50 protein-coding genes (2 of these 50 only partly in view) are annotated in these 57,671 nt (G+C 34.9%); 23 read left to right on the top strand and 27 right to left on the bottom strand.

Annotated elements, in window-relative coordinates:
• Positions 1–181, top strand: the 3' portion of a protein-coding gene (locus UH7x_RS18785; RefSeq protein ID WP_482361466.1) for a hypothetical protein. The gene continues 518 nt to the left of window position 1, outside the view; the window shows 181 of its 699 coding nt (coding positions 519–699); its start codon lies off the left edge, out of view; it ends in the stop codon at positions 179–181.
• A gap of 96 nt (positions 182–277) precedes the next feature.
• Here UH7x_RS18785 and UH7x_RS18780 read toward each other — a convergent pair whose 3' ends face one another.
• The 6 genes from UH7x_RS18780 to UH7x_RS18755 all read right to left on the bottom strand — a co-directional run bounded on the left by UH7x_RS18780 (position 278) and on the right by UH7x_RS18755 (position 6,205).
• Entirely contained in the window at positions 278–1,795 is a 1,518-nt protein-coding gene (locus tag UH7x_RS18780; protein WP_482361465.1) for an FG-GAP repeat domain-containing protein, read from the bottom strand.
• Between the two features lie 413 nt (positions 1,796–2,208).
• The gene (locus UH7x_RS18775) at positions 2,209–2,604 is read right to left on the bottom strand and encodes an RDD family protein (protein ID WP_482361464.1); all 396 of its coding nucleotides are present in this window, start codon (positions 2,602–2,604) and stop codon (positions 2,209–2,211) included.
• Positions 2,605–2,669: 65 nt separating this feature from the next.
• Positions 2,670–3,788 carry a serine hydrolase domain-containing protein gene (locus UH7x_RS18770; protein ID WP_482361463.1) on the bottom strand — a complete coding sequence of 373 codons (1,119 nt, stop codon included), beginning with the start codon at positions 3,786–3,788 and terminating at the stop codon, positions 2,670–2,672.
• A gap of 62 nt (positions 3,789–3,850) precedes the next feature.
• Positions 3,851–4,684, bottom strand: a complete 834-nt coding sequence (locus UH7x_RS18765; RefSeq protein ID WP_482361462.1) for a VOC family protein — start codon at positions 4,682–4,684, stop codon at positions 3,851–3,853.
• 42 nt (positions 4,685–4,726) lie between these two features.
• A complete protein-coding gene (locus UH7x_RS18760; RefSeq protein WP_482361461.1) occupies positions 4,727–5,416 on the bottom strand; it encodes a hypothetical protein in 690 nt (229 codons plus the stop codon).
• A 291-nt stretch (positions 5,417–5,707) separates the two neighbouring features.
• Positions 5,708–6,205, bottom strand: coding sequence for a cupin domain-containing protein (locus UH7x_RS18755; RefSeq protein ID WP_482361460.1), 498 nt, complete (start codon positions 6,203–6,205; stop codon positions 5,708–5,710).
• 163 nt (positions 6,206–6,368) lie between these two features.
• Here UH7x_RS18755 and UH7x_RS18750 point away from each other — a divergent pair, with 163 nt between their 5' ends.
• On the top strand, positions 6,369–7,424 hold the full coding sequence (locus UH7x_RS18750) for an IS110 family RNA-guided transposase (RefSeq protein ID WP_482361459.1): 1,056 nt from the start codon (positions 6,369–6,371) through the stop codon (positions 7,422–7,424).
• A gap of 274 nt (positions 7,425–7,698) precedes the next feature.
• On the opposite strand, the gene UH7x_RS18745 is transcribed toward UH7x_RS18750, so the two are convergent.
• The 9 genes from UH7x_RS18745 to UH7x_RS18705 all read right to left on the bottom strand — a co-directional run bounded on the left by UH7x_RS18745 (position 7,699) and on the right by UH7x_RS18705 (position 15,067).
• Positions 7,699–8,526 carry a hypothetical protein gene (locus UH7x_RS18745; protein ID WP_482361458.1) on the bottom strand — a complete coding sequence of 276 codons (828 nt, stop codon included), beginning with the start codon at positions 8,524–8,526 and terminating at the stop codon, positions 7,699–7,701.
• Between the two features lie 211 nt (positions 8,527–8,737).
• Positions 8,738–10,048, bottom strand: a complete 1,311-nt coding sequence (locus UH7x_RS18740; protein ID WP_482361457.1) for a tyrosine-type recombinase/integrase — start codon at positions 10,046–10,048, stop codon at positions 8,738–8,740.
• 232 nt (positions 10,049–10,280) lie between these two features.
• Positions 10,281–10,571, bottom strand: a complete 291-nt coding sequence (locus UH7x_RS18735) for a helix-turn-helix domain-containing protein (protein WP_215939940.1) — start codon at positions 10,569–10,571, stop codon at positions 10,281–10,283.
• Position 10,572: 1 nt separating this feature from the next.
• Complete coding sequence (locus UH7x_RS18730) at positions 10,573–10,917, bottom strand: type II toxin-antitoxin system RelE/ParE family toxin (protein ID WP_482361456.1); 345 nt, start codon at positions 10,915–10,917, stop codon at positions 10,573–10,575.
• A gap of 259 nt (positions 10,918–11,176) precedes the next feature.
• Entirely contained in the window at positions 11,177–11,743 is a 567-nt protein-coding gene (locus UH7x_RS18725) for a hypothetical protein (RefSeq protein WP_482361455.1), read from the bottom strand.
• A gap of 382 nt (positions 11,744–12,125) precedes the next feature.
• Positions 12,126–12,293: a hypothetical protein gene (locus tag UH7x_RS18720; protein ID WP_482361454.1), complete on the bottom strand. Its 168-nt coding sequence runs from the start codon at positions 12,291–12,293 to the stop codon at positions 12,126–12,128.
• 281 nt (positions 12,294–12,574) lie between these two features.
• Positions 12,575–12,943, bottom strand: coding sequence for a hypothetical protein (locus UH7x_RS18715; protein ID WP_482361453.1), 369 nt, complete (start codon positions 12,941–12,943; stop codon positions 12,575–12,577).
• Positions 12,944–13,108: 165 nt separating this feature from the next.
• On the bottom strand, positions 13,109–13,600 hold the full coding sequence (locus tag UH7x_RS18710; protein WP_482361452.1) for a DUF3592 domain-containing protein: 492 nt from the start codon (positions 13,598–13,600) through the stop codon (positions 13,109–13,111).
• A 282-nt stretch (positions 13,601–13,882) separates the two neighbouring features.
• Positions 13,883–15,067 carry an acyltransferase family protein gene (locus tag UH7x_RS18705; protein WP_482361451.1) on the bottom strand — a complete coding sequence of 395 codons (1,185 nt, stop codon included), beginning with the start codon at positions 15,065–15,067 and terminating at the stop codon, positions 13,883–13,885.
• 160 nt (positions 15,068–15,227) lie between these two features.
• Here UH7x_RS18705 and UH7x_RS18700 point away from each other — a divergent pair, with 160 nt between their 5' ends.
• The 5 genes from UH7x_RS18700 (at position 15,228) to UH7x_RS18680 (ending at position 23,084) form a co-directional block, all read left to right on the top strand.
• Complete coding sequence (locus UH7x_RS18700; RefSeq protein ID WP_482361450.1) at positions 15,228–15,761, top strand: NADPH-dependent FMN reductase; 534 nt, start codon at positions 15,228–15,230, stop codon at positions 15,759–15,761.
• 38 nt (positions 15,762–15,799) lie between these two features.
• The gene (gene tilS / locus UH7x_RS18695) at positions 15,800–17,107 is read left to right on the top strand and encodes a tRNA lysidine(34) synthetase TilS (RefSeq protein ID WP_482361449.1); all 1,308 of its coding nucleotides are present in this window, start codon (positions 15,800–15,802) and stop codon (positions 17,105–17,107) included.
• Positions 17,107–19,077 carry a protein-disulfide reductase DsbD family protein gene (locus tag UH7x_RS18690; protein WP_482361448.1) on the top strand — a complete coding sequence of 657 codons (1,971 nt, stop codon included), beginning with the start codon at positions 17,107–17,109 and terminating at the stop codon, positions 19,075–19,077. Before tilS ends, UH7x_RS18690 begins: the two co-directional genes overlap by 1 nt.
• A gap of 69 nt (positions 19,078–19,146) precedes the next feature.
• Positions 19,147–21,540 (top strand): penicillin acylase family protein, encoded by a 2,394-nt coding sequence (locus UH7x_RS18685; RefSeq protein WP_482361447.1) that lies wholly within the window; start codon positions 19,147–19,149, stop codon positions 21,538–21,540.
• A gap of 8 nt (positions 21,541–21,548) precedes the next feature.
• Positions 21,549–23,084, top strand: a complete 1,536-nt coding sequence (locus UH7x_RS18680) for a YifB family Mg chelatase-like AAA ATPase (protein WP_482361446.1) — start codon at positions 21,549–21,551, stop codon at positions 23,082–23,084.
• 1 nt (position 23,085) lies between these two features.
• Here UH7x_RS18680 and UH7x_RS18675 read toward each other — a convergent pair whose 3' ends face one another.
• Positions 23,086–24,054 carry a nucleoside hydrolase gene (locus UH7x_RS18675; protein ID WP_482361445.1) on the bottom strand — a complete coding sequence of 323 codons (969 nt, stop codon included), beginning with the start codon at positions 24,052–24,054 and terminating at the stop codon, positions 23,086–23,088.
• A gap of 192 nt (positions 24,055–24,246) precedes the next feature.
• On the opposite strand from UH7x_RS18675, the gene UH7x_RS18670 reads away from it, so the two are divergent.
• Both UH7x_RS18670 and UH7x_RS18665 read left to right on the top strand, forming a co-directional pair.
• A complete protein-coding gene (locus tag UH7x_RS18670) occupies positions 24,247–26,106 on the top strand; it encodes a TIR domain-containing protein (protein ID WP_482361444.1) in 1,860 nt (619 codons plus the stop codon).
• A 50-nt stretch (positions 26,107–26,156) separates the two neighbouring features.
• Entirely contained in the window at positions 26,157–27,302 is a 1,146-nt protein-coding gene (locus tag UH7x_RS18665; protein WP_482361443.1) for a lactonase family protein, read from the top strand.
• Between the two features lie 160 nt (positions 27,303–27,462).
• Here UH7x_RS18665 and UH7x_RS18660 read toward each other — a convergent pair whose 3' ends face one another.
• The 6 genes from UH7x_RS18660 to UH7x_RS18635 form a co-directional block, all read right to left on the bottom strand.
• Positions 27,463–29,043 (bottom strand): thrombospondin type 3 repeat-containing protein, encoded by a 1,581-nt coding sequence (locus tag UH7x_RS18660; RefSeq protein ID WP_482361442.1) that lies wholly within the window; start codon positions 29,041–29,043, stop codon positions 27,463–27,465.
• A gap of 194 nt (positions 29,044–29,237) precedes the next feature.
• The gene (gene araD1, locus UH7x_RS18655; protein ID WP_482361441.1) at positions 29,238–30,242 is read right to left on the bottom strand and encodes an AraD1 family protein; all 1,005 of its coding nucleotides are present in this window, start codon (positions 30,240–30,242) and stop codon (positions 29,238–29,240) included.
• A 15-nt stretch (positions 30,243–30,257) separates the two neighbouring features.
• On the bottom strand, positions 30,258–31,346 hold the full coding sequence (locus tag UH7x_RS18650; RefSeq protein ID WP_482361440.1) for a Gfo/Idh/MocA family protein: 1,089 nt from the start codon (positions 31,344–31,346) through the stop codon (positions 30,258–30,260).
• 86 nt (positions 31,347–31,432) lie between these two features.
• Entirely contained in the window at positions 31,433–32,257 is an 825-nt protein-coding gene (locus UH7x_RS18645) for a hypothetical protein (protein WP_482361439.1), read from the bottom strand.
• A 923-nt stretch (positions 32,258–33,180) separates the two neighbouring features.
• On the bottom strand, positions 33,181–33,744 hold the full coding sequence (locus UH7x_RS18640; protein ID WP_482361438.1) for a hypothetical protein: 564 nt from the start codon (positions 33,742–33,744) through the stop codon (positions 33,181–33,183).
• Positions 33,745–33,755: 11 nt separating this feature from the next.
• Complete coding sequence (locus UH7x_RS18635) at positions 33,756–34,100, bottom strand: hypothetical protein (protein ID WP_482361437.1); 345 nt, start codon at positions 34,098–34,100, stop codon at positions 33,756–33,758.
• 473 nt (positions 34,101–34,573) lie between these two features.
• On the opposite strand from UH7x_RS18635, the gene pxpA reads away from it, so the two are divergent.
• From pxpA to UH7x_RS18580, 11 genes are all read left to right on the top strand, one after another.
• Positions 34,574–35,320 (top strand): 5-oxoprolinase subunit PxpA, encoded by a 747-nt coding sequence (gene pxpA / locus UH7x_RS18630; RefSeq protein WP_482361436.1) that lies wholly within the window; start codon positions 34,574–34,576, stop codon positions 35,318–35,320.
• Positions 35,320–36,057: a 5-oxoprolinase subunit PxpB gene (gene pxpB, locus UH7x_RS18625; protein ID WP_482361435.1), complete on the top strand. Its 738-nt coding sequence runs from the start codon at positions 35,320–35,322 to the stop codon at positions 36,055–36,057. Before pxpA ends, pxpB begins: the two co-directional genes overlap by 1 nt.
• The gene (locus tag UH7x_RS18620) at positions 36,050–36,889 is read left to right on the top strand and encodes a 5-oxoprolinase subunit C family protein (RefSeq protein WP_482361434.1); all 840 of its coding nucleotides are present in this window, start codon (positions 36,050–36,052) and stop codon (positions 36,887–36,889) included. Before pxpB ends, UH7x_RS18620 begins: the two co-directional genes overlap by 8 nt.
• Before the next feature lie 355 nt (positions 36,890–37,244).
• Positions 37,245–38,921 (top strand): dihydroxy-acid dehydratase, encoded by a 1,677-nt coding sequence (gene ilvD / locus UH7x_RS18615; protein WP_482361433.1) that lies wholly within the window; start codon positions 37,245–37,247, stop codon positions 38,919–38,921.
• Positions 38,922–39,002: 81 nt separating this feature from the next.
• Complete coding sequence (ilvB, locus tag UH7x_RS18610) at positions 39,003–40,736, top strand: biosynthetic-type acetolactate synthase large subunit (protein WP_482361432.1); 1,734 nt, start codon at positions 39,003–39,005, stop codon at positions 40,734–40,736.
• Positions 40,737–40,744: 8 nt separating this feature from the next.
• Positions 40,745–41,323: an O-methyltransferase gene (locus UH7x_RS18605; protein ID WP_482361431.1), complete on the top strand. Its 579-nt coding sequence runs from the start codon at positions 40,745–40,747 to the stop codon at positions 41,321–41,323.
• Between the two features lie 21 nt (positions 41,324–41,344).
• Positions 41,345–41,878, top strand: a complete 534-nt coding sequence (ilvN, locus tag UH7x_RS18600; RefSeq protein WP_482361430.1) for an acetolactate synthase small subunit — start codon at positions 41,345–41,347, stop codon at positions 41,876–41,878.
• 56 nt (positions 41,879–41,934) lie between these two features.
• Positions 41,935–43,410, top strand: coding sequence for a ketol-acid reductoisomerase (ilvC, locus tag UH7x_RS18595; protein ID WP_482361429.1), 1,476 nt, complete (start codon positions 41,935–41,937; stop codon positions 43,408–43,410).
• 42 nt (positions 43,411–43,452) lie between these two features.
• The gene (gene ilvA, locus UH7x_RS18590; RefSeq protein ID WP_482361428.1) at positions 43,453–44,703 is read left to right on the top strand and encodes a threonine ammonia-lyase IlvA; all 1,251 of its coding nucleotides are present in this window, start codon (positions 43,453–43,455) and stop codon (positions 44,701–44,703) included.
• Positions 44,704–44,757: 54 nt separating this feature from the next.
• A complete protein-coding gene (locus UH7x_RS18585; RefSeq protein ID WP_482361427.1) occupies positions 44,758–46,341 on the top strand; it encodes an NADP-dependent glyceraldehyde-3-phosphate dehydrogenase in 1,584 nt (527 codons plus the stop codon).
• A 361-nt stretch (positions 46,342–46,702) separates the two neighbouring features.
• A complete protein-coding gene (locus tag UH7x_RS18580) occupies positions 46,703–47,905 on the top strand; it encodes an MFS transporter (RefSeq protein WP_482361426.1) in 1,203 nt (400 codons plus the stop codon).
• 84 nt (positions 47,906–47,989) lie between these two features.
• Here the strand turns inward: UH7x_RS18580 and leuB are convergent, their stop codons facing one another.
• From leuB to leuC, 4 genes are all read right to left on the bottom strand, one after another.
• The gene (gene leuB, locus UH7x_RS18575) at positions 47,990–49,045 is read right to left on the bottom strand and encodes a 3-isopropylmalate dehydrogenase (RefSeq protein WP_482361425.1); all 1,056 of its coding nucleotides are present in this window, start codon (positions 49,043–49,045) and stop codon (positions 47,990–47,992) included.
• Between the two features lie 149 nt (positions 49,046–49,194).
• Positions 49,195–50,709: an alpha-isopropylmalate synthase regulatory domain-containing protein gene (locus tag UH7x_RS18570; protein ID WP_482361424.1), complete on the bottom strand. Its 1,515-nt coding sequence runs from the start codon at positions 50,707–50,709 to the stop codon at positions 49,195–49,197.
• A 53-nt stretch (positions 50,710–50,762) separates the two neighbouring features.
• Positions 50,763–51,359, bottom strand: a complete 597-nt coding sequence (gene leuD / locus UH7x_RS18565) for a 3-isopropylmalate dehydratase small subunit (protein WP_482361423.1) — start codon at positions 51,357–51,359, stop codon at positions 50,763–50,765.
• 81 nt (positions 51,360–51,440) lie between these two features.
• On the bottom strand, positions 51,441–52,859 hold the full coding sequence (gene leuC, locus UH7x_RS18560; protein WP_482361422.1) for a 3-isopropylmalate dehydratase large subunit: 1,419 nt from the start codon (positions 52,857–52,859) through the stop codon (positions 51,441–51,443).
• 244 nt (positions 52,860–53,103) lie between these two features.
• Between leuC and ppk2 (UH7x_RS18555) the strand changes: the two genes are divergently transcribed.
• Together ppk2 (UH7x_RS18555) and ppk2 (UH7x_RS18550) are read left to right on the top strand one after the other, a co-directional pair.
• Positions 53,104–53,952: a polyphosphate kinase 2 gene (gene ppk2, locus UH7x_RS18555; protein ID WP_482361421.1), complete on the top strand. Its 849-nt coding sequence runs from the start codon at positions 53,104–53,106 to the stop codon at positions 53,950–53,952.
• 8 nt (positions 53,953–53,960) lie between these two features.
• Complete coding sequence (gene ppk2, locus UH7x_RS18550) at positions 53,961–54,743, top strand: polyphosphate kinase 2 (protein WP_482361420.1); 783 nt, start codon at positions 53,961–53,963, stop codon at positions 54,741–54,743.
• 39 nt (positions 54,744–54,782) lie between these two features.
• On the opposite strand, the gene recG is transcribed toward ppk2 (UH7x_RS18550), so the two are convergent.
• On the bottom strand, positions 54,783–56,885 hold the full coding sequence (gene recG / locus UH7x_RS18545; protein ID WP_482361419.1) for an ATP-dependent DNA helicase RecG: 2,103 nt from the start codon (positions 56,883–56,885) through the stop codon (positions 54,783–54,785).
• Positions 56,886–56,964: 79 nt separating this feature from the next.
• Here recG and UH7x_RS18540 point away from each other — a divergent pair, with 79 nt between their 5' ends.
• A protein-coding gene (locus UH7x_RS18540; RefSeq protein ID WP_482361418.1) for a M1 family metallopeptidase crosses the window boundary here: on the top strand, positions 56,965–57,671 show its start. 1,363 nt of this gene lie beyond the right edge of the window; 707 of the gene's 2,070 nt are visible here — the first part of the coding sequence; it begins with the start codon at positions 56,965–56,967; its stop codon lies beyond the right edge, outside the window.

Below are 57,671 nucleotides of genomic sequence, written 5' to 3'. Positions count from 1 at the left end.
TGGTACTTTTGCACTTTTAGGTAAAGCAAGTGTAAAATCTTTAGAAGCCATTCTTAAAGAAGCTGGTCCTCGTTATACAATGCACAAACCAGGTTCTTGGCCAAAACAAGCGAAGCTTGCCAATGCTGGAAAATGGGATGAATTAAAAAAGTTACAAGAAAAATTAGATGGTGGAAAGTAATTCCTTCAAATAATTAGTGTAGAAAAAGCCCTAAGAATTTATGCTTAGGGCTTTTTTGTGTTTTGTAATAGATGTGCAGGTTTGCAGAAAGATATTTTAATTAAAATTCCCAGTACCATCTCCAAACCATTTTAGATTATTTAAATGATCATTTTCGAGATATATGTCTGAATTTCCATCATTATTTAAATCTTGAATATGTACCCAGATAAACCAATTTTCTCCTGAATTATTAGAAATTGACGTACTAGTAATGTCTAAAAAAGTACTATTTTCTTCATTCTCAACAATCTGTAAATAAAAATTTTGATAAAAGTTATTCGAATCAACTCTGTTTAGTATTAAATCTTTGTCACCATCATTATCAAAGTCTATAGCATCGATATCTACAACAATATTATAGCCACTTACTGCCGGTATAGCACTGCTTAAATCTTTATAATACTTACCAGAACTATTGCCCCACAAAATTAATGAACTTGATCCTTGGTGTTCGTGTCCAGCCAATACCAAGTCAATAAAACCATCTGAATTAATATCGATGAATTCCGATGTATAATAATTCGTATTGTGATGAAATTCTTCAGCAATGAATTCAGTTGTTGGTGTAAAATTTCCCAAACCATCATTAATCAAAAACAACGATTCTTCTGTACTTGGAACACCGATTATAAAAATATCCAAATCACCATCATTATCAAAATCAGCAGAAGAACCACCATGATAGAAACCAGAAATGGTATTAAGTTTTTGATAGTTAAAACCATTCCCATTATTTAAAAGTAGTATCTGTGATTCCCCCAGATACGGAACAGCATCATAACCATGTCCTATTATAAATGCATCTATAAGGTTATCCCCGTTATAATCTCCCGTTAGAATTTTTCTTGGATGTTGTAATCCTTCATAACCGTTAGGTAGTGCGTTTAACATTTCTGTAAAACTAGCACATGAAAATCCAGCACAAGCACCACCACATTCGCAATAATTAGTATTAACTCCTGTTCCGTCGCCGAGGAATAATTTTATTGGAGAAAATTCGAAACTTTGGAATAGACCGCTCGAAACAAGTACATCTGTATTTCCGTCAGTATTAAAATCTGCGTATGCTTTTATATGAAACCTATCGAAATCTTGAGTTAACTGTGCCCCATCAACATATACATCTGAACTTTGTAAACTATATGAACTTCCATTTTCGATATTTTCATTTAGACTTATATTTAATCCTTTATCCTTAATAAGTTCTAAAGAATAATTATTAGTGCTTCCATCTTCAGCAGTAACAATAATATTGAAAGGACTATTGGCCAGCTCAAAGATTTGATTTATGGATAAATTAATTGTTGAATTTTGCGAAACCTGAATAGATTTAACTGATACATGTTCTGTTGGAAATGGCAATGCTGTACTATTGACAATAGTTGTACTGTTTATATTTGTATCATAATCTACATTTTTATATGCTAAAACTAGTGTTAGTAATTCTTTTTCATCTGATTGTGTTTTTTCTATTTCCTTCTTTTCTACGTCAATGGGAGCGTCACTTTCACTACACGAAAAAATGATTAGTAACAATGTCAAAAAAATAAAAAATAGTTTTTGATATTTCATAACGTTCTATTTAAGTACGCATTCTCTCAATTTTAGCTGCTGTTATTAGCGGTAAGCCTCCCATATAAAGATAGCTTTTTGTGCTGAATTTATTTTAGTAACGCTGCAAGCAATGCATTTTAGGGGATATTAACTGCTAGTTTTTCTGAAATTTGGGCTGTAAATTTCCTGTTTAAAAGCGGTAGTGTTCAGATCGAATTGTAAGAATACATTGCATAAACTAGGTTCTTTACAAAAACAAGTAAAGCTTGCAAATAGGATGAATTAAAAAAGTTACAAGAAAAATTAGATGGTGGAAAGTAATTCCTTCAAATAATTAGTGTAGAAAAAGCCCTAAGAATTTATGCTTAGGGCTTTTTTGTGTTTTGTAATTTGCTGGCAACGCTTTTTACTTTTTCGAAGTCTGCTTTTCTTTATTTCTCGTTTAGAACAACAGAGTTAGCAACAAAATCATGAATAGCTTTTCTCTTAGTATTAGCCGTTGTAGTCAACAATGAAATCCAGCCTAAGAATACTTTGAATATGAAACGTACGATGGCTGCTGGTAGACTAATAAAACTATCCCTGTCGTTATCTTTTCGAACTGTAATTTTACTATACGAATGTCCGATTGTGCCGCCGTATTGACTCGTGAAAAAAGGGTCGTAGAGTAGAAATATAATTACCGCTAGTATAATTCGTACGTAGTTCGGAACATTCTCAAAAAGATTTAAAATTTCGGATACAGCGTACATTGCAGCAATTAGAATAATACTATCAATTACTGCTGCTTTTATTCTGCTTGGTAAAATTGCATATTCTCTTTTCATATTAAAAAGTATTAATCCTGTCTATGTTTTTCAAATCGTTTTGCCAGCCGTATTTTGTTTTATTCTTAATTTAAGAATCCGTCTAAAAATGCCATCGCAAACTTTGAATTTAAAACATTCCCTTTGCCTAAATTAAAAGGGTTACTTAGGTTTTGGCTGTTTGCTAAAATCACGAATGTCAAATCCTTTTCAAGCACTTTAAGGTATAGCCCCGAATAAGCGTTAGGTTGTAAGCCATAGTGCCAAACTAAAGTATGCCCTTTGTATTTCTGAATAAACCATCCATAACCGTACGGTGAAAGACTTTTATCTGACAATTGATATGGTTTTAAAACCTTCGCTTTACTTTCTTTTGAAATTACGATATTATTGTTAAAAGCCTTATCAAATAGTAATAAGTCTTTAGCGGAAAAAACTAGTCCAGCGCCAGCGTTTAATGGAAGACGCGGAAATTCACTTCTTTTAAAATAACCTCCAGCATCTGTTGTGTAGGGCAAAGCAATTTTTTCTAAAACTAATTTTTTTGATTTGTCTAATTGTGAGGAAGCTGAATTTTTTAAGTTCAGCTTTTTAATAACCAAACTATCTACCAATTCATCAAATGTCAGGTGGGTTACATGTTCCACAACACCAGATAGCATTCCAAAGAGAAAGCCATTGTATTTATAACCGGTACCCGGAATATTTTCAGCGGTATGCGAAAGATGATGTTTTAATACGATGTCATCGCGTTCCGGATTATAGTTGTCCAAGAGAAACGAATATTCCGGCATTTCATCATTAAAATAGGCTAATGTTCGTTTGCAGGTTCGAATATAGTCGGGGTAATAGTTCTTAATTTTCCAGTCTAAATCAATCATTTTTTCTGCTACTAATTGCATCAAGATTGTTGAAAAAATAGGTTTGGTTAAAGAAGCTATTCGCAAAGGTGTATCGCCTGTCATTGGAATTTCCTCAGCTCTGTCCGCCAATCCAAAACCTCTACTAAGGTGTATGGAATCTTTCTTAGATACACCGATACTAATACCTGGAATTTTATATGCTTTTCGTAAAGAATCTATTTGTTGCTCAAAAACAGAATTCGGGGGTTGCTCCGATTGCGTAATTTTAACGGTAGTACTTTTGTACTTCGTTTCACACGAAGCAAAAATAATAACACAAAGTAGCACTATTAATTTGTTCATGGTTTCTCTAGATTTAGTATGTAGCTTGTTTATTAAATAGTTACGATACGTTTTCTCTCTCGTTACAGATAAATTAGTAATGGTAATTCTGGTCTTAAATCGAATGATTTTCCTTGACTATTATTATCAAAATAGAGCTCCATTAAATGTGCTTTTCCATTTTTTATTGTGGTGTTTTCAATTTGGTTCACCGCTTTTATTGTTTCGGATTTTAAGTCTACATCGGTTGCCGTAATAACTAGCTTGGTTACCTTTTGTGCTCCGTTGGGATGTTTAAAAAATTCGCGCCATAATGCATATTCCTCGGGAATGTTTTTTAAGTCTGCTATTGTTTCAAAGGTATCGGCTTCAATTTCTGGATACACCACAAAAATAGACGGTTCGTTCAGATGTATTTTGGAGTTTTTAGCGGAATATATGTTGGTATTTTCTTCCATCCATTCTTGGTGGTACTTGACTTTTTCAAACGGAATTTTTTCTACTTCATAATCTTTTATTTTGAGTGCAATACTAAAAGGGGAGGCTCCATTTTTTTCGAAGTTTGCTCTTTCGGTAAAATCTAAATCTTTGTTGAGTTCGTTATTTTCCTCCAACTCGTTTTGGTCATAAACAAAAATCAATTCGAGATAACCATTTAAAAAATTGAAATACCTGCCAGCTGTTCCTTGTCCGGTATGGACTTGTGATAGTGAATCGGGTACTGCATTAAATCCAATAGCTTGCAATTTTTCTTTTGCCTTGGTTGGGTTTGCTACCCAAATATTAAAATGATCCACTTGTAAGTCTGTGGTAATAGGTGTAGCCGTTTTATCCGTGCTTTTTTCGCTTTTTACATTTTTGCAAGTCGATAAGCCAAAGAGTAAAACTAAAATTATAAAATACTTATGTTGGTTCATTTTAAATGGGTGATTTCTTTTGGAACACTGCTAACGCAAATTTTAATTTGCAAAAGTTATCGACCCACTTGGCACAAACTTATCCTTCTGGGAATCTAAACCTTCTAACTTATAATAAAGATCTTGCCCTTCTAAAAAAAGACCTGTTCGCGTCACGCCTTTATCGGTTGGCGCTAAGTGACTCAGTAAAACAACATAGAACATAGCGTATTCATTCGGTTTAATAGTTCGTTGGAAATAACTCGGTTTATAGAAGTTTTCGGCTACGAAATCTTCAATGTAATCTAGTCCAAATCCAAATGTAGTTAGTTTGTCGGGCGTCATTTTATCGGTTGGAACCAATAATTTAAAGTACGTATGAGTCGCTGAATCAATTACAATAGAATCAGCAGGAAAATTTAGGTTTAACGCTATTGTTAAATCGCTTTTGTTTATAACACGCGACCAGAATACCGCATGGCCATATTTTCCATCGGGCGTATTAATAGGTCCACCTCTTGGATAGCTGTTTTGAATAATAATTCCTTTTCCAGTTGTATCCAAATAACATGCTTCGGTATGTAGATAGCTGGCTCTGCTAAACCCATGCGTTTTAATTTCACTTTTATATTTCGTTTTACTAGCTAGCGTTTCTGGTGCACTAACGGCTGAATCGGTTGTTGTTTTATGATTTTGCCCAGAGGCATAAAATGAGAGGGTAGTTAACAGCAGTAGAAGTATGTTTTTTCTCATTTTATGTTTGATTAATATGGTCAAGGTGAAAAATTAAGCGACATTATAAATATACGCAGACCTTAGTGTTTAAAAGCCTAATCACATATTGTTTATAGGTTGATTAGTAAACTGGATTTTTTCATTCTCCTTTACCTAAAGGTAAACAGTATTTTACAACCATTTTGTCTATACCTTACTTTTTCCACGTACTACAACTAATTTATCTTACGTATACTTATTCAATATTTTCCACTTTAATCTGCGAATTTTTTATTTTGGAAGATAGCCTGAAATGTGTTTATTGGAAAGTTATTTAGAGTTGTAGACTTCATCTGTTACAGGCTCCATCCATTCTACAATTCCTTTTTCCGTATTAGGAATAATATAAAGTTGTTGTAAACCTACGTCGGGGCTTGCCCCATGCCAATGTTTTACATTCGGCGGACATTTTGCTACATCTCCTTTTTTTAAGACTTCAATTTCTTGTCCTTCAATCTGGTGATAGCCAATTCCATCTGTAATAATCAATATCTGTCCAGAGGGGTGGGAATGCCAGTGGCTTCTTGCTTTTGGTTCAAAATAAACATTACCGACAAGTGTTGAGTGTATAGAATCTGCTTTTACCAAGCTAATATAGTAAGCGTCTCCAGTAAACCACTCTTCCGTACCTTTTTCACCATTAGGGAAAATGGCATTCAATTCGTTTTTGTCTGATTCCGTATTTTGCTGTTTTGTTTCTGTCTTTGTATTGCACGACAGAAATATCAATAGTAAAAGGGAAACTCTAAGTGTTGTTATTGTTCTCATTTTATTTTTTTTTATTGTCTCCTGAGGCTTAGGGCCAAAAGATTTAGCGAACTTGACAAATATGCTCAAGCCTTTAAACATAGGACTTTTTGCCCTATTTGTTATAGCATCGATGAAAAAGCAGTAAGTCGAGTATCTTTAAAATGAACTAAAGATTAAAGATATGATTACTCAAATTACTGCTGTACCGAAGTTATACATTGGCATTGACATTCACAAGAGAAGTTGGAAAGTACATTGTGCTACAGATTTGTTTTCAGGCAAGTCTTTTTCAATGAATCCGAACCCGGAACAACTTAAAGATTATGTTGATAAACATTTCGCTAATTATGAAGTATCGACCGCATACGAGGCGGGTTGCTGTGGATATTCAGCGCATCGTTGTTTCGAATCTTATGGTTGGTTTTCGTTAGTAGTTAATCCTGCTGATATTCATAGAAAGGGTAAGGAGAAACATACCAAGACCGATAAGATAGATGCCCAGCTTATATCCAGAGAACTTAAAGATGGTAGATTAGAAGGTATTCATATTCCTGATGTTGACCGTGAAGAACTTCGAAGTCTTTTTCGTCGTCGCAATGATTTGGTAAAGGATTTTCGGAGGATAAAGAGTTATATAAAAATGCAGCTTTTATATTTCGGTATTAAAGAGCCAGAAGAATTTGACAACGACCATTGGAGTCATAAGTATAGGAAATGGTTAGATGATATTGTGTTTAAAAACCCAACAGCAAAAGCAACTTTAGAGAGCCGTATGCGTTTCTTTCGTTTTGTAGACCAAGAGCTTCGAGATGTTTCTACTCAGCTTCGTAGGTATTGCAAAACGTACCATAAGAAGGATTATATGTTGCTTCGCAGCATACCTGGCATTGGAGGAATTGTTGCTTGTGGTATTTTATGTGAATTGGGAGATTTACGACGTTTTAATAGTGTCAAACATTTGGCTGGTTATGTTGGTCTGGCACCTGGAGTTCACCAAAGTGGAAGTAACTATAAAACCCTTGGTATAACTCCACGTGCACATCGTTTAATACGGAGTTATTTTGTAGAGGCATCTTGGCAGGCGATACGAGCTGATCCAGTGATGCAAGCATACTATCGTAAGCACCAAGGTAGAAATGTAAAGAGTATCATTATCAAAGTAGCGAGAAAACTACTTAGTAGAACATTAGCTGTTATTAAAACAGAGACTCCTTATTGCATAGGAGTACTAGAATAAAAAAATAACCATAACAAAGCTCACAAAATAGTAGTGAAACTCGTACCACAAAACAACGTGGGTGATCCAAGAAATTGGAATCACATCTTTATAGCAAGTGGCCGAGTTTATTATAATTTATAATCATACAGATGCTGGTGAACCCTGAAAATAGGTGTATCACAAATAGGATGCGGAGCAAGTTATATTAAAAGAAAAAAAGGTGGTTTAAAGCAAAAAGAAAATATTAATTAACTTTAGAGAACTGGACTAGGGCTTTTCATAGGACACGTTGTTAGCTACCGTTTATTTCTTCGTTTAATGTTTTGTATTTATGTTTATTTACTCTTTTTATATTCTCAAGAATTTTATTTCGTTTTTCTTTCGGAACTTTTTTTAACCTATCCACGAATGTTGGATAAATTATTTTTTTTGCATACATCCAAAGTGGATTAGTCATATTATCTATTTGTCTCCAATGTTTACCGTGATTTAGGGATAACATTTCTATTAAAAAATCTAAATCCTCAAACCACTGTTTTTTGCCACCTTTCCAAAGTATTTCACTAATACAAAATTCTCCTCCTTTTTCTCTCCCTTTTTGAAGCTTAATTTTCCAATTTTCGTTCCATTCTTCTGGTATTGGGTCTTCTTTACTTTTGGTGATTGGTTTACCTAATTTTTCTAAAATAGGTTCCCAGTCCTCAGCATCAATAATCCATTTTTTAATTGCAGATATAGCTGTTCCTTTTTCAGAAGTTGTCCATTGATTAGCTCCTTTAATAAATGAATTTAATGCATTGTTATTGTTTGGAATAGGGAGATAAAACCTGAAGACTTGGTCGTGTTTCCCCATACGTTTTTGGAATTCAGGTAGTTTTTTTGCTAAAACTTGTCCGACTATATTTTTGGGAAACATCCAAATCGCATTATATAAACTTTCGTAAAGCCCAAAATCATCTTTTAATTTAACTGCATCAACTAACTTTTCAAGATATTTTACATCTTCATTTCCTTTCAAAGAATAAGTTAGTTCACTAAATTTTTTACAATCAGAATCTGTTTTTAAATCCCAAACTTTCTCAAATTCTAAAGACCAATTGTCAAAGTTTGTTTTACTCATTTATGTCGGGTTCTTAATGGTAGCTAACGGTTTGTGTATGAAACGTAGCGTGTAAAAAGACGCTGACTTTTCGGATTAACACAGAGCCGAATTTTTATGTTTTGTTTTTAATTTTTCTATTTTAAAAGCCAAATTTAAAAATTTGGCGATCTAAGTAAATAAGTACAAATCTTTTGGTTTAGCACTTATTAGCTATGTTTTATACACCGTGTTAGGCAATGTTTTTTTTATACACTAGATTTAAAACGTCTTCCACAAAAGCCTTTACCTTTTGTATTTCCGGCTTATAATTAGAAGGATGTCCACATTTATTCCTTAACCCAAGACAACTGTTAATTAGTTCATTTTTTTCAAATTTATCATAAAGTCCTACTTTTTGACTCAAGTGAAGAGTTGTCTCGTCTTTTATAAATTCAAAACTATTTACATCTTTTATTTTTTTTGCTTTTGGCTCAATAATTTGAAGTTCTTTGTTTATTTCTATCAGTTTAGTTGAGTCTATTATCTTTTGTCTAATATTTTTTATTGAGGCAGACCATATGAAAATTACTCCTGCTCGAAGTGCTCCGCACCTGAAGCAATCTAATCCCTCCATTAAGTAGTCAATTTCGTTCTTGTCTTCTAACTCAAATACCAAGTGTTCTAGGTCTTTGAAATCCTCAACTTCTGTATCTTCATTTAAGCGTTTATCTAGTGGTGAAAAGTAGATTTCGTCTGTACCGTGAATTAATTTAGAATATTTCAGATGAGTGTCGTAAGATTCTAAGGAAAGACTACCCAATATTTTTATTAAAGGAACTCCTAGTTCATTCAGGTGTTTTATATATGAGTGCCTAATTGATTTGGATTTAAGTAATGGATTTAGATTTAGTTCGCTAATGGAAGTGTCAATCATTTTTCTCACGCTTGTTGGTGAGTACTGTTTCTTTTTATCATTTTGACTGTAGAATAGCCAATCAGTTGGTTCAAATGCAAAATAATATTCTCTTAATGTTGGAAGAACTCTTTTAGATAAAAAAGCCTTTCTTTTAATTTTTCCATTATTGTCGTAAACCTGAATATTCGGTCTTTTTTCTTTTGACCTTATATTTTCCACTTTTAAATTCAATAATTCGCCAATCTCTAGACCACAAGAGTACATTAATAGAATAATTGATTTGTGTTTAAGATTTTTCTTGTTTTCAATAATTTCTAAAATCTCACTTTGAGTGAAAAACTCGGTCTTTTTTGGTTTTTCAGGCGGTAATTTAAACTTATAAATACCGTGTTTTTTATTGTTTAATTCGTCAAAAAAGAAGTTGCAAGCGTAAATCAATGTCTTTACTGTAGACCTTGATTTTTTTTGGTTGATTAGAGATTGAGCATATTTTGAGACTTGTTTGTTTGTTAATTCCAATGGTGGAATTGAAGGGTAATAATCGAATAATTGGAATAACTGACTTGAGTAACTTTTAACAGTTGTTTCTTGATAATTCCGACTTTTTAAATCCGATAATATTTTCTCCCTCAAGTCTTCGTTCATTTTTTTTAAATATTGCCTAACGTTTGAGCTATGAACAGTACGAGAGCAAACTAGCGTTTGCTGTCCGTCACGCACATAGCGAAATCTTTTGGTTTTGTTTTATTTTTTTCTTGTCTAAAGCGCCCCGAAGCTTCGGGGCCAAAGATTTCGCGACCTCATAAAAATACGCAAAGCTTTCGGTCATACCCGAAGCCCGTATTGTTTATAGGTTGTGTTGTAAAACGTACTTTTTTCACACGTCGATTGAGATGGTAACTTTTCCGCCAAGTCCTTTTTCCACAATTTCGTACAACGTTTTTAAGGTAAGATTACTCCCATTGTTTTCAACCCTTGAGATGTAAGTCCGTTTTTTGTCCACCAATTCTCCAAGCTGTTCTTGTGTCAAGTTTTTTTCTTCCCGAGCGTTGCGCAGAAGCAAACCGATTTTAAAGGACTCAAAATCCCTTTCTAGTCCATCTCTCCGTTCCGTTCCTTTTTTTCCATAAACGGTGTCCTTTATGTCTTTCCAACTTTTAGTGTCCAACTTATCTTTTTTTGTCTTCATAGTATGAATTCATTAGTCCGACTGCTTTGTCGATTTCTTTTTTCGGAGTCTTTTGCGTTTTCTTGGCAAATCCATTCAACAGGATAACTAATTTGCCTTTGTCAAAAAAACAGAACACTCTCCAAATGTTCGAGCCCAATTTTATGCGAGCTTCGTAAAGTCCTTTTGTTCCAACAATTGCTTTTAAATAGTTCGAGGGAACTCTTTCATACGTTTCGATTATTTCGATAACCTTGAATATCTTATTCTGAACCTTTTTCGGTTGTTTGAGCAAGAATTCTTCGAAATAGTTTTTGTATTGGATTACCTCCCTAACTTTATCCATTACTCAAAGGTAACTTAAAAGTTACTATTCTCAAAAGAATAACGTTGAATGTAGATGAAATGTTGTAATTGAGCAGTATGTTTTACAACGGTTTAGCTATGAACAGTACGGGAGCAAACTGGCGTTTACTTTCCGCCACGCACATAGCGAAATCTTTTGGTTTTGTTTTTTCTTTTTTTGTCCAAAGCGAAATCCCAAAGATTTCGCGACATCATAAAAATACACAGAACTTGGCGTTTAATACCTAAGCCCGTATTGTTTATAGGTTGTGTTGTAAAACGTTTTTTTTCTCCACTTCTTTTTTTATTCTTCCATCTGAGAAGTAATAAGTCCATAAACCTGCTTTTTTTCCGTTTTGATACCTACCTTTTTTATATAAGTATCTTTTACCTTCTTTTTTTGAAACTTTATATTCCCTTAGTTCCAAAATAAAGGTTTTGTAATCTTCTTCTCTTAATAATTCCCTTAGATTTTTTGCATTACTGTCCAAAAGTATTGTTTCATGCTCTGTTGTTAATACACCATTTTTATTATAAAATTGATGCATTACTACGTTTCCAAACATGTCGTAAGTTGCAACTTGCTTACAACCGTCCTTGAAGTAACTTATATGTTGTCCAGTCAGAAAGGCGTATTCTTTATTGTCAAACTTATAATATGTAGTAGTTCCGCAATATTTAGGTTTTCCATTTTTAAACGTCGTTGAAGTCGTCTTACAATCAATTTTCTCTAAACCCTTATGTAAATCCAAATACCTATCCGGAAATTGTCCGTTAGCAAGAATAGGTACCAAAATGATTATTAATAGAGTTTTTAGAAGGTTCATGTAAATGTTTTACAACGGCTCGGCTATGGCAAGTAGGGCAGGCAAGGAAACTTTTCGTTTCCGTCTGGTCTGCTAGCCAGAGCTTTTTGTTTTGTAATTATTTTTCTTTTTTAATTGCCAAATCCAAAAGATTTGGCGGACTTAGCAAATACGCCCAAGCCTTTAAATATAATACTTTATGCCCTATTTGCTATAGGTATTGTTACCAACTGTTTTTTTACGTTTGAGTGAGTTTTTCCATTCTATTTTTCAGTTCCGCCCGAGTGAAAAGTCCATCAACACAACAGTTGCGTCTGAGTAAGGTCCATCTGCGTAAACTTGTTAAATTCCAGTTCGATTCCAATTGCGTTTGATTCGTTGAGCTAATGTTCAATTCTATTTATTACTTCTTTCTTAGAATCATCGCTTGACAATATTCGCGACCACCCATGCCTACTCCGTCCATGCATATTCCTCCTTGTAACTCCCAACCATCATTTAGTCTTTCTTGAACTTCATTTACCATATCGTCTCTTTTGGCAGCTTTTACTATTGTGTATGTTAAACTCATGATTTTTATTTTATTAGTTAATTTTTATTTTTTTCAAAATAGTTGGTAACGGTTTAGCTATGAACAGAATGGGAGCAAACTAGCGTTTGCTTTCCGCCACGCACATAGCGAAATCTTTTGGTTTTGTTTTTTCTTTTTTTGTGTCAAAGCGACCCCGAAGCGTCGGGGCCAAAGATTTCGCTACTTTATAAATATACACAGACTTTGGCGTTTAAGCCCGAAACCCGTATTTTTTATAGGTTTTGTTGTAGAACGTATTTTTTTAGATACTCAAAAAAGTTTTATTTTTTATCCGAAATCATACATGCCTTCCAATGATTATCTTTTAAAGTAATAATAATAAAACCAAAATCATCGGACATACAGGAGCCTCCGCTGCCCGAACCCGAAAGTGTTTTAATATTTCCTGATTCATCCCTTGAATACTCTATTTTAATGTCTTTATCAAAACTGTGTAAAACACCAATTCGAGATTTTAATTCTTCATCATTCATGTCCCTGTTTATTCGAATAACTAAATCGAATTCCGAATTAGCTATGGCTTGGAATACATTTGTTTCCGGAATTTGTGTCTTATTGTTTTGTCCGAATAAGTTTTGAAAACTGATTAATAAAATAACCAGAGTTATAATTTTTGTCATTTGTTTCATTGCTTCTGATTTAGATATGTTCTACAACGTTTATGTATAAGAATAGTTGCGGGTTTGTATGCGAGGATTTTCCGAAGGAAAATCAGACGTTACAAACACGCAACGACCTTTGTTTTAGCACTAAACCGTAATTATTTTTATACGGTGTTGTAGGTAGTTTTTTATTCAGATTTTATTTGTCAACCATATAATTCCGATTCCAGAAAATAAAAATCCACCGATTAGTAAAATCATTGGTAGGTTCTTTTCCCACCAATCATTGTCTTTTATAATTTCATACTTATTTTGTTTTTTCAGGTAAATAATGTCAATCAGTTCATTAATCCGTTTCGGGTTTTCACTAGAGTCCAACTTTTGAGTCGTTTCAACTCCATTTCGATCAGTAAAACTTACTATCGGAAAATGATATTCGTAAGAATCTCCGTCAGCCTCTTTATTTCGTTCTTTTTTAAAGTCAACTATTTTCGCTTTAGTTTTAATTCCGTTGGCTCTTATTCTGCTATTTGTATTCCGAATATAGAATCCTGCGTATAAAAATCCACAACCAACAACTAGAAAAACCAGTCCTCCGAGTAAATCTCGATTGTAAAAAAAGAGACTGAAAATGACAATCAAAAGTCCGATTGGTAATATGTGTTTTCTTATGTCGATGTTCATTTTTAAATTACCTACAACGTACGGCTAAACAAACTTGTTTGTTTAGCCCCATTTTATAAATTTCCTACAAATCAGCAACTATACCAACTAGATTTTAAGAAAAAGACCACAAAGTTCTTAACATAAGATGTTGAAATGTAGTCGCATAGCAGGAGGGGCAGGAGGACTACAAAAATTTTAAAAAGTGAAATCGTTAGTCACTTCGAGTGGCTACTTTTTTCAACAGAGGTATCGAGAAGCTGAACTAATAAAGAAAGAAGTAAGAAGAAAGAAGAAAGGAATCTAATTCTTAGCCAAACCTAATACTTGTAGTGTTTTGGTGAATAGCGCTTTTAAAATGCGTTGTAGTGCCACTGCAGCAGATTCTAAATAGCGCCACAATTGTTTTTGTAGAACCGCTAATTTCGATTTTATAAAAACTTCATGTTTGTCAAACAACAAAGCCAAATACGAGCAGCTTATCATAAATGCGATGGCACCTACAATCACCACCACCGGACTCAACGCATGGTTGAAAAAACGATACAAACCTAAACCGGTAAAACTACCGTAGAGAATAATAAAATGAATGACATAAATAGACAAAGTGTTCTGCCCAATACGTAAAAAAGTAGCATTTAATACATACTTACGCGCAAGTATAAATAGGGCAAAGGCCACTAAAACATCACCCAAACGAATAAACAGATAATTGTTAAGCGCTATCGCATTAAACAATTCAATGTCTGTTGCAACATACAACCAATCCAACAACGGAGACGAGGTGAATATAAGTAGCAGACCTGCAATCGCTGCAATAGGAATGGCATAGGTATACAACTTTGTACTTTCGCGATACCGATAAAAAAGCACCGAAATAAAAGCACCAAAACTGGCATAGCCAAACCATGGAATTATCGTAAATACAGAACCGTTTGCTTTGCTAAAGTAATTGGCAAAAACATTAGGTAGTGCAGCAAAATTTACTGTTTTATACATTGGCTCAAAAGCAAAGAGTAAAACAGTGGTTAGTACCAATACACTCGGTAAAATCCATTTTTTAGCTTTGGATGTTAACAAGTAAATCGCAATAATACCGAGTATCGAAAGGCCGATACAATGCAATACATCTACAAATAAAAATCCACGATATATTTTGCCTTGCAGTAATCCGAAAATATTGGAACGTAGCAAATAGCCAATAAATATTAATTGTAACCCACGGCGTACTCCCTTTTTTATACGCGGATTATCGAATCCTTTTTGTGGTACTTTAATTAAGAGGTAGGTGAAAATAAATCCGGAAACGGTAAAGAAAATAGGAGCAGTAATGCCTCTAAAATATTTCCAAATGCTATAGGTTAAATTGGAATTATCACGAAAAGCATCTGCCAGAAGTCCATCTATAAAATGCCCTTGCAGCATCATCAGAATTGCCCATGCGCGCATCGCATCAATAAAATACAGTCTGTTTTTATTCTTTTCCACAGAATAGATTTACGTACGAAGCATCAATTTTAAAGACACCAGCTTGCTGTTATTTTAGGTTCTGTTCTTTTTTAAACAGAATTTTGAAGCAAAACTATATAAAATTAGTTCATAATACCTTGTAATCCACTAATTTTGCAACAATCACTAAAACGAAAATATGGCAACTATATTGGCTTTTGCAGGCAGTAATTCGAGTACTTCAATAAATTTTGAATTAGTAAAATATACAACTTCACTGTTAGAAGGACATACTATAGAATTGCTGAATTTGGCCAATTACCCTTTTCCGATGTTTAGTGTAGACGCCGAAAAAGAGAATGGATTTTCTAATTCGTTGGTAGAATTTAAAAGCTATATAGCGAATGCCGATGGTATTATTATATCTGTAAATGAGCATAATGGCAATGTTTCGGCATACTTTAAAAACCTTACCGATTGGTTGTCGCGCTTAGATATTAATTTCTTAGCCGATAAAAAGGTATTACTTATGAGTACCTCACCTGGTAAAAGGGGCGCTATTGGTGCATTAACAGCTACGCAACAGATTTTGCCACGCTACGGTGCACAAGCAGTTTCTACTTTTTCACTGCCTTCTTTTAATGATAATTTTGATGCAGATAAAGGTATTGTTGAAGCCGATTTAGCTACTGCTCACGCTACTGTTTTAAAACATTTTGTGGAGAGCCTTTAAGAATTGGTTCAAGTAGGTACATTGAGTAACTTTGGGGTATGTTATCCGATTTTAAAAAGCATTTTCAAAACAACTTTGAAAGTTTAAAAGACGACACTTTTTTACTTGCCATTAGTGGCGGTATTGATAGTGTGGTTTTGGCGCATTTATTATTTAAGTGCAATATTAAATTTGCTTTGGCGCACTGCAATTTTCAATTGCGCGGCGAAGAAAGCGAGAAAGATGAATTGCTAATTCATGATTTATCGGAACACTACAACTGTAAATTACACGTCACAACTTTTGATACTACAGGATATGCTGACACCCATAAAGTTTCGATACAGATGGCAGCAAGAGAACTACGTTACCCTTGGTTTAATGAAATAGTTCGTGATTTTGGGTATAAAACAGTACTTACCGCACACCATGCCGATGATAATATCGAGACCTTTTTAATTAATATATCACGCGGAACAGGAATTGAAGGTTTAACAGGAATGCCTGAAAAAACGGAAGTACTAGCACGACCACTGCTCATTTTTTCAAGAGCACAAATTGAAGCCTATGCCAAAGCAGAAAAGCTAACTTGGCGTGAAGATGCTAGTAATGCGGATACCAAATATTTAAGGAACAAGATTCGACACGATATTTTACCAACGCTAAAAACCTTGCATCCTACTTTTGAGGCAAATTTTGAACATACGCTGCAACATTTACAGGGGAGTGCAGCGCTACTAAAAAATTATATTGGTGAATTAAAAGAGTCCATGTTCATAGAAAAAGAGGGCGTTCACTATATAGCGATTCAGAAATTGCAGCAATTAGAACCTCTAGATGCTTATTTGTATGAACTTTTTAAGGACTACGGGTTTACATCCTATACCGATATTCGAAAGCTGTTAACGGCATTAAGCGGAAAAGAAGTGTTTTCGAAAACTCACCGTTTATTAAAAGACCGTGAGCATTTGCTGTTGAAAGAAATTGAAACTTCCGATACGCAGGAGTATTTTTTAGAGGAAGGAACCACTGAAATTAATTATCCTATAAAATTATCAGTGTCAACTACTGAAAACGTTGCATTTAGTGACGATGCGAATATACTTTTTGTAGATAAAAAAACGTTAAAGTATCCGTTGGTAGTAAGAAAGCGGCAAGAAGGCGACTACTTTTATCCTTTGGGAATGAAAGGGAAGAAAAAAGTATCTAAATTTTTCAAAGATGAAAAAATGGATATGATTGCTAAAGAGCAACAATGGCTGCTTTTTTCGAACAACAAATTAGTATGGGTTATTGGTAAACGGGCGGATGAACGTTTTAAGGTTACCGATACTACAAGAACGATATTAAAATTTACAGTGGGCTAATGCAACACAAAATATTCTACGTATTATTTTTCTTAATCGGATTTACTTCCTTTGCGCAAGACGATGAAAATCCCGTTTTGTGGTCTCAAGAATTGAATAAAATTTCGGATACCGAATATGAATTAATCATATCAGGAAAAATACATGAAGGCTGGCATGTGTACTCACAGTTTACAGCGGATGGTGGATCCATGCCTTCTGAGTTTACTTTTGATAAAGTTGATGAGCATTTTGAATTGGTGGGGAAAACTACCGAAAGTGAAACGCTAACCGAATACAGTGAAGTTTTTGAAGTTGATGAAACCTTTTTTAAGAAAGAAGCTGTTTTTAAACAACACATAAAATTATTAAATCCTGATGTGCGCCAAATTGATGTGAATCTTTGGTACCAGGTATGTAAGGAAGTTTGTATTCCCGCTGAAGCCGATTTTAGTTTTGTTTTGGATGGAGGTGCAGTGGTAAAAGAAACCAAAACGGTTGATGACAAAAGTCTGGCAATGGGCGCTGCGCTAAAACTGGACTTAAAACATAAAGAACGATTGGTGTCTGCAGAAGATGCGGTGGCTGGTGCTTCTAGTATCTGGGTTATTTTTGGATTAGGATTTTTAGGTGGATTAATTGCGCTTTTAACGCCATGCGTTTTTCCAATGATTCCGTTAACGGTTTCGTTTTTTACGAAACATTCGGGCAACAAACAAAAAGGAATTGCGAATGCTATTTTATATGGCTTTTTTATTGTGGTCATTTACTTTTTACTAAGTCTGCCTTTTCATTTATTCGATTCCGTCGATTCTCAGATATTAAATACCATTGCGACTAATATTTGGCTGAACGTTGCCTTCTTTATAATCTTTGTGTTCTTTGCTTTTTCATTCTTTGGGTACTACGAACTTACTTTACCGAATTCTTGGGCGAATAAAATGGATGCTGCATCATCTAAAGTTGGTGGTGTACTCGGCATCTTTTTTATGGCCGTTACCTTAGCAATTGTTTCATTTTCATGTACTGGTCCTATTTTAGGTGGATTGTTAGGAGGAACAGTTTTGGGTGAAGGCGATGTTGCTACGAATCTTTCTGCTGGGATGACAGGTTTTGGTGTTGCCCTAGCATTGCCATTTGCCTTGTTTGCCTTATTTCCAGCTTGGTTAAATTCTTTACCGAAGTCCGGCGGATGGATGACCACTGTTAAAGTAGTATTAGGATTTTTAGAATTAGCATTAGCCTTTAAATTTTTATCGAATGCTGATTTAGTTGGTGGATGGGAAATTTTAAAACGCGAAGTTTTTATCGCGATATGGATTGTACTTTTTGTACTGCTAGCCTTATATCTTTTCGGAATATTTCGTTTTCCGCATGATGGCCCGAAACAAAAATTATCGACCTCACGGAAAGCTACTGGGGTATTAAGTGTTGTCTTTGCGCTGTACTTATCTCTTGGATTATTAAACACTGTAAAACTGAAGTTATTCGGATTCTTACCTCCCGATTTTTACACCATAGCGGAAAAGGAAACAGATTGTCCGTTAGGATTAAATTGCTTTAAAGATTTTGAAGAAGGTGTTGCTTTTGCTAAAAAAGAAAACAAACCGATATTATTAGATTTTACTGGATGGGCGTGTGTCAATTGTCGTAAAATGGAAGAAAATGTTTGGAGTGAACCCGATATTTTTTCGATTATAAACGAGGACTACGTTTTAATATCGCTCTATGTAGATGATCGTAAAGAACTTGCTGAAGAACAAAAATTCAATTTTCAATACGATTCGGGTCGCGTGAAGTCCATCGAAACAATAGGGCAGAAGTGGGGGACTTTTCAGACCATTAATTTTAATGCAGCTTCGCAACCGTATTATGTGTTGCTATCTCCAGATTTTGAAGTTTTAAATGCTGCGGTGCAATACACCGATGCAGCAGCTTATAAATTATGGCTCGAAAACGGACTGCAAGAATTTAAGGCTTCAAAAAACTAAGAAATTCTGACTCAAATTTCTCTTTTATTTTCATAGAATAGTTTTACCTTTCGGTGTAAACTACCTCCAATGCGAATACTAAAAATAATAGGATGGCTGCTTTTAGCGCTGATTGCCATTCTAGCTGTTCTAACAATTTATTTTAAAGTTTCACTTTCCCCTGATTATGAAGGTTCTAAAGACTTAACAGGCCTTACCAATACCGTAAATGTGTATTACGACACTTATGGTATTCCACATATTTATGCGGAAGACGAAGTAGATGCCATGCGTACTTTAGGGTATGTTCATGCGCAAGACCGACTATGGCAAATGGAATTGTTACGACGCATTGGTAGCGGAAGTTTATCTGAAGTGTTTGGAGCTGATTTAATTCCCACCGATAAAATGTTTCTTTCCTTAGGTATTGATGATAATACCGAAGAAATTATTTCTAAGCTAGACATGCATAGTCCGCCAGTGATAATGGCAAACGCATATTTAGATGGCATTAATCAATTTATAGCAGAAGGGCCAACTCCCATTGAATATTATTTAACTGGTTTAGATAAAACCGAATTTCAGTTAAAAGATGTATACAATACTATTGGCTATATGGCTTTTAGTTTTGCAATGGCACAGAAAACGGATCCGTTGTTGACCAATATCAAAGATAAATTGGGAGTAGCTTATTTACAGGATTTAGCTATCGATGCGGATACAACGACAGTATTGCTTAAAAATCATCCGGATACCCCATACACTTCCATTTCCAATTCCATAACAGCAATGGCAACCAAGGCATTGGATAAATTGCCTGTTCCACAATTGGAAGGGAGTAATAGTTGGGTGATAGGACCAGAGAAAACCAAAAACGGGAAAGTGATTTTTGCGAATGACCCGCATATTGGTTTTGCGCAACCTTCGGTGTGGTACGAGGTTCATGTGGCCGCCACAGATTTCGAAATTTATGGTTACCATATTGCGGGTATGCCTTTTCCGCTATTAGGTCATAATCGCGATATCGCTTATGGGTTGACTATGTTTGAAAATGATGATATCGATTTTTATTACGAAGAACTCAATCCAGAGCAAACCAAATATAAAACAGAAAACGGTTGGGAAGACCTTCAGAAAGTATCGAAAACTATAAAAATTAAAGACGCGGATGATGTGCTTTTCGAATTTAATAAAACAAGACATGGGGCCATTGTAAACGATGTGTATACTACAATAGTTTCTGAGCGACCTGTTAGTATGTCTTGGGTATATACCCAAGCAGAAGGTAAAGTTTTAGATGCCTTATATGGTATTTCTAGAGCAACCGATTTAAACACTTTTAAGACGGCTTTGCCTAATATTCATGCTCCAGGATTAAATATTATGTATGGTGATGCTAAAGGTAACGCTGGTTGGTTTGCCACTGCTAAATTGTATAATATGCCAGATAGTACCAGCACTAAATTTATTTTAGATGGTACCACCGGAAAAGACGAACGCTTAAATTTTTATGACTTCTCGCAAAATCCGCAAGCATTAAATCCGGAAACGCATTATGTGTACTCCGCCAATAATCAACCAGATTCTATAAATGGAAAGTATTACCCTGGATATTATTTACCTGAAAATAGAGCAAAGCGAATTACCCAATTACTAGATGCTAAAAATGATTGGGATATAAATTCTGCAAGCGAGATGATTAATGATGTTACCTCAGCTGTAAATCCGACTATAATTAAAAATCTAGAAATAGCTGTTGATGCAAAACAATTGAGCGAGGCTGAAACTGTTGTTCTTGATAAATTAGGTAATTGGGATGCAGATTATACCTTAACAAATACAGATGGTGCTTTATTCCATCGTTGGTTGTTCTTGGTTTTGAAAAAATCATTATCTGATGAGCTAGGCGAAGAACAGTTTTCACAATTGATAATCACCCATTTTTTTAAGCGGATGATCAATGGGTTTGTTGCAAACGAGGCTTCCGTTTGGTGGGATAATGTACAAACAACTGCTATTAAAGAGACCAGACAAAATATAGTGACCCAAGCGTTTAAAGAGGCCTATGCTTCTTTGGTAAATGATTTTGGTGATGACGCTTCACAATGGACATGGGATAAAGTACATACCATAGAACACGGACATCCGTTAGGGCAAGTTGAAGCGTTACGAGAATATTTTAATGTGGGGCCTTTTCCTATCAATGGAACTAGAGAAGTGATAAATAACCTGGGATATGATTATTCCGAAGACGGATTTTATAAAGTAAAATCGGGACCATCTACACGCCGTGTTATCGATTTTTCTGATATTGAAAATAGCTTGAGTATCCTTCCTACAGGGCAATCCGGCAATCTGTTAAGTCCTCATTATCAAGACCAAGCGGAGATGTATACTAAGGGAGAATTCAGAAAAATGATGCTGAATAAGGCCGAAATCCAATCAACTTCAAAATCTTTACTTACATTTAAGCCTACAGAATAGTTACGTGTATGCTTACAAAAGTTTACGGAAGTGCCGTTTTTGGAGTTGAGGCTACAACAATAATTGTTGAAGTAAATATCGATATTGGAGTAGGGTATCATTTGGTAGGTCTGCCCGATAATGCTATCAAAGAAAGTAATTATAGAATAGCGGCTGCTTTGCTAAATAACGGCTATAAAATTCCGGGTAAGAAAATCACAATTAATATGGCTCCTGCCGATATGCGTAAAGAAGGTTCTGCATATGACCTTACTTTGGCATTGGGCATCTTAACAGCTTCCAATCAAATTCAATCCGAAAATTTAGAGAAATATATAATTATGGGGGAACTTTCTTTAGATGGAAGTTTGCAACCTATAAAGGGTGCTTTACCCATTGCCGTAAAAGCAAAAGAAGAAGGATTTTCTGGATTTATTTTACCGAGTCAGAATGCAAAAGAAGCGGCCATAGTCTCCGACTTAAAAGTATATGGCGTTGATAATATTAAACAAGTAATTGATTTTTTTGATACCGGCACTCCTCTAGAACAAACTATTGTAGATACCCGTGCTGAGTTTTACAAAAACCTTGATTTTCCTGAATTTGATTTCTCCGACGTAAAGGGACAAGAAAGTATAAAACGTTGTATGGAGATAGCGGCAGCAGGAGGTCATAATATCATACTAATTGGTCCGCCTGGCTCTGGAAAGACAATGTTAGCCAAACGCTTGCCTTCCATTTTACCACCGATGACCTTACACGAAGCACTTGAAACGACTAAAATTCATAGTGTTGTGGGCAAGGTGAAGAATACAGGATTAATGAGTCAACGCCCTTTCAGAAGTCCCCATCATACTATTTCGGATGTCGCCCTCGTCGGCGGCGGTGCGTACCCACAACCGGGAGAAATTTCACTTTCGCATAATGGCGTTTTGTTCTTAGATGAATTGCCAGAATTTAAAAGAGGTGTATTGGAAGTAATGCGGCAACCGCTAGAAGATCGGGAGGTAACTATTTCGAGAGCACGTTTTACGGTAACCTATCCCAGTAGTTTTATGTTGGTGGCTAGTATGAATCCGAGTCCCGGTGGTTATTTTAATGACCCCGATGCGCCTGTAACCTCATCACCAGCAGAAATGCAACGGTATTTGGGAAAGATATCAGGACCTTTATTGGATCGTATTGATATTCATATTGAAGTTACGCCAGTACCTTTTGAAAAGCTTTCTGAAGAACGAAAAGGAGAGGGGAGTGTTGATATTCGAAAACGGGTAACCGCTGCTCGAGAATTGCAAACTACTCGTTTTACAGCATTAGAAAATGTGCATTACAATGCCCAAATGAATACAAAACAGATTCGCGAATATTGTAAGTTGGATGAGGCTTCTAAATTGCTATTGAAAAATGCTATGGAGCGTTTGAATCTATCTGCACGAGCCTATGACCGAATATTAAAAGTTGCCCGAACTATTGCTGATCTAGAAAATACAACTGAGGTCACTGGTACGCATATTGCCGAAGCGATTCAGTATCGAAGTTTAGATAGAGAGGGATGGTTGGGGTAGATTATTCTATTTCTAAAACTAAATCATCCATAGCTTTTGCGATACTATTTGGATTTACTCCTTTTTTAATTGAAACAATCGTGTGATTTTTATTTGGTTTGCTTTCACCCGAATTCCACTTATTACTTCCATCTTTTGCTACAGATACATAACCATTCGAATTGAAGTCAAAATAGTTAGCCGAAGTTTCATCATCTAAAAGCATTACTGCTACTTGATCCCATGCAGGTCGTCCAGCAAAATTATTATACAATTCGTATCCCATGTAAACCGGATTATTTTTGTCTAATTTGGACTTTAAATAAGCTCCTCCGGTACGTATTTTATTTCCTACTTCCCATCCACAGAAAACAACCTCTTTATCCCAATTGGCTATACAATATACCGTTGAAGTAGGGTCAGGACGATAGAAATTTGCTTCTTTACCTTCAGGGTAATTTCCGCCCATACACAACCATTTTTTCACCTTTTTTGTGGCCAACTCTTTTCCCGATAATGTTGAGATATCATCAGCTTTAGATTGTATTAAATTCTGAAGACTCGTTAAATGTCCGACTGTGATAATCACAACAGAATTATCTTCACTTTCCGCCAATAGCTTTCTATATAACCGAGCCGATTCTGTAGTCTCGTCTATTGAATTTATATCCTTTGGAAAGTTTGTACTTACTTGTTTGGTATACTTTGAGAAATTTTCAATTTTTTCTTGTTGCTTTAAAAACCCTATGGGAATATTAGGTCGTCCAAAATGTGTATTTATAGCGTCAACACACTGGTATGAATACGAGTCGTTACTAGTTACTACAACTCCTAATAACTCTATTTTACCTAAATCTTGATACCCATGTAACATGGCTAAGGCTTGTACATCATCTACATCAGAATCAATGTCTGTATCGAAGATGACTTTAGTTTGCGCTGTGCATGATAAAGTGATGAGAAGTAATAGCGATTGAAAAAGGGATTTCATTATAATATTTGCTTAAAATAGAGAAGTGTATATTTTTTGAGGCTCCAAATTATCTAGTTGAAACTACATTGTTAAAGTTATAAAGGTCGACTGTTGAAAACAATGTTTTTTAAACAATTCTAAAGCACAAAGCATGCTTATATTTGTTTTAACAAGAAACATGTTGAATTCTACTACAAAATTGTTTGAGAAATGAGTCGGAAGACCAATATTTTTGCGATTTACGCTTGGGAAGATAAAAATGCTTTATTGCAAATAAGACAATCTTTGAGTGCATTAGAAGCTAACGAAACCGTAAATATATGGGCAGAGGATCCTATTCTCCCTGGGCAAGAATGGAAGCCAAAGGTTGCATCTCATATGGATTTTGCTGATGTTTTTCTGCTATTTGTGAGTACTGATTTTATGAAATCTAAATTTATTCAGCAGATAGATTTTAAAAACATTATTGATAAATATAAAGCCAATGATGCGGTAGTTGTACCCATATTATTAGATGATTGTCAGTGGCAAATCGATTTTAAATCAGAAGAGTATGATTTTAATCTGAATGAATTACAAGTTTTACCGAATCCAATAAAGCCCATTGAAAATTGGGAATTACCAGAGGAAGCTTTTGAAACTATTGGTAGTGATTTAAGAAAGGTAATTGCAGAACTTAGAGGAGAAAGTGTTGAAGAGGCACCTGAAATAGAAGAAAAAATTCCTGAAGTAGAAGAGATAGTTCCTGTAAAAAATGTGGAAGATCAACTAGAACTTAGTTTTTTTGATGAAGTTGATACAAATGAAGATAGCATAGCTGCTCAAAATCGCGATGCTGAAGCTGAACGATTACTTGAAGAAGCAGCTGCTAAAAAGCGAGCAGCCGGGGAACAAAAAAGAGCCGCTGAGGCTGAGGCCCAAAACAAGGCTAACATCTTAGCGCAGCAAAAAGAAGCAGCTGAAAAAGAAGCAGCTGAAAAAGAAGTACAAAGAAAGGTCGAAGAAGATAAAAGAAATTTAGCGGAACAAGAAGCTAAAATTAAGATTGAAAAGGAAAAGCAGTTAAAAATAGAGGCTGAAAAACTTGCGAAAGAACAAGCGGAAATAGGCGCAGCAAAGGATGCTCAATTAAAAGCGGACCAAGAAAAATTATTACAAGAAGAACTACAAGCGAAGAAAAGAGCAGAAGAAGTTCAACGAGCAGCAGCCGAAGCTAAGGAAAAAGCAAAAATAGAAACAGAACGCCAATTTATAGAAGAAGAAGCGAAAAGAGAAGCTGCGGATGAGGAGCGAAAATTACTCGAGGAGGCTGAGGCAAACAAAGCTTATCAAAATCATGAAGAGGATTACGAAGAGGAATTAGAAGAAGACGAACCAGAATTAGAAGATTCGACTTCGAGTAAGAAAAGCCTTTTAATATTAGTAGGTGTGCTTTTACTAGCAGTAGCATTTTATATTTTTTATGATTCTGACGGAGACACGAAAGAAATTGTTCCGATACAAGAGGAAACGAATACGGAGGTGATGGACAATCCAATTACCACTGAAGATTTGGAAGTTGCTACTGAAGAAGAAACTGTTGTTGAAGAACCGGAAAAAGTTATTGAAGAGGCGCCAAAAGAAACTGTTGAAGAAGAAACAGTAGTGGAAACCTCTGATGAAAGGGATGTTGCAGTAGAAAACACTAATTTTTCTGATATAAAAATTGGTGATTCTTATGGGGGTGGGATTGTTTTTGAAATTAATAAGTCCAATAAAACAGCTTTGGTAGCACAAGAAAAAGATGCTGGACCAATGTCTTGGAAGAGTGCCATGAAAATTAATGAACAATTGGGTGAAGATTGGCGTTTACCAACACAAGATGAATTGAAATTAATGTACAATACCATTGGTAAAGGGGGCGATAATAGTGGTGGTTTTGCAGAAGAATTATACTGGAGTTCAACCTTATACCAGAAAATACAATCCCGCATGGTTCGCTTTAGCGATGGAAATACTTCATTCCATTACAGTAATGTGCGCGAATCTCGTAAATTTCGTGTTCGAGCAATTAAAAAAATTAGTGGATAATTTTAGAATTTAAAGTAACTTGACATTCTCATTTATAAAAAGCTCAATTTATGAAAATGAATATTCAAGGGATTCTAAAAAGCCTTCTTCTTATTACAGTTATTATGATTTCACAAGTTAATTTAGCTCAACATACTAAAACATTACTATTTGCTGGTTCCTATACCGGTAACGTACCCGGCGAAGCGATTCATGTTTTTGAATTCGATGCCACTAACGGTAGCTTAACTGAAATTAATAAAGTTACTGATGTTGTTAATGCATCCTATTTAGCCGTTTCGCACAATGGTGATTATTTGTATGCCGTTACAGAGTCTAAACTAGAAACAAGTGGTAATGTCTCTGCTTTTGCAATTGATAGTAAAACGGGAGCACTTAAGTTCATTAATAAACAAACTACTGATGGAAGAAACCCTGCACATTTAAACATATACAAAGACGATAATTATATCGTAAGTGCTAATTATACCGATGCTGTCGTTAATCTCTATGAAATTAATGCAGATGGAAGTTTAAAACCATCGGATCAATTTATTAAATTAACTGGAAGTAGTACGGTAATGCCAAATCAGGAAGTGGCACATGCACATTCTAGTAATTTCTCGCCAGATAATAAGTTTTTGTATGTAATGGATTTAGGGGCAGATAAGATAATTGCCTATAAATTTGATGCTGCCAAAACTCCGAAACTAGAAGAACTAAAAGACAAAACATTTTCAGCCATTCCAGGTAATGGGCCACGACATTTTACATTCCATCCAAATGGAAAGTATGGGTACTGTATAAATGAATTAAGTGGTACGGTTTCTTCCTTTTCCTATATGGATGGTAATTTAATCCCATTAGAAAATCATTCTTCGGTGGTAGAAAAGCATGAAAAATATGCAGGCGCCGATATTCATATTTCTAAGGATGGCAAATTTCTATACGCATCCAACCGAAGAGAAAATAGTATTTCTATTTTTAAAATTAATACGGCTGATGGTAGTCTGGCTTTAGTGGGACATGAATCTACATATGGTGATCACCCAAGGAGTTTTGTTATTGATGCTACCGATAACTATTTGTTAGTATCCAATCAGAATTCAGGGAATATTGTAACCTACAAGCGAAATATAGCAACTGGAGAACTTACTAAACTTGAAAAAGAAATACAGTTGAAAGCACCGGCTAGCTTGAAGATGAAGGTATATTAATTGCTTTTAGAATGATAGGATGTTATTGAAATTTGCTAACGGAAATCATTACCTCTTTTTCAGTTTTTATTTTCAGTTTATTTCGCAACCCTCTTCCCATACCAAACCGTGCTAGACGTATTTCAACTCCTCTATATTTTTAATATCACAATTATTACTGTTAAAACGAGCGAACTGCCCTGAACGTATCATCTGCTCCAAAGTCTATGTAACAATCAGAAGAGAATATTACAGAGGATAGATTTGTTGGACCGTAAGGATCGTAATCAATCCATACATCACAGGTCAAATAACCTCCGTCCTCTGGTAAATTACCACTATTATTTGATGTTCTGTACCCTATTGCAGCGAACATTGAACACATTTCGTTAGAGGAAGGTAAAAACCAATCGTCATAACCATTTAATTCCATGGTGTAACAAATATATGCGGCATAATCGCCTTCTCCATTACTGTCTACAATTGCTTTTGTTTTGGCCCCGCTATCAGAAAACTCTCTTGTGTCAATTATTTCACCTGTCAGCGACCATGGTAATCGCTCCGGGTAATCTTCTGGAGCTGCTATTAAACCATGTGCTTCTCCTTCAACATAATCTTTATGCCCTTCTTGGAAAATATAGAATACAATCCCACCTTGATAGAAATCTCCAATTTCTGGGAATGTACAGCCATCAGTACCAACTACGCTTCCTATTGGGGTGTTGCTACACTTATCTTTATCGTCCATTACCCCGTCGTTGTCAGCATCTTTTTGGTTGTCAGAGCAGCCATTTTGGTCAACAGTTGCACCATCAGTAGTATTTGGACAGTTATCTAAATCATCCATTACACCGTCGTTGTCAGTATCTTTTTGGCTTTCGGAGCAGCCATTTTCATTAACAGTTGCACCATCGGTAGTATTTGGACAGTTATCTTTATCGTCCATTACCCCGTCGTTGTCAGTATCTTTTTGGTCGTCAGAGCAGCCATTCTCATCAACAGTTACACCATCGGTAGTATTTGGACAGTTATCTTTATCGTCCATTACCCCGTCGTAGTCAGTATCTTTTTGGCTTTCGGAGCAGCCATTCTCATCAACAGTTACACCATCGGTAGTATTTGGACAGTTATCTTTATCGTCCATTACGCCGTCGTTGTCAGTATCTTTTTGGTCGTCAGAGCATCCGTTTTCATCAACAGTTATACCGTCGGTAGTATTTGGACAGTTATCTACATCGTCTATAACGCCGTCGTTGTCAGCATCTTTTTGTCTTTCAGAGCATCCGTTTTCATCTACTATTGCATTCTCCGTAGAATTTGGGCAGTTATCTAATTCGTTATTAATACCATCACCATCAATATCTAATTGTTCTTTTGAACAGCCCTTTTTGTCTACCACCGAGTTTGCTGGTGTATCTTCGCATTGATCTATTGCATCTGCTACACCATCATTGTCTGTATCAACAAGTTCGAAATTAGCAGTAAAAACTTTATCTGTATTTATAGTGATATTTATTGGGTTGTCTTTTCCAGAAATATCTCCTGACCACCCTTTAAATTCATAGTTGTTTTCGGGGATTGCTTTAATTGATACCTTCATGCCAGATGTAAAATCGCCAGTTGAAGGACTTACGCTACCACCCTCTATAGGATTTACGCTACCACTGATTTTGAAATTTTCAATTTTATCTTCCTTTTCACAAGATTCAAAAAAAAATACGAATGCTACTATAGAAATTATTCTTAAAATTTTTCTAATCATTTGATAGGTAATTATTGCGGTAATTTTTTAAAGTAAAGCGTTAAATAATAGCCTAATTTAAATGAATTATATTTAAGTGTAGACGCCTATAATTTATAAACTGTTTAAAGACCTTTTTTGTCGATTAACAACAAAACTAATTATATTAAGACAGGTTTTTAAAGTTTATTTTGGCTGTTTAATTTGAAGATATATTAAATGATTTTATTGATTTTTACAATAAACTCATTTTCAGTTTTTATTTTCAGTTTATTTCGCAACCCTCTTCCCATTCCGAACCATTCTACTAGCATCTCATCGCCTTGTTGCAAAGTAATGTCTTCACCGAAACTAAAGGCATCTGCACCAAAAAAGTGAATATGTGCTTGATGTGGCACACAATGGTTTTCATATTTAAAATGATGATATTCTAGGTTTTCGAGACTATGCGACATGTTTGCTACGCCTGTTTTAATGTTTTTCTCCCAAAGTGCTTTTCCGTTTCTTAGTACTTGCACCTGCCCCGTAATATCATTAAAATCTTCAGTGATTCGCAATTCTGGACCTATCGAGCAATTTCTAATCTTAGAAGGAGCTAAATACAGATAATTTTTACGTTCCATTACATGGTCGGAAAATTCATTAGCGGTTGCGAATCCTATACGCCATGGTTTACCGTTTTTATCATTGATGTAAATTCCTGCTATTTCAGGTTCTTCACCACCATCATTTCCGTAAACAGGAATTTCTAATTGTTCGCCATGTGCTTTTAAAACAGAACCATTGCCTTTATAGAACCATTCTGGCTGTATTCCAATTTCTCCTTTTTCAGGTTTGCCACCTTCAATGCCCATAAAATAAATTTTCATGCTATCGGTTAAATCACTTTCAGCAGCGGCCTCATGCATTTTTTGTCTATTTTCAGCACTTGCCTTATGGGTGAGTCCTGTACCTGCTAGCATTAAATTATTTACATTAGTCGGGTGATCAAATGCTGGTAATAACTGCCATTCCGAACCTCCTTGATAAATGCTGTCATATCCTAAAATGGTATCCGATAGATTTTCGTTAATCAATGTGCTGAGGGATCCACCTTTTTCAATAGCAAATGAAGCTAGTTCAAATACACTCGTGAAATTGTTTATTATTCGCAAATTAGGCTCTTCTACTAAAGCAATTTTTCGGCCTTCTTTATCATGGAATATTTGAACTAAACGCATTGTTTTTCTTAACTTTTATAGTTTAACCTCACAGTTTTGTGCTGCAGATTTATAAACTGCTTCAACTACTGTAATGTCTCGCAATCCTTCGTCACCTGGTACTATTAAATCGGTGCCATTTATTAATGCTAAGGCATCATCGTCCATTTGTTTGGCTTGTTGATTTTCAATAGGATAATTTATAATAGTACCATCAGACATTTTACCATTATTACCATTATACGAAGAATGTGGTTCCATTTGTAAGGATCCTTTTTCGTAGGTCACTTTTAAATAATTCATAGACATTCCGTAACTCGTATGGCAAGCTGCTCTTGCACCACTTGGAAACTCTAATTGAAACATAGCAGATTCTTCTACTTCATGATACACATCTGGGCGTGTAGTAAATGTATTTGCCAACACAAAAATAGGTTCTTCACCAGTAGCTAAACGTGCTCCTTGCAAGGCATAAACGCCCATATCGCCCATAACACCACCACCCATAGCTTTTTGTTGTTTCCAATGGGTTGTTCTTCCATCATAATATCCGGCTGCCGAAGTCACCATTCTAACTTTACCAAAAGGTTGTTCTTTGCCAACTTTCATATACGCTTGAATATTTGGGTCGTGTTGACAACGGTATCCAATAGATAGTTTTACATTATTGTCTTTACATGCTTTAATCATCGCATTACAATCGGCTACCGTAGGTGCCATAGGTTTTTCACACCATACATGTTTGCCGGCTTTGGCTGCTCTTATTGTATATTCTGCATGCATAGATGGTGGTAAGACAACATATACCACATCGATAGCATCGTTGTTTGCTATTTTATCAAAATCATCATAGGTATAAATGTTTTTATCATCGAGATTGTATTTTTCTTTCCAAACGGGAATTTTTTCGGGACTGCCAGTAACGATTCCTTTTAATTCGCAATGTTTGGTTAATTGTAGGGCAGGAGCAAGCAAATCGGTACTATAATACCCTAAACCAACTAAGGCCACTCCTAATTTTTTCTCTGTTGATGTACTTTTGCCAAATGCAAAATTGGGCAGTATTGTTGTTGACGCTGCAAGTAGTCCAGCCTTTTTAATGAAATTTCTTCGTTGTTTTTCCATGTTGTGTTGAATTGATGGGAGAAATTACAACAATAGCTTCAAAAAAACAATGGAGTATAAAAGGGTAGTAAAGGTAATTTTCTAAATTATTCTTTCACGTTTATTAAAACAGCTTCACAGCTTTTTAAATCAGAATTTAGAACAATGTTTTCTGTGGTTTTTCCGTCCGTTATTTCAATAGAAACAGTGTTTGGAGGAAACTTACCCAGATTATGCGCATACAAGAATAGGTCGTTAGCTTTGGTAGGATCTAAAGTAAGTTCTACTTTTTTCTTGTAATATTCAAGGGAGTATTTTGAGATTACTGCCTCGCCATTTAAATAGATTGAGACGATATCACCATCTTTTCTACTATGATCCCAGATATAGATACTAATCTTATCACTAGCAACCGACATTTCATTAACGTAGGTAAGCTTTCGGCCATCGAAGGTGTCTCTAACGGTTTGTTCTTCAACAAGTTCTTCTGTAATGATTTTTTTAGGTCGTGGTAATTTTTTGATGGTAAAAAAGGGAGTAGCAAACTTGGCGATACTTTTTTTGTTATCCGGAAAAAGTTCAATGCCAATTACTCTATAATTATCGCCATCTTGTAATCCGCGGTCTAAAGTTATCTTATTAACAAAGCCATTGTTTTCAAAAATGCCTAATTCTTGTACCACCATGTCATCTTTAGAAAGATAAAATTTGATGGTTTTATTTGAAGGAATGTTTTTTGTATTCCATTTTAATTCAACGGTACTAGGTGCTTTCCAAACTGTGCCGGTAGTTGGGTAGTTTATTTTTATAGCTGTTTTAGGTAGCATTATATTTTGAATGCTATTTTGTGCTACGGTCGCACAATCTTTGGCAAACAGCATAGCGCTTCCGCAAAAAAGTAGCATTAAAAAAGTTAACAATCGTAGTTTCATTGTATTCGGTGCTGATTTTACACGATAGTATTACAACGTAAAATATGCACTCATATTGCTATTAAAACCCGAAGGTTAATAATTAAAATAAGGTGCTGTGGCCGAGAAGGATTAAATTCTCGACCTACCCAACAACCTAAAATTGTTTGAATTTTATCTTGTGGCTTATACTTCTTTTAGAAAAAGAGAATATATAGTGACCAGCAAAAACAAAATCCGCAGTATGAATAGACTAAGTAATCGTTAATTGTAGTTTTATTTTCCATAACAATGGGTTTTATTTATATATAGAAAACTTGTAAAAAGAGCTTTTGTAGTTTCTCAATCTATGAAATGATAGAATATTCGTTTTGGGGTGCAGAGTCCCGTTAAACGGTTTTTATGATCTATGAAGGGAAAATGTGTAAACACTCTAAAACCCCACAATACGGCACTTAATCGATGAATGGATGCTGCTGTATTTACTATTTTAGTTACTAAGACGGGGTTTCTGAATTAATAATGAGATAGGATAATTAGTGTAATTTAGTGACCCAAGTTACTTTTTAAAGTACTTTAAAAGCTTTTAGAACTTACATGTACATTAGAAAGTTTGTGAGTTTAAAATTTTTATTAAAAATGATAAAAAGCTTAAACTAAGTTGCCATTAATAATTATGGCACGACAATCAACACTTCTTGTAAATACTATTCTATAGTGGATAAAAGCATAATAATCCTTTGCTGTATAGGTCTAAAACGCGCTCTATTACCATTTCTCTAATTTCTTATTAGAGACATAGATAACATAAAACTATGCCAATAACCGGCTAAATGGGATTATAGTAAAATTGAAGTACATATGTGGATATGGAGATAACTTTTGTCCATAAAAAAAGCTTTGCATAGCAATGCAAAGCTTTTAAGAATTATATGTTTTTTATATTATAGCTGAAATTCTCCGTTGTTGTTCTCCTCCTTATCATACTTAGAATTAACGAAAGCATCTTTTAAAATATATGCTGCTACAATTAAAATACCTAATATGAGTAGCGGTATAGCAAATTGCCATTGTAGTATATTTAATAAGCTGCCTGCTATTATGGCTAAAGTACCAGCAACCATTGCAAAATTCCACATTATTTGTGTCATACTATTTCGTGCACGCCTATCTTCATCTAAGAAATAAGCAGTTCCTTCTAGGAAGAACCAGGTTAAGAATGAAATTGCTATTACTACTTGGAAAACAACAGTGTATTGAAATTCCATAATTTGAAGAATACCATTAGCTATCCAAAATACGACTAATACTAATTTTACATAATCAACAAATCGTTTTTCGTTCTTTTTCCAAAATCGAATACTATAAAGTATTCCAATTCCCGAAAAGGCAACAAGTAAAATTTCACTAGCATAGGGCCAATTAAGTACTTGCATCAAAATACCAACTAAAAATAATGCTATTAAGATACGTAATGGGGTGCGTAAAATTTTCTTTGCGAATGCCATAATTTAATGAATTAGATAACTTTAATATTAGCTCGAAGGCCCTCCATAATTCCTATAATATTTTCGACTGTTTCCTTTAAGTAGTAAGTAACTAAATCGTGTGGAATACGTATAGTGGTAAAACCATTTTTGAATGAGTGCATTGCTTCTTCAAGGTCATTTATAGCCTGCTCATGAGTTAGCATATGATACTCTGTATCTATTTCAATATTCAATTTCACACGAGATATTGCTAAATCGATAGATTTTTTACCATCCCACCATTCTAACATGGCAGTTACACCGGCTTCTTTAAGGCCATAGTACAATTGTATTGCTTCGACGGGGGTATCATGTTTGTCTTGAAGCTGCAGCATTAGATCAGTGTGCCTATCGCACAACTCGACTTCAAAAATGTCCATCGAGTTTTTATGATCTACATAGCTCAGTTCTTTATTACATTCCAAGCATTTCATTAATTTGAGTATTAAGATTTGGGACTATTATAACCTCATATCTTTTGGGATATTATATGCACTCACTCTAAAACACCCCTATTTTAGATGAACGGCAAATTATTAGATGAAATGCATCGAAAAATGTTAAAAACGTTGTGAAAATTTAGTGTTGAAGCGTCTATTTATCGATGATTGACCAATTATGAGATTTATTTGATTTTTAAAGAAATATTCTGAATTCGATGCTATTTGATTTGAATACAGCGGGTTAAGTGTAAAACAACCAGTTTTATAGTTTTCTTTTGTTAAACGAAGATGTTTGTCAATTATAATTTCTTCTTAGTTTAGTGTCAATAAACATAGAAACATATTACGTGCAGATTTGTGATTGAATGATAGAAGACATTTTTATAGATATAAATTGTGATGTTGGAGAAGGTTTTGAGAATGAAGAAGCCTTATTCCCTTTTATTAGTTCGTGTAATATAGCTTGTGGTGCGCATGCTGGAGATGATGAAACAATTGCAAGAGTTGCTCGCTTAGCAAATAAAAATGGTGTAAAAGTTGGAGCACATCCTTCATATCCGGATAGAAAGAATTTTGGCCGTATATCATTACAGCTATCCGCAGAAGAATTAATAGGTAGTATTGAACATCAAATGAATACTTTTTCATCCATATTGAAAAAAGATAATATCAGACTTCACCATATTAAACCACATGGGGCACTGTATAATGATATGTTTCGAAATTCAGAATTAGTCAAAGAATTCCTCAAAGCAATTACAGTTTATAAAGGGGGTGTACTTTTATATGCGCCATATGGTTCTGCATTGGCTAAACAAGCAAAAAAGGAAAACTTTTCAGTAGTATTAGAAGCTTTTGTAGATAGAAATTACAATGAAGATTTAAGTTTAGTTTCAAGAAAACAGGAGAATGCCTTAATTTGTCAGCCAAATTTGGTGTTAGAACATATTATTCGGATTGTTAAAGAGAAACACGTTTTAACCTTAGATGGAATCAAAGTACCTATAGAAGCAGAAACTTTTTGTGTTCATAGCGATACTCCTGATGCTTTAGAAATATTAAGTTACCTTACTAGCCAATTGCCTCAAATGGAAATTAACATAAATAAATAATGCCATACGATATTTCAATACGACCTTTTGGAATTCATGCTGTTTTAGTAGAATGGCCAGATGAAGTTGATGAAAGTATTTTAAAAGATATTCTTCATTTCAAACATTATTTGATAAAAAATTGCTTGCCGAAAGGGCAGTGGGAGCTTGTCCCAGCATATAATTCGTTAACCTTAATTAGATTAAGTGAGACTATTGATTTTAAGTCTTTTTCTGGAACATTAAAAACATGGTATAAAGAAATTAAAAACCTTGATTTAAAAGTGCAACGATACCTATGCAAATTACCTGTTTGTTATGATTTGGATTTTGGAATTGATTTAAATGAAGTATCAGAGAAATTAGAATTGAGCATTGAAGAAATAATTAGGCAGCATACAGCACATACGTATCGTGTTTATGGAATTGGCTTCTTACCTGGGTTTATGTATTTGGGAGGTTTACCAAAATCCTTAGAAATTCCACGAAGGGCTGAACCTCGATTAAAAGTAGCGGCAGGTTCTGTAGGTTTAGCAAGCAAACAAACAGGGGTTTATCCGCAAGAATCACCTGGTGGATGGAATATTATTGGTAATTGCTCAGTACCTATTTTCAGTCCGAAGCGAGAAGTTCCTTGTTTGGTAAATGTAGGTGATCAGGTACAATTCTATTCTATTTCGAGGGCGGAACATAATTTACATGTTATTGAAGGAGAAGTAGGTATTTATAAAATTGAAAAAACAGCGATTAATGCTTAAAATACTTAAATCTGGTTTTTACACCACCGTACAAGATAAAGGTAGATTTGGTTTTCGTGATAAAGGTGTTCCGGTAGCGGGCGCCATGGATAATATTGCTCTAGAAAGAGCAAATAGTCTTCTAGAGAATGATGAAGATGCGGCTGTGCTAGAAATTACAATGACGGGACCAACTATTTTGTTTGAGGAAAGTACCTATATCGTACTGTCTGGTGCAAATATGTCTGCTACCTTAAATAATGAACCAGTTGCTAACTATAAAGTATATAAAATAGAAAGTGGCGACATATTATCCTATGGTCGTTTAGAAAGTGGTATTCGCAGTTATCTTGGTATAAAGTATGGATTTGAGACTAATGTTGTGTTAAACAGTAGGTCTTTTTCTAAATCGATTACTAAAATGGTTTGTTTAAAGAACAATATGGAAGTACCCTATACAGCATGTGAGACTTATGAGCCTAAGATTTCAGAACTAAAAGTAAGTTCTTATTTTGATGAAACTGTACTGGGTGTTGCTAAGGGTCCAGAATTTGAATTGTTAGATGACCGGCAATTGGAACAATTATTTAGTGCTGAATTTACCATTTCAAAAGATAATAATAGAATGGCATATCAATTGAATGAAAAAATTGGTGGACATAATAAGTCAATGTTAACTTCAGCAACATTACCTGGCACTGTACAGTTTACACCAAATGGGAAATTAATCATTCTAATGAAAGATGGTCAGACAACGGGTGGCTATCCTAGAATTCTACAATTAACAGATAATGCGATTTCAATTTTAGCACAAAAAAGAGCAGGAGAAATTGTAACGTTTAAATTACTATAGAATCAACTTTAGAGAAACTGCAAAATGTTAAATAAAATAATTATTTTTACAAAGTGATAAAAAATAACAACATACTTATTGAGGTCATAGTCATTCGTAATTACGAATGATATTGCTTTTTAATGTTGTAATAAAGCCTGTATCAGAGAAAATTTGATACAGGCTTTTTTCTTTTGGCACTATTGAATATGATAAAAAAATACACTTAAATAATTGATAATTAGAGTTTTATGTAAATTTTACTAAAATTGACTTTAGATAGGGTGCAAACGTTAAAAATGACTGTTTTTGTAAACTTCTATATTTGATTAAGGAAACTTAAATAGAATCCTAAAGAATACTTATAAATAGACAAATGGAACTGAATAAATACAGCAAAGCCGTAACACAAGATCCTACGCAACCAGCAGCACAAGCAATGTTATATGCTATTGGTTTTAAGGATGAAGATTTTGAAAAACCCTTAATTGGAATTGCTAGTACAGGTTACGAAGGTAACCCATGTAATATGCACTTGAATGATTTGGCGAAGCTTGTAAAAGAGGGGGTCAATTCCAAAGAAACGGTCGGTCTTATTTTTAATACTATTGGTATTAGTGATGGTATTTCTATGGGAACACCGGGTATGCGTTTTTCATTACCGTCTAGAGATATTATTGCAGATTCTATGGAAGCAGTGGTACAAGGAATGTCGTATGACGGACTTGTTACCGTAGTTGGCTGTGATAAAAATATGCCAGGAGCATTAATGGCAATGTTACGTTTAAATAGACCTTCAATATTGGTATATGGTGGCACAATTGCTTCCGGATGTCATAATGGTAGAAAATTAGATATAGTTTCTGCTTTTGAAGCCTGGGGCGAGAAAGTTGCCGGTACAATGGAAGAATCTGAATTTAAGAGTATAATAAAAAAATCTATTCCTGGAGCTGGTGCCTGTGGTGGAATGTATACCGCGAATACTATGGCTTCGGCTATTGAAGCCTTAGGTATGTCATTGCCTTATAATTCATCTAATCCGGCAGTAAGTAATGATAAGACTGCAGAAAGTATTGCTGCTGGTAAGCAAATGAGAATGCTTATCGAGAAAGATATTAAACCTTTGGATATTGTTACTAGAAAATCGCTTGAGAATGCAATTCGTTTGGTAACTATTACTGGTGGTTCTACCAATGCTGTATTACATTTCTTAGCAATTGCTCGTGCTGCAGATATAGAATTTACGTTACAAGATTTTCAACATATTAGTGATACCACGCCTTTTATAGCGGATTTAAAACCGAGTGGTAAATATTTAATGGAAGACGTTCACCGCATTGGTGGAATTCCAGCAGTATTGAAATACCTTCTTAAAAATGGACTTTTACATGGCGATTGTTTAACAGTTACTGGTAAAACACTTGCTGAGAATTTAGAAAATGTTCCAGATTTGGAAGAAGGTCAAGATGTAATCAGACCTTTAGATAAACCAATCAAGGCTACTGGTCATTTACGTATGCTTTATGGAAACCTTGCCGAAAATGGTTCGGTTGCTAAAATTACGGGAAAAGAAGGTTTGCTATTTAAAGGGACTGCGAAAGTTTTTAATAGTGAATACGATGCCAATGATGGAATTAGAACTGGTCTAGTTAAAAAGGGAGATGTTGTAGTTATTCGTTATGAAGGCCCTAAAGGTGGACCTGGAATGCCAGAGATGCTTAAACCAACAGCTGCAATTATGGGTGCTGGATTAGGTAAAGAAGTAGCGCTGATAACCGATGGACGTTTCTCTGGAGGCACACATGGTTTTGTTGTAGGACATATTTCTCCTGAAGCACAAGAAGGCGGTACTATTGCTTTAGTTGAAGATGGTGATATAATTACAATTGATGCAGAAACTAATTCTATAGATGTTGCGGTTTCGACCGATGAACTTGCAAAAAGAAAGGCAGCTTGGGTGCAACCAGAATTAAAATTTAAAAAAGGAGTCTTATACAAATACGCGCGCTCAGTATCATCTGCAGCACAAGGTTGTGTAACCGACGAGTTTTAGTAAAAGGGATATAGTACAAGTTAATACGAATGAATTGTCAATTTGATAAAACAAGAATTGACATTTGAATTTGAGTTTAGTATGGAGACAATTAAAGAAAAAAAAGTAAAAGCAAACACTAAAGCCACCATAAAAATTTCTGGTGCTGAGGCAATTATCCATTGTTTACTGGCTGAAGGTGTCGATTTATTATATGGTTATCCGGGTGGTGCTATTATGCCTGTATATGATGAATTATATAAATTTCAAGATAAATTAACCCATATACTTACGCGACATGAACAAGGAGCGACGCATGCTGCACAGGGTTATGCTCGTGTTTCGGGTAGAGTGGGAGTTGCAATGGCAACTTCAGGACCAGGAGCGACAAATTTGGTTACAGGTTTGGCAGATGCTCAAATTGATTCCACTCCTATGGTTTGTATTACAGGCCAGGTTCCAAGACATTTGTTAGGTTCCGATGCCTTTCAAGAGACCGATATTATCGGAATATCTACACCAGTAACAAAATGGAATTATCAAATTACAAATGCTTCAGAGATTCCTGAAATTATGGCAAAAGCATTTTATATTGCTAAATCGGGCCGACCAGGACCTGTATTGGTTGATATTACAAAAAATGCACAATTTGATGAGTTTGAATTTTCATATGAAAAATGTATAGGAGTTCGTAGTTATAATCCCACTCCTAAACCTAACTTAGGTGCAATAGAAGCTGCTGCTGAATTAATTAATAATGCTAAGAAGCCATTTATTGTATGGGGACAAGGTATTATCCTTGGTCAAGCAGAAGAAGCCTTGAAAGCTGTAATCGATAAAGCAGGAATTCCGGCCGCATGGACAATTATGGGAGAATCTGCAATTCCCACTAGTCATCCACTAAACGTTGGTATGGTTGGAATGCATGGAAATTATGGTCCGAATGTATTAACCAACGAATGCGATTTATTAATTGCAATTGGTATGCGTTTCGATGATCGTGTAACAGGGAATTTAGAAACTTATGCGAAACAAGCAAAAGTGATTCACTTCGAAATAGATCCTGCTGAAATCAATAAGAATGTAACTGCAGATGTTGCTGTTTTGGGTAATTCTAAAGAAACATTAGAAATGCTATTGCCTTTGTTAAATGAAAATAAGCATGAAGATTGGCATAATGAATTCAAGAAAAGACATCAATTAGAATTTGATACGGTAATTAAAAATGATATTCATCCAACTAAACCTGGTTTAACTATGGGTGAAGTAATTGAAGAAATTAATATTGCTTCAGGTAATAAAGCGGTAATTGTTACAGATGTTGGACAACACCAAATGATTGCTTGTCGTTATGCAAAATTTGAGCAATCAAAAAGTAATATTACTTCAGGTGGTTTAGGTACTATGGGTTTTGCACTTCCAGCAGCAATAGGTGCTAAAATGGGTGCAATGGATCGCGAAGTAGTTGCTATAATTGGTGATGGTGGTTATCAAATGACGATACAAGAATTGGGTGTTATTTTTCAACACAATGTACCAGTTAAAATAGTGGTATTGAATAATGAGCATTTGGGAATGGTACGTCAGTGGCAAGAATTGTTTTTCGATAGACGCTATGCTTCAACGGTAATGACTAATCCCGATTTCGTAAAAATAGCAGAGGGCTATAGTATAGAGGCTAAAAGAGTTAGCGAACGAAAAGATTTAAAAGCTACCATTCAAGAAATGATTGCTTCTGATAAGCCCTATTTCTTAGAAGTAAAAGTAGAGCAAGAAGATAATGTATTTCCGATGATTCCTTCTGGAGCTTCGGTTTCCGATGTGCGCTTGAAATAATAATTATTATGAACGATTCTAACATACAAGACATTCCTGTTATTCATAATGAAATAGCACGTAAATCTGAAGAAATAGGATTTACTATGCCTTCAGATTTGTATATCGGAACATTGTTAAAAACATTAATTAGTTCAAAACCCAATGCTCATATTTTGGAATTGGGTACAGGAATTGGCCTTTCACTATCTTGGATGATTGATGGAATGGATGATAATTCAACCTTGATTACTGTTGATAATGATCCAAAATTGATTGCTATTGCAAAACAATATTTTGGAAATGATAGTCGCGTAGAAATTGTATGTGAAGATGGCGCCAATTGGATTAAAAATTATAAGGGTGCTAAGTTCGACCTAGTCTTTGCAGATGCTTGGCCAGGTAAGTATAGCGAGATTGATGAGGTTTTAAATACTATAAAGCTAGGAGGTTTTTATATTATTGATGATATGAAAGCGCAGCCGAATTGGCCAGCCGGACACGATAAGCATGTTGAGAAATTAGTCGCATACCTCGAAGAAAGAGAAGATTTTAATATCACAAAAATGGATTGGTCTACCGGATTAATTATAGCGGTAAAAAAGTAAAAGACAATAGAAATAATAGTAATGGAAAAAGAATGGTTCACCATATCAGTATACTCCGAAAATAACGTGGGTTTATTGAACAGAATATCTGGTATATTCTTAAAAAGACACATTAATATAGAAGGCTTAAATGTTTCTAAATCAGAAATAGATAATGTTTCTAAATTCACAATAGTGGTAAATACTACCGAAAAATGGGTCAAAAATATTGTGGGACAAATTGAGAAGCAGATTGAAGTTATAAAGGCTTTCTATCATACTGATGATGAAACTATTTATCAGGAATCGGCATTATTCAAAATTGATTCGGCATTGTTATTTGATGAACGTCAAATACAAAACATAATTAAAGAAAGTAATTCGCAAATTGTTACTGTCGCAAGAGAGTTTTTTGTTTTGGCAAAATCTGGACGAAGAAATGAAATTGACGAAATGCATGAGCAATTAAAGCCCTTTGGTATAATGCAATTTGTACGTTCTGGTCGTATTTCAGTTTCTAAAGAAGAAATGCAAATTTCTGCAATGCTTAAAGAATTTCAACCTAATCATAATTAATATATAGAATCATTAAATTTCTCTTCAAAGGGAAAGCACTTAAAAACACTATTTAAATGGCAAATTATTTTAATACACTATCACTAAGAGATAAACTAACACAATTAGGAAAATGTAGATTCATGGAATCTAGTGAGTTCTCTGATGGTGTAAATGCATTAAAAGGGAAAAAAATTGTAATTATTGGTTGTGGAGCTCAAGGATTAAACCAAGGATTAAACATGCGTGATTCAGGTTTAGATATTTCTTATACGCTTAGAGCAGCTGCAATTCAAGAAAAACGTCAGTCTTTTTTAAACGCTAGTGAAAACGGATTTACAGTAGGTACATACGAAGAATTGGTGCCAGATGCGGATGTTGTAATCAATCTTACTCCAGATAAGCAACATACAAATGTGGTTAGTACTGTAATGCCATTAATGAAAAAAGGAGCTACTTTATCGTATTCACATGGTTTCAATATTGTTGAAGAAGGTATGCAGATTCGTGAAGATTTAACTGTAATTATGGTAGCACCAAAATGCCCAGGTTCTGAAGTTCGCGAAGAATATAAAAGAGGATTTGGAGTGCCAACTTTAATTGCAGTACACCCAGATAATGATCCTCAAGGAAAAGGACTTGAGCAAGCTAAAGCTTATGCTGCCGGTACAGGTGGTAATAGAGCAGGTGTTCTTATGTCATCTTTCGTTGCTGAAGTTAAATCTGATTTAATGGGCGAACAAACGATACTTTGTGGTTTATTACAAACGGGAAGTATTCTTTGTTTTGATAAAATGATAGAAAAAGGTATTGATGCTGGTTATGCTTCTAAATTAATTCAATACGGTTGGGAAACTATAACTGAGGGAATGAAATATGGCGGTATCACTAACATGATGGACCGTTTATCAAATCCTGCGAAAATCAAAGCCTTTGAATTATCAGAAGAATTAAAAGATATTATGCGTCCGCTTTTTCAAAAGCATATGGATGATATTATGACTGGTCATTTCTCAAAAACTATGATGGAAGATTGGGCTAATGATGATAAAAACCTATTAGGTTGGCGTGCTGCTACTGGTGAAACTGCATTTGAAAAAACTCCAGCTGCTGATGTTGAAATTTCTGAACAAGAGTATTACGATCATGGTGTATTAATGGTTGCTATGGTACGTGCGGGTGTAGAGTTAGCTTACGAAAGCATGACGGAATCTGGAATTATCGGAGAATCTGCTTATTACGAGTCTTTACACGAAACTCCTTTAATAGCAAATACAATCGCTAGAAAGAAATTGTTTGAAATGAACAGAGTTATTTCTGATACTGCGGAATACGGTTGTTATTTATTTGATCACGCTTGTAAACCTTTATTAGCTGATTTTATGACAAAAATTGAAACCGATGTAATTGGGAAAGCTTATAACGAAGGAAAAGATGCCGGTGTAGACAATGCTAAATTAATTGCAGTAAACAAGGCGTTAAGAATTCATGATGTAGAAGTTGTTGGTACTCGTTTAAGAGAATCTATGACTGCAATGAAACCCATAGTTTAAAACTTTATATTTGGGATTAATAACTTTTGAGGCATTGTTTCTATGAGCTATTTTCCCAAAATAGAAGATATACAAAAAGCGGCGTTGAATATTCGGCAAATTGCTGAACCGACGCCGCTTATGCATTCTATTCGATTATCGAATAAGTATGAAGCGAATATTCTCTTAAAAAGAGAAGATTTACATCGAGTTCGATCGTATAAAATTAGAGGAGCATACAATAAGATTAGTTCGCTTACACCTGAAGAATGCAAAAACGGAATTGTCTGTGCTAGTGCTGGTAATCACGCACAAGGAGTAGCCTTTGCCTGTAAGTATTTAGGTATAGAAGCAACTATTTATATGCCCTCAGTTACTCCTAAACAAAAGGTTGAGCAAACTAAAATGTTTGGTGAGACATGGGTGACTATCGTTTTAGAGGGTGATACTTTTGATGATTCTTTTAAGGCTGCTAAAGCCTATTGTGAAGCAAATAATAAAGTGTTTATCCATCCTTTTGATGACCCCAAGATTATTGAAGGTCAAGGTACTGTTGGAGTTGAGATTATTGAAAGTTCAAAAACACCAATAGATTATGTTTTTGTGGCCGTTGGTGGAGGTGGATTAGCATCTGGACTTATTGGTACATTTAAAGCATTATCACCAGATACAAAAATCATTGGTGTAGAACCAGAAGGAGCGCCTTCTATGAAAACATCAATTGCCAACAATGAAAATACAGAACTTTCGAGCATTGATAAATTTGTTGATGGCGCAGCCGTAAAACGTGTGGGTGATTTAACTTTTAATATCTGTAAAGATAATTTGAGTGAAATGGTTACCGTGCCAGAAGGAAAAGTATGTGAGTCTATTTTAGAATTATACAATAGAGACGCTATTGTTGTAGAACCTGCTGGAGCTTTAACTATTGCTATTTTAGATAAATATTCAGAAGTAATAAAAGGTAAAAATGTTGTTTGTATTATTAGTGGAAGCAATAATGATATTACCAGAACGCCTGAAATTAAAGAACGTGCATTATTATATGCTAAACTAAAACATTACTTTATTATTAGGTTTCCACAACGCCCCGGTGCTTTAAAAGAATTCGTTGCAGAAATATTAGGCGAAAATGATGATATTACTCATTTTGAGTATTCAAAAAAATCGAGTAAAGAGACAGCTCCTGCTATTGTTGGGATAGAATTGAAGAGTCCAGATGATTTGGCACCTTTAATACAAAGAATGAAAGAAAATAACTTTTATGGCGACTACTTAAATGACAAACCAGATTTGTTTCAATATTTAGTTTAAGGTGTTCATTTTTATAATAGAAATAAGATTAATTTTAATTAGAAATTAAACCAAATGAGTAATAAGATACCCGCAGAATTTGAAATTAATGAGCAAATACATCAACAACGCTACCTGTTAAATGGAGAGTTGAGAGCTTGGGCAGGTGATTCGACAACGGTTTACTCAACAATATCTTCTACAGAAGAATATGCACCCACCGCTTTAGGGAGTATTCCTGATATGGGAGAAAAAGAAGCCTTAGAAGCACTTGAAGCAGCGCAAAAGGCATATAATAAAGGACAGGGTGTTTGGCCAACTATGGGGGTTAAAGACCGAATTGAGTGTATGGAGAAGTTTGTGAAGCAAATGGAAACCAAACGGGAGGAAATCGTAAAACTTTTAATGTGGGAAATTGGTAAGTCCTTGCCAGATTCACAGAAAGAATTTGACCGTACAGTTGAATATGTTTATGATACTATTGAAGATTACAAGCAGTTAGATCGCGATGCAGCAAAGTTTCATAAACACGATGGTGTTTACGCACATATAAAACGTGGTCCGTTAGGAGTGGTTTTATGTTTAGGGCCTTATAACTATCCATTAAATGAGACTTTTGCTTTATTGATTCCTGCTATTATTATGGGGAATACAGCAATTTTTAAGCCTGCTAAACATGGTGTTCTATTAATTACGCCATTGTTAGAGGCTTTTCAAAATAGTTTTCCAAAAGGTGTTATCAATATTTTATTCGGTAGAGGTAGAGCAGTAGCAGCTCCAATAATGAAAACTGGAAAGGTTGATATTTTGGCACTTATCGGAAATAGTAAATCTGCAAATGCTTTACAAAATCAACACCCAAAAAGTAATAGATTACGACTAGTATTAGGATTAGAAGCGAAAAATCCAGCAATTATTTTACCGGATGCAGATATGAAACTTACGATTAATGAAGTTGTAGCTGGTACTACTTCTTTTAATGGTCAACGTTGTACAGCATTAAAAATAGTTTATGTTCATAATGATGTTAGGGAAACCTTTTTAAAACAATTAGCAAGTTCTGTTGATAGTTTAAAATTTGGAAACCCTTGGGAAGATGGTGTTAAATTAACACCATTGCCAGAACCTCAAAAACCTGAATATATTCAGGAACTTATTGATGATGCCCTTGCTAAAGGTGCTAAAATCATGAATAAAAAAGGAGGTCAGCGTTTTGATAATTATATTTGGCCGGCAGTACTATACCCAGTTACTAAAGATATGCGAGTGTATCAAGAGGAGCAATTTGGACCAGTAATACCCGTAGTTTCATTTAATGATATTGAAGAACCTTTAGATGATATGGCAGATAGTAATTATGGGCAACAAGTGAGTTTGTTTGGTAAAGATGTCTATGCACTTTCTCCATTAATTGATGCTTTGGTCAACTTGGTGTGCCGTGTGAATTTAAATAGTTCATGTCAACGTGGACCTGATGTTTATCCATTTACAGGAAGAAAAGATTCAGCCCAGGCAACCTTAAGTGTTCATGATGCATTACGTTCATTCTCAATTCGAACTTTTGTAGCTTTTAAAGATAATGACCTAAACAATGAAACTATAGAACACTTGTTAGGAGCAAAGCTTTCTAACTTTGTTAGCACAGATTATATTTTATAGTTTTTAGAATTTAAACTTAATACTGGCCTGTTCATTTTAAAAATGTTCAGGCTTTTTTGCGGATATAAATATTGTGACTCACATACTTCCTTTTATCATTTTATGACTTTTACTCCTAAAAACTTTTGGGATTCTCTACTTTCTGATTTAAAAGCTACTTAAAATCAACAATATATGCTCAATTACCTCAAAAATGTTCATCCCTTAATTAGCGTGTTAAAATAGCATATACATTGGATAATTGCACATATTATAAAAATAAAAGTCCATCCTAACTTTGTACCGACAATTATAATTGTTTTACAGACTTTAAAAAGAACACTGCTTTTTTGAAAATGTACAACCATTAATAATGTTAGCTATGAAATTAAAAACATCAAACAAAAAAGCCTTAATCGCCTTAGCGTTGGGAGGTTTCGGAATCGGATTAACAGAATTTGTTATTATGGGTATTTTGCCCGATGTAGCAGCTGGATTAAATATTACAATACCTCAGGCAGGGCATTTTATTGCCGCGTATGCATTAGGGGTTGTAGTAGGAGCTCCATTATTTACCAAGTTCGCCTCAAAAATGAATGCTGAAAAAGTATTATTGTATTTAATGCTGTGGTTTACTGTATTTAATACGATATCGGCATTTGCAGATAATTATGGAACCTTGCTTTTCTATCGATTTTTATCAGGTTTACCGCATGGTGCCTTTTTTGGAATTGGAGCTGTAGTTGCTGGTAAACTTGCTAAACCAGGAAAAGCAGCACAAGCCATTGCTACTATGTTCGCAGGGTTAACTATCGCAAATGTAATTGGTGTACCTCTTGGAACATACTTGGGACATGAATTTGGATGGAGTGTTTCTTTTCTGATGGTAGGTATTGTGGGTATAATAACCATGGCAAGTATCTATTTTTGGATGCCTCATTTTGAGCCAGAACCAGCAAAATCTAAAGAAGAAGGAAATCAAGGGCTTAAGAATACTGAGCTTTGGATACTTATTTTACTAACAACAATTGGTACTGGAGGCTTCTTTGCTTGGTACAGTTATATTGCTCCGTTAATAACTAAAGTGGCAGGACATCCAGAAAGTGTTGTAGGTTATGCTATGATTATTGCCGGACTAGGAATGGTAGTTGGTAATTTTCTGGGAGCTAAAATGGCTGAAATTTTCTATCCCCTAAAAGCAGTAGCAATAAGTTTATCGATTATGGTCTTGGTATTATTGATTAATGCATTTGTGGCAACAAATCCGTATTTAATATTAGGTTTAACCTTTATTATTGGAGCGGTTTCTTTTAGTGTTTCAACACCAATTCAAATGGCAATAATCAACTCTGCAAAGGGCTCAGAAATGCTTGCATCATCAATGAATCAAAGTGCATTTAATATGGGTAATGCCTCTGGGGCTTATCTTGCTGGACTACCAATAGCTTTAGGATATGGGTATACTTCAGCAGGACTTGTTGGTTCTGTATTAGCAGGAATGGGAGTTGTAATGGCTGTTTCAATAATTATAGTACGAAAGAAGAAAACTGCCAAAAGAAGAAGTATGGCCTATGGAGGGCAATAGTAAAAAGATTAATTGAAAAAGAAATAATAAACCCCAGAAATAGCAAAACTATTTCTGGGGTTTTTATGTTTTAATGAAATGATTTTAGATATTCTTCGCTAACCAATCACCAACTTCACTTGTTTTGTAAGCTTTTCCACCTTCAGCTAAATCTTCAGTCACAATTCCTTCTGCTAATGATTTATTTACAACATCACGTATTGCCTGAGCCTCGGCAGTTAAATCCATATCTTCAAATAACATGGCTGCTGATAATACAGTGGCTAACGGATTTGCAATATCTTTTCCCGCTGCTTGTGGATACGAACCGTGTATAGGCTCATATAATGAAACTTTGCTTCCTACAGATGAAGAAGGCATTAAGCCCATAGAACCCGCTATTACAGAAGCTTCATCAGTTAAGATGTCACCAAATAAGTTGGCAGTTATCATTACATCGTAATCTTTCGGCCATTGTACCAATCGCATAGCAACGGCATCAATAAACTCATAAGAAACTTCAACTTCAGGATAATCTTTTTCCATAGCCTGTACTGTTTCTCTCCATAGTCTTGACGATTCTAATACATTTGCTTTATCAACACAACAAAGTCTTTTAGAACGCTTCATTGCCATTTCGAAACCTTTTGTTGCCAAACGTTCAATCTCAAAACGTTGGTAGGTCATAGTATCAAAAGCAGTATTGCCATCGTCTTTTCTTCCGCGCTCTCCAAAATAAACACCACCTGTTAACTCTCGAAGGATTATTAAGTCAGTTCCTTCTATACGTTCTCTTTTTAAAGGAGATTTATCTATTAATGAAGGGAAAGTAAATGTTGGTCTTACATTAGCAAATAGGCCTAATTTTTGACGCATTTTTAATAAACCTTGCTCCGGACGTACTTTAGCCGTCGGATCATTGTCAAAACGTGGATGACCAATAGCACCAAACAATACAGCGTCTGCATTTGCACAAACCTCATGTGTTGAATCAGGATAAGGTTCTCCAACAGCATCTATTGCTGCAGCACCAGTTAATGCAGGTTTCCATGTTATATCGTGACTGTATTTTGTTGCAATAGCATCACATACTTTTACGGCTTGATCAATTACTTCAGGGCCGATTCCATCTCCGGCTAAAAGGGCAATATTTAGTTTCATTCTTTTTTGCTTTACGCGAAACGCTGTACGCCTTACGCTCTTTTTAATCTATATTTATTCTCTTCAAACTCCTTTGCGTTGTTATATTTGGCTACGCTCAGGACAATATTTTAGTTGTCAATTTAATTCCCTTAAGGGAGTTAGCCCATTTATATAATATTAAGCATCTTCTCAGTTGCTTTAATTGCTGACACCGTTTGATCTGAATCTAATCCTCTAGAAATAAATTCTTTTCCTTCTGATTCCCATGTGATTATAGTTTCACATAAAGCATCTGAATTACTACCAGGTGGAATACGAACCGCATAATCAACCAAAGTTGGTAATGCTACTTTACGTGAATCATAGATTTTACGCAGTGCATTCATAAAAGCATCATATTGCCCATCACCAGACGCATTTTCCTCATAACTCTTTCCGTTTATTTCTAATGAAAGGGTAGTGGAAGGTTGTAAACCCTTGGCGTGCGTTAATACATATGATTTAACAAATACCTTTTGTTGGTAATCTGTATCTAAAACGTCCGATATAATATACGGTAAATCTTCTTTGGTAACACGTTCTTTTTTATCACCTAATTCGATAATTCTGGCAGTAACTTTTTTTAATTCATCATCATTTAAGGTTAATCCAAGTTCTTGTAAATTCTTCTGAATATTAGCTTTTCCAGACATTTTACCCAAGGCATATTTTCGCTTTCGTCCAAAACGCTCTGGCATTAGATCACTGAAATATAAATTGTTTTTATTATCTCCATCTGCATGAATACCAGCTGTTTGTGTAAAAACGCTATCGCCTACAATTGGTTTGTTCGACGGAATTCCAACTCCAGTAAATGCAGATACTAACTTGCTAACTTTAAAAAGAGCCTTTTCGTTAACTTGAATTTTAATTTCAGGTAAAAAGTCATTAATAACAGCAATTGTACTAGCCATTGGCGCATTTCCTGCACGTTCACCCATACCGTTTACAGTAAGGTGTAGACCATGACATCCAGCTTTTAATGCTTCCATCACATTTGCCACACTTAAATCATAATCGTTATGACCGTGAAAATCAAAATGTAAATCTGGATACCGTTCTACAATTTCAGAGATAAATTTAAAAGTTTCGGTATGTGTTAAAACTCCTAATGTATCTGGTAATAATATTCGTTTTACCGGTTGAGTTGCTAAAAAGTCTAGAAACTGAAATACATATTCCGGAGAATTTCGCATTCCATTACTCCAGTCTTCCAGATAGATATTATTGGTAATTCCTTTTTTTTGAGCTTGTGCAAATACTTTTGAAATTTCAGAAAAATGTTGCTCAGGTGTCTTTTTTAGTTGATGCTTTAAATGATTTAAAGATCCTTTGGTTAAAAGGTTTTGCACCTTGGCACCAGCCTTTTCCATCCACTTTAAAGAAACACCACCATCGGTAAAAGTTAATACTTCTACATTCTCTAAATGACCGTTTTCAGATGCCCAACTTGTAATTTGTTGTACGGCCTCTAATTCTCCATCGGATACTCTTGCCGATGCAACTTCTATACGATCAACTTTTAACTCTTCTAAAAGTAATTTAGCTAGGGTTAGCTTTTCTGATGCTGAAAAGGACACTCCAGACGTTTGTTCCCCGTCGCGGAGTGTCGTATCCATTATTTCAATGGTTCTTTTTTTCATTGTATTTCTACTCAAGTATGAATTTGCTACTTGATTTGGGGATTAACTAATGACTATAAAGGCGTACTTTTTGCGAATGTTTGAATATTCTCTTTAATATTCAACAAGTAGTCAATATCGTCAAAACCATTAGTCATGTTCCCTTTTTTATACTCATTGATATCAAAAGGTTCACTTTCTCCTGTCGCTACTATTGTTACTTTTTGATCAACTAAACTCACTTCGAATTCAGCATTGGCATCAGCTTCAATCACGGCAAATATTTTCTGTAAAAAGTCTGCACTAACTTGTATTGGTAAAACTCCAATATTTAAGCAGTTACCTCTAAATATATCTGCGAAGAAACTTGAGATTACACAACGAAATCCATAGTCGTATACTGCCCAAGCTGCATGCTCTCTTGATGAACCTGAACCAAAATTTGCGCCCCCAACAAGTATTTTTCCACTATATTTTGGATTGTTTAATACAAAATCTTCTTTGGGTGAATTATCTTGGTTGTAGCGCCAATCTCTAAAAAGATTATCCCCAAAACCTTTACGCTCTGTTGCTTTTAAGAAACGAGCAGGTATTATTTGATCGGTGTCCACATTCTCTATAGGAAGGGGAACCGCTGTTGATTTTAAGGTTGTGAATTTATCGTATGCCATTTTATTTCATTATTCGTTAATAGTTGTTTGTTGATAGTTTTTGTAATAGTTACTGTAATCACTACAGACAACTGAGAACCATCAACCAGCAACCATTTCTTTCATTAATTCTCTTGGATCTGTAACTTTACCAGTAACCGCTGCTGCAGCTGCAACAAGTGGACTAGCTAAAAGCGTTCTTGAACCGGGACCTTGTCTTCCTTCAAAGTTTCTATTTGAAGTACTAACTGCTAGTTTGCCAGGAGGTACTTTATCATCGTTCATTGCTAAACATGCAGAGCAACCTGGTTCACGTAATTCAAAACCAGCTTCATTTAGAATATCTAAAATGCCTTCATCTTTAATTGCAGCTTCTACTTGATGACTACCAGGAACCAACCATGCTGTTACATTGTCAGCTTTCTTTTTGCCTTTAACGATAGATGCAAAAGCTCTAAAATCTTCAATTCTACCGTTTGTACAACTTCCTAAGAAAACAAAATCAATAGGCTTACCTATCATTGAATCGCCTTCATCAAATTTCATATATTGTAAAGACTTCTTATAAGTAGCAGCTCCACCTTTTACTGCTTCGGCATTAGGAATATCATTAGAAATTCCCATACCCATTCCTGGGTTGGTACCATAAGTAATCATTGGTTCAATTTTCGAACCATCGAAAGTCAATTCCTTATCAAATTCAGCTCCTTCATCAGTATATAAGGTTTGCCAGTAATCCATTGCAGTATTCCAAGCATCTCCTTTCGGCGTAAATTCTCTGTCTTTTACGTAATGGAATGTAGTTTCATCAGGGGCTATCATGCCACCACGAGCACCCATTTCAATACTTAAGTTGCAAACAGTCATACGACCTTCCATGGTCATATTCTTGAAAACATCACCAGCATATTCTACAAAATAACCTGTAGCACCAGAGGTAGTTAATTGCGAAATAATAAATAAGGCAACATCTTTTGGAGTAACACCATATTGCAAATCTCCTGTTATGTTAATTCGCATACTTTTTGGTTTTGGCTGCATAATACATTGTGTTGCCAGTACCATTTCTACTTCTGAAGTACCTATACCGAAGGCAATAGCTCCGAAGGCGCCATGTGTAGATGTATGTGAATCACCACATACAATTGTAGCACCAGGTTGTGTAATTCCGTATTCGGGACCAACAACATGTACAATTCCGTTTTTTTCATGTCCAAGACCCCAATAAGAAATACCATATTCATTGGCGTTTTCTTCTAACATTTTCAACTGATTTGCTGAAAGTGGGTCTTCAACTGGCAAATGTTGATTGATTGTTGGTGTATTATGATCGGCTGTTGCAAATGTTTTTTCAGGATGCATTACGCGAATGCCTCTATTCTTTAATCCTAAAAAAGCAACAGGACTTGTTACTTCGTGAACCATGTGGCGGTCGATGAACAATACATCGGGGCCATTTTCAATCTGATGAACAACGTGTGAATCCCACACTTTGTCAAATAATGTCTTTTTCGTACTCATTGTCTTTGAATTCTAAGCTAACAAATCTAGTGAAAGTGCTTGTTTTAGGAAATTATTGGGATTGAAAATTACGATGTTCAACAACTTAAATACAAATTCATGCCATAACATGACAACTATGATATAATTTGTTATTAAGTTTAAATTATATTTGGGTTAAGAACCCAAGCCAACTGATAGATTGACATAAATGAGTATATCGAGGTTTATTCTTAGTGGTTGGAGTTAAAATTATTGGAGTAGTATGAAATTAGAATATGAAGATTTAAAAAATATTAAAACCAGAAGTGAACTAATAAAGTTAGCTAAAGAAAAAAAAGTTTCTATTTCCAAAGTTTTAAAAAAAATAAAATACGAAACTGAATTAGAACAGTTGCAATCTGAATTTGTGAACTTGCAAAAGTGGATTGCTAAAAATGAAATGCGCGTTGCTATAGTTTTTGAGGGCAGAGATGCTGCAGGTAAAGGAGGTTCAATAAAAAGATTTAAGGAGCATTTAAATCCACGAACGTCAAGAGTAGTTGCGCTTACAAAGCCTACTGAAGAAGAAAAAGGACAATGGTATTTTCGACGTTATATTAAGGTTTTACCTAATCCCAAAGAGATTGTTTTTTTTGATCGTAGTTGGTATAATAGGGCGGTAGTGGAACCAGTAATGGGATTTTGTACACAAAAACAATACAACAAGTTTATGGTTCAGGTGCCTGAATTTGAGCATCTTTTGTATGAAGATGATATGAAAATAATTAAATTTTGGTTTTCGATTTCAAAAGAAGAACAGAAAAAAAGATTTGATGATCGATTAGATAATCCGCTTAAGCGTTGGAAATTTAGTCCTGTTGATATGAAAGGACAAGAACTGTGGGATGACTACACGCATTATAAAGAACAGATGTTTAGTAAAACACATACCAATTTTTGTCCTTGGATAATAGTAAAAACAAATGATAAAAAACAAGCTCGATTAGAGAGTATGCGTTATGTCTTATCGCAATTTGACTACGATCGTAAAGGCGAATCAGGTATTAATTTATTACCAGACCCCGATGTGATTACTAGATACCATCGCAGTGCAGTTCAAATTGATATTTAAAATTTAAGATGATGAAAGAAAATGTTCCTACGACTGAAGATATCAATTTACTAAACAGTAAATTGGGACTTTACGCTTTGTTGAAGAATAAAAAAGTAAATGTAGATAAGGCTATTGAGAGTACTAAGCATGCTGTTGAATTAAAAAAAGCTCAGGAAGAACTTATTAAATTACACAATTGGGTTATTAATACTAATCAGCGGGTAGTAGTTCTTTTTGAAGGTAGAGATGCTGCAGGTAAAGGTGGTGCTATTAGAAGAATTACAGAATATATTAATCCAAGACATATAAAAATAGTAGCACTGAATAAGCCAAATAGTGACGAAAAAGAACAATGGTTCTTTCAGCGCTATATTAATCACCTACCAAAACCTGGTGAAATTGTTTTTTTTGACCGTAGTTGGTACAATAGAGCAGGTGTAGATCCGGTAAATAACTTTTGTACCCAAGAAGAGTATGAAATTTTCATGTCGCAAGTAAACGACTTTGAGAAAATGCTTTTACAATCTGGCACTTATTTAATTAAGTTTTACTTCTCAATATCTAAAGAGGAGCAGAAAAAACGGTTTGATGATATAAAAAAGAGTCCCCTTAAACGTTGGAAAATGACCGATGTAGATCGTAAAGCCCAAGAATTATGGGATGATTATACGCGTTATAAAGAACGAATGTTTAAAGAAACTAATACTGAAATAGCTCCTTGGGTTGTTATTGAAGGAAATAACAAACCTAAAGCAAGAATAAAAGCAATTCAGCATTTATTGGAAATGATACCCTATGAGCATGAATAGGTCGTTGGGATTTTTTTATGCAGTATCAGGCTCTTCAATTTAACTAATATACGTCCAGATGTTTTTATGCTTAACCAATTGTGCGTACGCCTGACGTATTAACGCGTTTTCTGGTTTTTCTAAAGTAGAATCTTCCTTAAGACATTGAATAGCATAATAACGGGCCGTTTTTAGAATATCATTGTCTTTTATAATATCTGCAATTTTTAGATTGAGAATGCCACTTTGTTGTGTGCCCATTAAATCACCTGGCCCACGGAGCTTTAGGTCTACTTCAGCAATTTCAAATCCATCGTTGGTAGCGACCATGGTTTCTAATCTGGTTTTTGCTTCTGCGGATAACTTATGACTGGTCATTAAAATGCAATAACTCTGATCTGCCCCACGCCCTACGCGTCCTCTTAATTGATGTAATTGTGATAAACCGAATCGCTCAGCACTTTCTATAATCATTACGGAGGCATTCGGTACATTAACTCCAACTTCAATTACGGTTGTAGCGACCATTATTTGCGTTTCACCCTTCACAAAACGATTCATCTCAAATTCTTTATCTGCTGGTTTCATTTTGCCATGTACAATAGAAATTTGATAATTGGGTAAGGGGAAATCACGAGCTACACTTTCATAACCATCCATTAAATCTTTATAGTCCAGCGCTTCGGATTCCTGTATAAGTGGGTAAACCATATAAATCTGCCTTCCTTTTTGGATTTCATCGCGAATAAATTGGAAAACTTTCAATCGATTGGAATCAAACCGATGTACCGTTTTTATAGGTTTTCTCCCTGGAGGAAGTTCATCTATAACTGAAATGTCCAAATCACCATATAAACTCATCGCTAAGGTCCTTGGAATGGGGGTTGCTGTCATAACAAGTACATGAGGTGGGAGTTCATTCTTATGCCATAATTTAGACCGTTGTGCGACACCAAAGCGATGTTGTTCATCAACAATGGCGAGACCTAAGTTTTGGAATTGAACTTTTTCCTCTAATAGGGCGTGCGTTCCAATTAAAATCTGTAATTCTCCACTTTCCAATTGTTGATGGATAGGCTTACGTGCAGACTTTTTGACAGAACCAGTGAGTAGCGCACATTTAATATCAATACCTTCTAGTAATTCAACAATACCTGCGTAATGTTGATTTGCAAGAATTTCGGTTGGAGCCATTAAACAAGCCTGAAAGCCATTATCAATAGCTAAAAGCATTGTCATTACAGCTACAATGGTTTTACCCGAACCAACATCTCCTTGTAATAACCGATTCATTTGGGCATTACTACCTAAATCAGCACGAATTTCCTTAATTACTCGTTTTTGCGCATTTGTTAATTCAAATGGTAAATGGTTTTGATAAAAATCATTAAAAATCTCACCAACTTGGTCAAAGTTGAAACCTTTAATTTTTTGTTTTCGCAACATCTTTTTAGAAATCAACTGCAATTGAATATAAAAGAGCTCTTCAAATTTCAATCGAAATTGCGCTTTGGCTAATAGTTCCTGATTTTTTGGAAAATGAATATTAAAAAGTGATTCGTTTTTCGGTAATAATTTTAACTCTGCTAATATTTTTGGAGATAGCGTTTCAGGAAAACGACCTTGCGTTTCTATAAAAAGTTGTTGAACTAGTTTATTGATTACGCGGTTGGTGATACCTTTATTACTCAATTTTTCAGTGGAAGGATAAACAGGCTGCATCGAAATTTTGAGTCCCTTTTCGTGGTCTTTTAATAATTCCATTTCCGGGTGCGGCATTGAAAATTTGCCACCATACCAATTACACTTACCAAAAATGACATAGGGTTCATTGAGTTTTAAGTTTTCACGAATCCATTTTTGACCCCGAAACCAAACGAGTTCCATTTCACCAGTATCGTCTAAAAAGGTTGCAACAAGACGCTTACCTTTCTTTTGTTCTACAGTTTTTATATGAACGATTTTGCCCTTAACCTGCACATCTGCATTACTACGCTGTAATTGCGCAATTTTATAATACTGAGTTTTATCAATATATCGATTCGGAAAAAGATTTAATAAATCTTGAAACGTTTGAATGCCTAATTCTGATTGCAAGGTATCGGCCCTATTCGGGCCAACTCCCTTTAAATAAACAATAGGTGTCTGAAGATTAACATTCATGCGACTAAATTAGTTGTTAGACCTTAACACGACAAACTAAAACCTTAAATTTGATGTGGACTTTGTAGTCTTTATGCTTATGAAACGAATATTCGCACTTTTTTTTCTCTTCCTAACCTCTATTATTCATGCTCAACACCAAGACAAGGTTGACTTTATTGAAGCCACAGTCTCCATTGAGCCTGTTCCCGTAAAAAAACAAATAACAGGGAGTGTTGTTTATGAATTTGATGTTGTAAAAGATGTAGATTCTGTTTTTTTAGATGCAAAGAGAATGACATTTAAAACTGTTCAAATTAATGGAAAAGAGGTTCGCCATGTTTATGATAGCAGTACAATATCGATTTTTAAAAAATTTAAAAAAGGAAAGAAATATAAATTACAGCTGGATTACGCGTGTACTCCGAAACAAACTGTATACTTTTTAGGATGGGACGATATTATAAAAGGCAATGAACAAGTTTGGACCCAAGGTCAAGGTAAATATACGAGCCATTGGTTGCCAAGTTTCGACGATATGGAGGAGAAAGTCGCGTTTGATTTAAATATAAAAACTACAGATAGCTATAAAGTTATTGCAAACGGAAAATTGGTAAAAGCAACTAAAGAAAAAGATAATTTTAAGATATGGCATTTTGATATGCTACACCCCATGAGTAGCTATTTGTTAGCTTTTGCTATTGGTGATTATAATAAGCAAGAAATCATTTCTAATAGCGGAATTACTTTAGAAAACTACTACTATCCAGAGGATAGTTTACGCGTTGAACCAACATATCGGTATAC

Source organism: Aurantibacter sp. UH7 (assembly GCF_056839165.1).
This window is presented reverse-complemented; position numbering and strand designations above follow the sequence as displayed.

Excerpts from the sequence above, each read along its gene's own strand:
- UH7x_RS18650 (WP_482361440.1), bottom strand. The coding sequence starts at position 31,346 with ATGGAAAAACAACGAAGAAATTTCATTAAAAAGGCTGGACTACTTGCA.
- UH7x_RS18720 (WP_482361454.1), bottom strand. The coding sequence starts at position 12,293 with ATGAGTTTAACATACACAATAGTAAAAGCTGCCAAAAGAGACGATATG.
- UH7x_RS18570 (WP_482361424.1), bottom strand. The coding sequence starts at position 50,709 with ATGAAAAAAAGAACCATTGAAATAATGGATACGACACTCCGCGACGGG.
- UH7x_RS18665 (WP_482361443.1), top strand. The coding sequence starts at position 26,157 with ATGAAAATGAATATTCAAGGGATTCTAAAAAGCCTTCTTCTTATTACA.
- UH7x_RS18675 (WP_482361445.1), bottom strand. The coding sequence starts at position 24,054 with ATGAAATCCCTTTTTCAATCGCTATTACTTCTCATCACTTTATCATGC.
- pxpA (WP_482361436.1), top strand. The coding sequence starts at position 34,574 with ATGATAGAAGACATTTTTATAGATATAAATTGTGATGTTGGAGAAGGT.
- UH7x_RS18730 (WP_482361456.1), bottom strand. The coding sequence starts at position 10,917 with ATGGATAAAGTTAGGGAGGTAATCCAATACAAAAACTATTTCGAAGAA.
- UH7x_RS18605 (WP_482361431.1), top strand. The coding sequence starts at position 40,745 with ATGAACGATTCTAACATACAAGACATTCCTGTTATTCATAATGAAATA.
- ppk2 (WP_482361421.1), top strand. The coding sequence starts at position 53,104 with ATGAAATTAGAATATGAAGATTTAAAAAATATTAAAACCAGAAGTGAA.
- UH7x_RS18715 (WP_482361453.1), bottom strand. The coding sequence starts at position 12,943 with ATGAAACAAATGACAAAAATTATAACTCTGGTTATTTTATTAATCAGT.
- ilvA (WP_482361428.1), top strand. The coding sequence starts at position 43,453 with ATGAGCTATTTTCCCAAAATAGAAGATATACAAAAAGCGGCGTTGAAT.
- UH7x_RS18775 (WP_482361464.1), bottom strand. The coding sequence starts at position 2,604 with ATGAAAAGAGAATATGCAATTTTACCAAGCAGAATAAAAGCAGCAGTA.
- UH7x_RS18740 (WP_482361457.1), bottom strand. The coding sequence starts at position 10,048 with ATGAACGAAGACTTGAGGGAGAAAATATTATCGGATTTAAAAAGTCGG.
- ilvN (WP_482361430.1), top strand. The coding sequence starts at position 41,345 with ATGGAAAAAGAATGGTTCACCATATCAGTATACTCCGAAAATAACGTG.
- UH7x_RS18700 (WP_482361450.1), top strand. The coding sequence starts at position 15,228 with ATGGCAACTATATTGGCTTTTGCAGGCAGTAATTCGAGTACTTCAATA.
- araD1 (WP_482361441.1), bottom strand. The coding sequence starts at position 30,242 with ATGCGTTTAGTTCAAATATTCCATGATAAAGAAGGCCGAAAAATTGCT.
- pxpB (WP_482361435.1), top strand. The coding sequence starts at position 35,320 with ATGCCATACGATATTTCAATACGACCTTTTGGAATTCATGCTGTTTTA.
- UH7x_RS18645 (WP_482361439.1), bottom strand. The coding sequence starts at position 32,257 with ATGAAACTACGATTGTTAACTTTTTTAATGCTACTTTTTTGCGGAAGC.
- UH7x_RS18685 (WP_482361447.1), top strand. The coding sequence starts at position 19,147 with ATGCGAATACTAAAAATAATAGGATGGCTGCTTTTAGCGCTGATTGCC.
- UH7x_RS18635 (WP_482361437.1), bottom strand. The coding sequence starts at position 34,100 with ATGCTGCAGCTTCAAGACAAACATGATACCCCCGTCGAAGCAATACAA.
- ilvB (WP_482361432.1), top strand. The coding sequence starts at position 39,003 with ATGGAGACAATTAAAGAAAAAAAAGTAAAAGCAAACACTAAAGCCACC.
- UH7x_RS18670 (WP_482361444.1), top strand. The coding sequence starts at position 24,247 with ATGAGTCGGAAGACCAATATTTTTGCGATTTACGCTTGGGAAGATAAA.
- UH7x_RS18660 (WP_482361442.1), bottom strand. The coding sequence starts at position 29,043 with ATGATTAGAAAAATTTTAAGAATAATTTCTATAGTAGCATTCGTATTT.
- recG (WP_482361419.1), bottom strand. The coding sequence starts at position 56,885 with ATGAATGTTAATCTTCAGACACCTATTGTTTATTTAAAGGGAGTTGGC.
- ilvD (WP_482361433.1), top strand. The coding sequence starts at position 37,245 with ATGGAACTGAATAAATACAGCAAAGCCGTAACACAAGATCCTACGCAA.
- ilvC (WP_482361429.1), top strand. The coding sequence starts at position 41,935 with ATGGCAAATTATTTTAATACACTATCACTAAGAGATAAACTAACACAA.
- UH7x_RS18780 (WP_482361465.1), bottom strand. The coding sequence starts at position 1,795 with ATGAAATATCAAAAACTATTTTTTATTTTTTTGACATTGTTACTAATC.
- leuD (WP_482361423.1), bottom strand. The coding sequence starts at position 51,359 with ATGGCATACGATAAATTCACAACCTTAAAATCAACAGCGGTTCCCCTT.
- UH7x_RS18765 (WP_482361462.1), bottom strand. The coding sequence starts at position 4,684 with ATGAACCAACATAAGTATTTTATAATTTTAGTTTTACTCTTTGGCTTA.
- UH7x_RS18760 (WP_482361461.1), bottom strand. The coding sequence starts at position 5,416 with ATGAGAAAAAACATACTTCTACTGCTGTTAACTACCCTCTCATTTTAT.
- UH7x_RS18580 (WP_482361426.1), top strand. The coding sequence starts at position 46,703 with ATGAAATTAAAAACATCAAACAAAAAAGCCTTAATCGCCTTAGCGTTG.
- UH7x_RS18725 (WP_482361455.1), bottom strand. The coding sequence starts at position 11,743 with ATGAACCTTCTAAAAACTCTATTAATAATCATTTTGGTACCTATTCTT.
- UH7x_RS18640 (WP_482361438.1), bottom strand. The coding sequence starts at position 33,744 with ATGGCATTCGCAAAGAAAATTTTACGCACCCCATTACGTATCTTAATA.
- UH7x_RS18755 (WP_482361460.1), bottom strand. The coding sequence starts at position 6,205 with ATGAGAACAATAACAACACTTAGAGTTTCCCTTTTACTATTGATATTT.
- UH7x_RS18745 (WP_482361458.1), bottom strand. The coding sequence starts at position 8,526 with ATGAGTAAAACAAACTTTGACAATTGGTCTTTAGAATTTGAGAAAGTT.
- leuB (WP_482361425.1), bottom strand. The coding sequence starts at position 49,045 with ATGAAACTAAATATTGCCCTTTTAGCCGGAGATGGAATCGGCCCTGAA.
- UH7x_RS18680 (WP_482361446.1), top strand. The coding sequence starts at position 21,549 with ATGCTTACAAAAGTTTACGGAAGTGCCGTTTTTGGAGTTGAGGCTACA.
- leuC (WP_482361422.1), bottom strand. The coding sequence starts at position 52,859 with ATGAGTACGAAAAAGACATTATTTGACAAAGTGTGGGATTCACACGTT.
- UH7x_RS18770 (WP_482361463.1), bottom strand. The coding sequence starts at position 3,788 with ATGAACAAATTAATAGTGCTACTTTGTGTTATTATTTTTGCTTCGTGT.
- ppk2 (WP_482361420.1), top strand. The coding sequence starts at position 53,961 with ATGATGAAAGAAAATGTTCCTACGACTGAAGATATCAATTTACTAAAC.
- UH7x_RS18710 (WP_482361452.1), bottom strand. The coding sequence starts at position 13,600 with ATGAACATCGACATAAGAAAACACATATTACCAATCGGACTTTTGATT.
- UH7x_RS18750 (WP_482361459.1), top strand. The coding sequence starts at position 6,369 with ATGATTACTCAAATTACTGCTGTACCGAAGTTATACATTGGCATTGAC.
- tilS (WP_482361449.1), top strand. The coding sequence starts at position 15,800 with ATGTTATCCGATTTTAAAAAGCATTTTCAAAACAACTTTGAAAGTTTA.
- UH7x_RS18585 (WP_482361427.1), top strand. The coding sequence starts at position 44,758 with ATGAGTAATAAGATACCCGCAGAATTTGAAATTAATGAGCAAATACAT.
- UH7x_RS18620 (WP_482361434.1), top strand. The coding sequence starts at position 36,050 with ATGCTTAAAATACTTAAATCTGGTTTTTACACCACCGTACAAGATAAA.
- UH7x_RS18690 (WP_482361448.1), top strand. The coding sequence starts at position 17,107 with ATGCAACACAAAATATTCTACGTATTATTTTTCTTAATCGGATTTACT.